The sequence below is a fragment of the Streptomyces sp. 15-116A genome, assembly GCF_025290915.1.
GTDB lineage: Bacteria > Actinomycetota > Actinomycetes > Streptomycetales > Streptomycetaceae > Streptomyces.
The window spans coordinates 1-52990 of sequence record NZ_JAOCQE010000016.1; the positions used below are offsets into that span (position 1 = coordinate 1).

Annotated in this window: 51 protein-coding genes; 40 read left to right on the top strand and 11 right to left on the bottom strand. The window is 68.2% G+C overall.

Annotated elements, in window-relative coordinates; genetic code table 11:
• Positions 1–273: 273 nt before the first annotated feature.
• The 28 genes from N4P33_RS05365 (at position 274) to N4P33_RS05500 (ending at position 24309) form a co-directional block, all read left to right on the top strand.
• Entirely contained in the window at positions 274–1746 is a 1473-nt protein-coding gene (locus N4P33_RS05365) for an SCO6880 family protein (RefSeq protein WP_260825088.1), read from the top strand.
• 55 nt (positions 1747–1801) lie between these two features.
• Complete coding sequence (locus tag N4P33_RS05370; RefSeq protein WP_399028653.1) at positions 1802–2254, top strand: DUF6238 family protein; 453 nt, start codon at positions 1802–1804, stop codon at positions 2252–2254.
• 28 nt (positions 2255–2282) lie between these two features.
• Positions 2283–3797, top strand: coding sequence for an ATP-binding protein (locus N4P33_RS05375; protein WP_260825090.1), 1515 nt, complete (start codon positions 2283–2285; stop codon positions 3795–3797).
• Positions 3798–4070: 273 nt separating this feature from the next.
• Entirely contained in the window at positions 4071–4391 is a 321-nt protein-coding gene (locus N4P33_RS05380) for a hypothetical protein (protein WP_260825092.1), read from the top strand.
• Between the two features lie 123 nt (positions 4392–4514).
• Positions 4515–4745, top strand: coding sequence for a hypothetical protein (locus tag N4P33_RS05385; RefSeq protein WP_260825093.1), 231 nt, complete (start codon positions 4515–4517; stop codon positions 4743–4745).
• Between the two features lie 64 nt (positions 4746–4809).
• Complete coding sequence (locus tag N4P33_RS05390) at positions 4810–5661, top strand: hypothetical protein (RefSeq protein ID WP_260825094.1); 852 nt, start codon at positions 4810–4812, stop codon at positions 5659–5661.
• Between the two features lie 31 nt (positions 5662–5692).
• A complete protein-coding gene (locus N4P33_RS05395; protein ID WP_260825095.1) occupies positions 5693–6451 on the top strand; it encodes a hypothetical protein in 759 nt (252 codons plus the stop codon).
• Positions 6452–6742: 291 nt separating this feature from the next.
• Positions 6743–7537 carry a hypothetical protein gene (locus N4P33_RS05400; protein WP_260825096.1) on the top strand — a complete coding sequence of 265 codons (795 nt, stop codon included), beginning with the start codon at positions 6743–6745 and terminating at the stop codon, positions 7535–7537.
• A gap of 138 nt (positions 7538–7675) precedes the next feature.
• Positions 7676–8179, top strand: a complete 504-nt coding sequence (locus N4P33_RS05405; protein WP_260825138.1) for a hypothetical protein — start codon at positions 7676–7678, stop codon at positions 8177–8179.
• Positions 8180–8237: 58 nt separating this feature from the next.
• Positions 8238–8981, top strand: a complete 744-nt coding sequence (locus N4P33_RS05410; RefSeq protein ID WP_260825097.1) for a glycosyltransferase — start codon at positions 8238–8240, stop codon at positions 8979–8981.
• On the top strand, positions 8974–10080 hold the full coding sequence (locus N4P33_RS05415; RefSeq protein WP_260825098.1) for a hypothetical protein: 1107 nt from the start codon (positions 8974–8976) through the stop codon (positions 10078–10080). Before N4P33_RS05410 ends, N4P33_RS05415 begins: the two co-directional genes overlap by 8 nt.
• Before the next feature lie 37 nt (positions 10081–10117).
• Positions 10118–10576, top strand: a complete 459-nt coding sequence (locus N4P33_RS05420; protein WP_260825099.1) for a hypothetical protein — start codon at positions 10118–10120, stop codon at positions 10574–10576.
• Positions 10573–11763 carry a hypothetical protein gene (locus tag N4P33_RS05425; RefSeq protein ID WP_260825100.1) on the top strand — a complete coding sequence of 397 codons (1191 nt, stop codon included), beginning with the start codon at positions 10573–10575 and terminating at the stop codon, positions 11761–11763. The genes N4P33_RS05420 and N4P33_RS05425 overlap by 4 nt, the downstream gene beginning before the upstream one ends.
• Positions 11764–12446: 683 nt before the next feature.
• Positions 12447–12704 carry a hypothetical protein gene (locus N4P33_RS05430; RefSeq protein WP_260825101.1) on the top strand — a complete coding sequence of 86 codons (258 nt, stop codon included), beginning with the start codon at positions 12447–12449 and terminating at the stop codon, positions 12702–12704.
• 12 nt (positions 12705–12716) lie between these two features.
• Positions 12717–13214 (top strand): hypothetical protein, encoded by a 498-nt coding sequence (locus tag N4P33_RS05435; RefSeq protein WP_208611265.1) that lies wholly within the window; start codon positions 12717–12719, stop codon positions 13212–13214.
• A gap of 99 nt (positions 13215–13313) precedes the next feature.
• Positions 13314–13739 (top strand): hypothetical protein, encoded by a 426-nt coding sequence (locus tag N4P33_RS05440; RefSeq protein WP_260825104.1) that lies wholly within the window; start codon positions 13314–13316, stop codon positions 13737–13739.
• Between the two features lie 118 nt (positions 13740–13857).
• Positions 13858–14709 (top strand): relaxase/mobilization nuclease, encoded by an 852-nt coding sequence (locus tag N4P33_RS05445; protein WP_260825105.1) that lies wholly within the window; start codon positions 13858–13860, stop codon positions 14707–14709.
• A gap of 13 nt (positions 14710–14722) precedes the next feature.
• Positions 14723–15427, top strand: coding sequence for a hypothetical protein (locus tag N4P33_RS05450; RefSeq protein WP_260825107.1), 705 nt, complete (start codon positions 14723–14725; stop codon positions 15425–15427).
• A gap of 25 nt (positions 15428–15452) precedes the next feature.
• Positions 15453–16205 (top strand): hypothetical protein, encoded by a 753-nt coding sequence (locus tag N4P33_RS05455; protein ID WP_260825108.1) that lies wholly within the window; start codon positions 15453–15455, stop codon positions 16203–16205.
• Positions 16206–16625: 420 nt separating this feature from the next.
• The gene (locus N4P33_RS05460) at positions 16626–17009 is read left to right on the top strand and encodes a hypothetical protein (RefSeq protein ID WP_260825109.1); all 384 of its coding nucleotides are present in this window, start codon (positions 16626–16628) and stop codon (positions 17007–17009) included.
• Positions 17006–17809 carry a DUF317 domain-containing protein gene (locus N4P33_RS05465; protein ID WP_260825110.1) on the top strand — a complete coding sequence of 268 codons (804 nt, stop codon included), beginning with the start codon at positions 17006–17008 and terminating at the stop codon, positions 17807–17809. Before N4P33_RS05460 ends, N4P33_RS05465 begins: the two co-directional genes overlap by 4 nt.
• A 29-nt stretch (positions 17810–17838) precedes the next feature.
• Positions 17839–18195 (top strand): hypothetical protein, encoded by a 357-nt coding sequence (locus N4P33_RS05470; RefSeq protein WP_260825111.1) that lies wholly within the window; start codon positions 17839–17841, stop codon positions 18193–18195.
• Entirely contained in the window at positions 18186–19007 is an 822-nt protein-coding gene (locus tag N4P33_RS05475; protein WP_260825112.1) for a DUF317 domain-containing protein, read from the top strand. The genes N4P33_RS05470 and N4P33_RS05475 overlap by 10 nt, the downstream gene beginning before the upstream one ends.
• Before the next feature lie 74 nt (positions 19008–19081).
• On the top strand, positions 19082–19606 hold the full coding sequence (locus N4P33_RS05480; protein ID WP_260825113.1) for a hypothetical protein: 525 nt from the start codon (positions 19082–19084) through the stop codon (positions 19604–19606).
• A 2-nt stretch (positions 19607–19608) separates the two neighbouring features.
• Entirely contained in the window at positions 19609–20040 is a 432-nt protein-coding gene (locus tag N4P33_RS05485) for a hypothetical protein (protein WP_260825140.1), read from the top strand.
• Positions 19980–21773 (top strand): type IV secretory system conjugative DNA transfer family protein, encoded by a 1794-nt coding sequence (locus tag N4P33_RS05490; RefSeq protein WP_260825114.1) that lies wholly within the window; start codon positions 19980–19982, stop codon positions 21771–21773. Before N4P33_RS05485 ends, N4P33_RS05490 begins: the two co-directional genes overlap by 61 nt.
• 191 nt (positions 21774–21964) lie before the next feature.
• Positions 21965–23176: a DNA cytosine methyltransferase gene (locus tag N4P33_RS05495; protein ID WP_399028684.1), complete on the top strand. Its 1212-nt coding sequence runs from the start codon at positions 21965–21967 to the stop codon at positions 23174–23176.
• A complete protein-coding gene (locus tag N4P33_RS05500; protein ID WP_260825115.1) occupies positions 23176–24309 on the top strand; it encodes a DnaB-like helicase N-terminal domain-containing protein in 1134 nt (377 codons plus the stop codon). Before N4P33_RS05495 ends, N4P33_RS05500 begins: the two co-directional genes overlap by 1 nt.
• 335 nt (positions 24310–24644) lie before the next feature.
• Here the strand turns inward: N4P33_RS05500 and N4P33_RS05505 are convergent, their stop codons facing one another.
• From N4P33_RS05505 to N4P33_RS05525, 5 genes are all read right to left on the bottom strand, one after another.
• Positions 24645–27101: a DUF262 domain-containing HNH endonuclease family protein gene (locus tag N4P33_RS05505; protein ID WP_260825116.1), complete on the bottom strand. Its 2457-nt coding sequence runs from the start codon at positions 27099–27101 to the stop codon at positions 24645–24647.
• A gap of 617 nt (positions 27102–27718) precedes the next feature.
• On the bottom strand, positions 27719–28552 hold the full coding sequence (locus N4P33_RS05510; protein WP_067135521.1) for a phosphoadenosine phosphosulfate reductase family protein: 834 nt from the start codon (positions 28550–28552) through the stop codon (positions 27719–27721).
• Entirely contained in the window at positions 28549–32127 is a 3579-nt protein-coding gene (locus N4P33_RS05515) for an ATP-binding protein (RefSeq protein ID WP_260825117.1), read from the bottom strand. Before N4P33_RS05515 ends, N4P33_RS05510 begins: the two co-directional genes overlap by 4 nt.
• A complete protein-coding gene (locus N4P33_RS05520) occupies positions 32124–33239 on the bottom strand; it encodes a DUF4007 family protein (RefSeq protein ID WP_260825118.1) in 1116 nt (371 codons plus the stop codon). Before N4P33_RS05520 ends, N4P33_RS05515 begins: the two co-directional genes overlap by 4 nt.
• Before the next feature lie 59 nt (positions 33240–33298).
• A complete protein-coding gene (locus tag N4P33_RS05525; protein WP_260825119.1) occupies positions 33299–34450 on the bottom strand; it encodes a cysteine desulfurase family protein in 1152 nt (383 codons plus the stop codon).
• Positions 34451–34953: 503 nt separating this feature from the next.
• Here N4P33_RS05525 and N4P33_RS05530 point away from each other — a divergent pair.
• The 5 genes from N4P33_RS05530 to N4P33_RS05550 all read left to right on the top strand — a co-directional run bounded on the left by N4P33_RS05530 (position 34954) and on the right by N4P33_RS05550 (position 41043).
• Positions 34954–36558 carry a DEAD/DEAH box helicase gene (locus N4P33_RS05530; RefSeq protein WP_260825121.1) on the top strand — a complete coding sequence of 535 codons (1605 nt, stop codon included), beginning with the start codon at positions 34954–34956 and terminating at the stop codon, positions 36556–36558.
• Positions 36555–38435, top strand: coding sequence for an ATP-binding protein (locus N4P33_RS05535; RefSeq protein ID WP_260825122.1), 1881 nt, complete (start codon positions 36555–36557; stop codon positions 38433–38435). The genes N4P33_RS05530 and N4P33_RS05535 overlap by 4 nt, the downstream gene beginning before the upstream one ends.
• Positions 38432–39328, top strand: a complete 897-nt coding sequence (locus N4P33_RS05540; protein WP_260825123.1) for a phospholipase D family protein — start codon at positions 38432–38434, stop codon at positions 39326–39328. The genes N4P33_RS05535 and N4P33_RS05540 overlap by 4 nt, the downstream gene beginning before the upstream one ends.
• A 70-nt stretch (positions 39329–39398) precedes the next feature.
• On the top strand, positions 39399–40046 hold the full coding sequence (locus N4P33_RS05545) for a hypothetical protein (protein WP_260825124.1): 648 nt from the start codon (positions 39399–39401) through the stop codon (positions 40044–40046).
• Positions 40047–40242: 196 nt separating this feature from the next.
• Positions 40243–41043, top strand: a complete 801-nt coding sequence (locus N4P33_RS05550) for a phosphoadenosine phosphosulfate reductase (RefSeq protein WP_260825125.1) — start codon at positions 40243–40245, stop codon at positions 41041–41043.
• A 96-nt stretch (positions 41044–41139) separates the two neighbouring features.
• Here the strand turns inward: N4P33_RS05550 and N4P33_RS05555 are convergent, their stop codons facing one another.
• A complete protein-coding gene (locus tag N4P33_RS05555) occupies positions 41140–41988 on the bottom strand; it encodes a hypothetical protein (RefSeq protein ID WP_260825126.1) in 849 nt (282 codons plus the stop codon).
• Positions 41989–42058: 70 nt separating this feature from the next.
• Positions 42059–43501, bottom strand: coding sequence for a DNA phosphorothioation-associated putative methyltransferase (locus tag N4P33_RS05560; protein ID WP_260825127.1), 1443 nt, complete (start codon positions 43499–43501; stop codon positions 42059–42061).
• Positions 43502–43588: 87 nt separating this feature from the next.
• Between N4P33_RS05560 and N4P33_RS05565 the strand changes: the two genes are divergently transcribed.
• Positions 43589–43906, top strand: a complete 318-nt coding sequence (locus N4P33_RS05565) for a nucleoside triphosphate pyrophosphohydrolase (RefSeq protein WP_260825128.1) — start codon at positions 43589–43591, stop codon at positions 43904–43906.
• Between the two features lie 115 nt (positions 43907–44021).
• Here the strand turns inward: N4P33_RS05565 and N4P33_RS05570 are convergent, their stop codons facing one another.
• Both N4P33_RS05570 and N4P33_RS05575 read right to left on the bottom strand, forming a co-directional pair.
• Positions 44022–44435, bottom strand: a complete 414-nt coding sequence (locus tag N4P33_RS05570; protein WP_260825130.1) for an NUDIX hydrolase — start codon at positions 44433–44435, stop codon at positions 44022–44024.
• A complete protein-coding gene (locus tag N4P33_RS05575) occupies positions 44432–45091 on the bottom strand; it encodes an NUDIX hydrolase (protein ID WP_093721423.1) in 660 nt (219 codons plus the stop codon). Before N4P33_RS05575 ends, N4P33_RS05570 begins: the two co-directional genes overlap by 4 nt.
• A 405-nt stretch (positions 45092–45496) precedes the next feature.
• On the opposite strand from N4P33_RS05575, the gene N4P33_RS05580 reads away from it, so the two are divergent.
• The 6 genes from N4P33_RS05580 (at position 45497) to N4P33_RS05605 (ending at position 50113) form a co-directional block, all read left to right on the top strand.
• Positions 45497–46006, top strand: a complete 510-nt coding sequence (locus N4P33_RS05580; protein WP_093721422.1) for a nucleoside-diphosphate kinase — start codon at positions 45497–45499, stop codon at positions 46004–46006.
• Between the two features lie 80 nt (positions 46007–46086).
• Positions 46087–46386 carry a hypothetical protein gene (locus N4P33_RS05585; protein ID WP_093721421.1) on the top strand — a complete coding sequence of 100 codons (300 nt, stop codon included), beginning with the start codon at positions 46087–46089 and terminating at the stop codon, positions 46384–46386.
• Positions 46387–46542: 156 nt separating this feature from the next.
• Positions 46543–47127, top strand: a complete 585-nt coding sequence (locus N4P33_RS05590) for a hypothetical protein (protein ID WP_260825131.1) — start codon at positions 46543–46545, stop codon at positions 47125–47127.
• Between the two features lie 39 nt (positions 47128–47166).
• Positions 47167–47931, top strand: coding sequence for a hypothetical protein (locus N4P33_RS05595; RefSeq protein WP_260825132.1), 765 nt, complete (start codon positions 47167–47169; stop codon positions 47929–47931).
• A 2-nt stretch (positions 47932–47933) separates the two neighbouring features.
• Positions 47934–49325: a hypothetical protein gene (locus tag N4P33_RS05600; protein ID WP_260825133.1), complete on the top strand. Its 1392-nt coding sequence runs from the start codon at positions 47934–47936 to the stop codon at positions 49323–49325.
• Positions 49326–49375: 50 nt separating this feature from the next.
• The gene (locus N4P33_RS05605) at positions 49376–50113 is read left to right on the top strand and encodes a methyltransferase domain-containing protein (protein ID WP_260825134.1); all 738 of its coding nucleotides are present in this window, start codon (positions 49376–49378) and stop codon (positions 50111–50113) included.
• 298 nt (positions 50114–50411) lie between these two features.
• On the opposite strand, the gene N4P33_RS05610 is transcribed toward N4P33_RS05605, so the two are convergent.
• A complete protein-coding gene (locus N4P33_RS05610; RefSeq protein WP_260825135.1) occupies positions 50412–51308 on the bottom strand; it encodes a DUF5655 domain-containing protein in 897 nt (298 codons plus the stop codon).
• Positions 51309–51646: 338 nt separating this feature from the next.
• A complete protein-coding gene (ychF, locus tag N4P33_RS05615; protein WP_260825136.1) occupies positions 51647–52735 on the bottom strand; it encodes a redox-regulated ATPase YchF in 1089 nt (362 codons plus the stop codon).
• Positions 52736–52990: the final 255 nt, after the last annotated feature.

Sequence of the window (52990 nt, forward strand, 5' to 3'; positions counted from 1 at the left end):
AGCGGCCAGGTGGGCGGCAGCCCGGGGCCGGGCGGATCCGGCGTGAGCGCCGCGGCCGGCCAGCAAGGCGGCTGGCAGTCAGTGCCGCCGACCACGACCCCGCCGCCGCAAGGCGCACCGCCGTCCCCTGGGGCACAGAACGCCACGCCCAGCGGGACGGCCTCACCGCCGCCGCCTGCGACCGGCCTCTGATCCCCTGTCCGTCTACCGGGGGCGGGACGTGTACTGCACCCCCGCCCCCGGGTTTCCGCCCGCGCCTTCAGGACCCGCCCCTTGACTGATCTCTCCGTCGCTCCGGTCACGGTGAAGTTTCCGCACCGGTCCCGCCGCGGCATCCTCCTCGGCCTCTCTCTGCCGCAACTCGTCCTTGTTTCCTGCACGCTGGCGCTGCTGCTGATGACAGTGGTCTCCACCGGGCTGGTCGGCGCCGTCGCCCTGGCCCCGCTGTGGGCGGCTTCCGGTGCGCTCGTGGTGATCCGTCGGCACGGACGCTCCCTGATCGACTGGGCGCCGATCGTCGCCCGCTACGCACAGCGCCGACGCACCGGCCAGACGCTCTGGCTCGCCCGGCCCGTCACCCGGCCCCGGCAGGACGGCATCCTCCACCTGCCCGGCACGGCCGCCTCCCTCAAGGTGGTCACCCCCGGCGACTCCGCCAACGGCGCCGCGGCCGTGCACGACCCACACCGGCAGACCCTGACCGCCATCGCCCGGGTCAGCAGCCGCGCCTTCGCCCTCCTCGACCCCGCCACCCAGAACCAAAACGTGGGCAGCTGGGGACGCGCGCTCGCGGGCATCGCCCGCACCGGGCACATCGCCACCGTGCAGGTGCTGGAACGCACCGTCCCCGACAGCGGCGACACCCTCACCCGCCACTGGGCCCAGAACGGGCAGCCCCAGACACCGGTCGCCGGACAGATCTACTCCGAACTGGTCGCCTCGGCCGGCCCCGCCGCCGCACCCCACGAGACCTACCTCGCCATCTCCCTCGACCTCAAAGCCGCCCGGCGGCTGATCTCGCAGGCCGGCGGCGGGCTGCCCGGGGCGTTCACCGTCATGGAGCAGACCACCGCCTCCATCGCCCAGGCGGCCCGCAACGCCGGACTGATGGTCACCGGGTGGCTGACCGCGCGGGAGATCGCCGCCGTCATCCGCACCGCCTACGACCCGGGGGCCCTCGCCGCACTCCAGCAGTGGTCCGACACCGGCCGCGCCGAGGCCGATCCCGCAGCCGCAGGTCCCGTCGTCCAGGTCGAGGAGTACGACCGCCTCGCTACCGACAGCGCACGGCACGCCACGTATTGGGTGGAGAACTGGCCCCGCACCGAGACGAACGCCGGTTTCATGCACGGCCTCATGTTCACGGCCGGCGTGCGACGCAGCCTCTCCCTCATCTACGTACCGCAGGGGCTCGAGTCCGCACTGCGGGACGTCCAGCGCAAGAAGGCCGCGATCATCGCCGACGCCAACGAGCGCGCCCGCCGCGGACAGGTCGATTCCGAAGAGGACTCCGTCGAGTACGCCGACGTCAAAACCCGCGAACGCCAGCTCATCGCCGGACACGCGGACGTCGCCCTGACCGGCCTCGTCACCGTCACCGCCGAGACCGACGCCCTCCTGGACGCCGCCTGCGCACAGATCGAGACCCACGCCGTCACCTCGGGCGTCGACCTGCGACGGCTGAACTACCAGCAGCCCGACGCGTTCGCCGTTGCCGCACTCCCCCTGGCCCGCACCACCCTGTAGCTGTCAGTTCGCCCCCACACCCCGCTCCCGCCTCTTTGGCGGCAAGGACCTCCCATTGATCCCTCCCTGTCCCAGCGCGCCCGACGCGCACCCCTACCTTCGGGCCGCCACCGCAGGCGTCCGCCACCACGCTCGGGCCCTCAACCGTGCCGCGCCCCCGGATCGCGGGCACCTCGACACCCTGCACGCCCACCTCACCGAACTACACCGGTTCATCGACCAGTTGGCCGAGGCAGCAGCGCCCCCGCATCCTGCAGCAGGCCGCCACCTCGCCACCGCTCACACCCGCCTGTGGCAGGCCACTACCGAGCTCCACTCCGCCTTCCACCTGCTGCCCGGCAACACAGCGCAAGCAGATACCGAGACGAGCGCGTGCCATCCGGAAAGGCTGCCCGAAGGGCCGCCCGTGCTGACCATCTGCCAACGCCACCTCGCCACCGGGCACAGCATCCGGCGTAAGACCACCCCCACCGACCTCCGCCCGCACACCACGGCCTGCGTGCGATGAGCACCACCCGCAGAATCGAGGGCCTCCGATGAGCCACCGGCCCGCTCGCCGCGCCCGCCGCGCCTCCGCCAGCCCGCTTTTCACCCCCCACGGCACCGACCGGGCCAGCCGCAAGGCAGCCCGCCGCAAGCTCGCCGAAGCCACCGCCAAGGCCCGCGCCGAAGCCACCGCCCACCAGGCCGAGAGCACACCAGCCGAGCACGAGATGCCCGCTCCGCTCTACCCCCCGAGCGGACGGCCCGGGCCCGCCTCCGCGCGCAACAACCGGCTGAAGCTGCCCGCCCACCGCATGACCACCGCCGTGGCCGCCGGCGCCTACCCCTTCCTCGCCGAAGGCGGGCTCGGCGCCGAGGGGATCTACATCGGCCGCGACGTCCACGCGGAAGCGTCGTTCGTCTTCGACCCGTTCGCGCTGTACGGCAAGGTCGAGGGATTCACCAACCCCAACCTCCTGCTCGCCGGAGTGATCGGCCAGGGCAAGAGCGCGCTCGCCAAGTCCTTCGCGCTGCGCTCGGTGGCCTTCGGCTACCGCGTCTACGTCCCGTGCGATCCGAAAGGCGAGTGGACGCCGGTGGCGAACGCGCTCGGCGGCCGGTCCGTCGCGCTCGGCCCAGGACTGCCCGGACGCCTGAACCCGCTGGATGCGGCCCCGCGGCCGGACAGTGTGACGGAGGCCGACTGGGTCGGCGAGATCCGCAAACGGCGCCTGCTCCTGCTCGGCTCCCTCGCCCGGACCGTCCTGGGCCGGGACCTGATGCCCATGGAGCACACCGCCCTCGACGTCGCCCTCGACGCCGTCGTCACCCGCGCCGCCGCCACCGGCCGCACCCCGCTCCTCGGCGACGTCGCCGCCACCCTCAACACCCCCAGTGCGCTCGACGAAGCCGCCGGCATGATGTCGGGCCAGCTCGGCGACGCCGCCCGCGACCTGGCCCACGCGATGCGCCGCCTCGTCCACGGTGACCTGGCCGGCATGTTCGACGCCCCATCCACCGTCGCCTTCGACCCGCACGCGCCGATGCTCACCATCGACCTGTCCCGGCTCGGCGGATCCGGCGACGACACCGCCCTCGTCCTGGCCATGACCTGCGCAAGTGCCTGGATGGAGTCCGCCCTCTCCGATCCGAACGGGGGCCGGCGCTGGATCGTGTACGACGAGGCGTGGCGACTGATGCGGCACGTCGGCCTGCTGCAGCGGATGCAGGCCCAGTGGAAGCTCAGCCGCGGCCTCGGCATCGCCAACCTCATGGTGATCCACCGGCTGTCCGACCTGCTCACCGCCGGCGACGCCGGATCACAAGGCCGCGCCCTCGCCGAGGGCCTCCTCGCCGACTGCAGCACCCGGATCATCTACCGCCAGGAGACCGACCAGCTCCACGCCGCCGCCGCCCTGCTGGGCCTGACCTCCGTGGAAATGGACGCCATCGCGCACCTGAACCGGGGCCGTGGTCTGTGGAAAGTCGCTGGCAGATCCTTCATCGTCCAGCACCTGCTGCATCCCCACGAGCTGGCGCTCTTCGACACCGACGCCCGAATGCATTGAAAATGCGTCAAGTTCACGAATCCCGACAACACCCCATCGAAGGACTTTCGTATCTCCCCGCATGACCCGGACTTCGACCTGTACGACAACGTCGGCCGCGACGCCGACCAGATCCATTCCGCCCAGTACAACCTCGCCACCCGCGGCGACCTGAAGCGGTGGGCGCGACGTGACGCGCAGCCCTTCCTCGACGCGCATCCGCTGCCGGACCAGCCCTGGCCCGCACCTGATCTCACCCCCTACCTGGACGCCCTCGCCGCGGCTCAGACTCCGGTGGAGATCGAAGCAGTCACCGACCACGTCCTGGACGCCGCCGAACCTGCACTGCGTGCCGTGAGCGACTACCTCGTCGCCGCCGCCCGGTGGCGGCGGGAGAACCGCGGTGCGGCCAAGGGATCTCCCTCAAACCTGCTGATGACGGCGGCCAGCCGGGCGCTGTCGGTCCTGGCCCTCGCTGACGAGGCCGGCCTGAGCCGGCTGCGCGCCGCCTACGACCCGGCTCCCACCCCCGCGACACCGACCGGCGGCCAGGCTGGGGCCAGCGCAGGTGTCCCGCCCGCTCCTCCGTCCCCCGGCTCCGCACCCCGTCGATAGCTCTCTTTCGGCGATTCCAGTCCCGCCGCTTCTCGCAAACGCGATCCCGAGGGACCACCCCTGTTGATCGACACGGCATCGCCACCGCCTGCACACGGAGTCCTCTTGAAAAGTCCCCCTCACGTGAACGCCACCGAATGGGCCGAATACCAACAGCGCCGAGCTCAAGTCGACGACCTCATGGCAGAGGTCGCCGACGAGGAAGCCCAGATGGAACGCGACCTGATCGCCGCCCACGACGAGTACGAACTCGGCTTCAGTCAGGAGTCGCAGCCGGGCGTCACCCCGGCTGGACGGACGCCTCCACCGCACCGATCGCCCGCCTCCTCGCGCGGGAGGAACCGTGGCCGTTGACGAAGCGAGCACCCCAGACTCCCGCCGCGTTGCCTTGCTCGCACCGCTTCCCGACCACCGCAACGTGGATACCCCGTGGTGGCAGGAGCTGTGGCGTCGCCACGTGCACATCACCACGCCGCTGCGGGCGCGCGGCCTTCAGTGCGACATCGAGTTCGGCCTCAGCGCCTACATCGTGCGCGTCTCGCTCCCCGACGACAGTTACCTGATCATCGGTCCGCCGCAGGAGCCGTCCTCCGAGCGCCCGCCGGGATACCCGGAGGGCTGGATCGCGACGCGTGAGCACCCCGACGATCCGTCGCTGTTCGAGGTCCTCTACGACTCGTCCCCCTCCGAGGACCGCGGTGCTCCGCAGCGGCCCGAAGCCCGCAACGGCGGCAGCGCCCAGCCCCTGATCGAGGCGATCGACCAGCGCCTGGCCCAGCTCGGGCTGCTGCCGCACCCTGTCTTGCCCGGCGAAAGCCCACACGTGCACTCATCCCAGCCGACGCCCCCGCCCCGGGCCCAGGGCGTCCCCGGCACACCGGACCGTGCTCCCGTCTACGTCTACGGCGACGCGCTACGCGCTCTGACCGACGGGCTGAACGGAGCCGAGTCGCATGCGGATGCCGCTGCCCTGCTGCATCAGATCCTGGAGCCCACCGACGGCCTGCTGGCGCAACTCGGCGAGTTCTTCGAAGCAGCCGGGGAGAAGGCCAAGGAAGCGGAGGAGGACGACGGCTTCGACCTGTCATACGACCTCGCCGACGCCGCCGCCGAGATCCGCAACCTCGGAGAGGTCCTGCACGTGGCCGAGGACAGGATGCGTGCCCTCACCCCGCTCGCGTCGGCACCGCGACTGCCCTCCAGCCCTGCCCGTGCACCGTCCCTTCCCCCGGGAGTGCTCCCGCCGGCACGGCCGCGGCCCACGCGCTGACCCCCGGACCATCGCTTCCCTCCAGGAACACATGACCTCACCCCGCACCGACCTGGCCGCCTTCGCCGCCGGCCTTGCCGCGCGCCTGCCCGGCACCTGGACCAGCCAGTACCAGCGCCACGCGCAGTACGCCGACCAGTTCCCCCGCACCCAGCAGCTCTGGGACACCGGCCACGTCGACTATGTCGTCAGCCAGTACGTCCTCACCCACGACGCCGTGCTCCACGGGCCGGCCGACCAGCGGCTGTACGTGGCCGACCGCCCGCGCTACCCGCACCAGTTCGTCGTCGCGCCGCTCGCCCCCGCCAGCACGCACATAAAGCCCCACCACTTCGCGGAAGTCGAAGAACCCAACGGCATCGCCGTACCCAAGGACCCCGCGCGGGCGGCAGCACGCATCGCCCGGCGACTGCTGCCCCGCTACGAACAGGCCCTGCACGCCGTCCTCGACAACGCGGCGCACCAGCCCGAGCCCCCACACCGGCCCGCCCCACCGCAGGTCGACCAGGTCCTCACCCTGACCCTGTACAGCGACGGAGCCCTCGGCGCACCGTACGCGAGCGTGCCGGTGGATGCCCGCATGACGCTGTACACCCACGGCTTCCAGTACCACCCGCACCAAGCAGCGTTCCTCCTGCCCGCCCCCTACGCCCTTCGCATCCACGGCGTGGTCCAGCAGCTCACGGCCCAGGGCATCGGCGTGAACCTGCGCCACTCGGCGCCCACCACCAGCGCCCCTCTTCCGCCGGCGTCAGCGAAGGCCGCATCCCCGATCCGCCGTACGCGCTGACCCGCCCGCCGCCCTCAAATCCTTGGAGTCTCCATCCGCATCGCCCGCCGCACCCTGCCGCTGTTCGCCGGCGTCGCCTGTCTCGCCCTGGCCCTCACCGGCTGTGCCGACGACGGCACCACTGTCGCCAAGCCGTCACCCAGCGCCAGCAGCGCGCCGACGCCGGCGCCTGCCCTCAGCGCCGCCCAGGCCCGCGACGTCATCACCCACTACTCGAAGATCAACAACGAGGCCAACTCCGACCGCGACCGGCGCCTGCTCGACACGGTCGAGGACGGCCCGCTGTACGCCATGTCCGTCTCGGACTACACCGAGACCGAGGGACTCCCCGCGGCCGACCGCACGCCATACAAGCCGTGGTCCTACAACACCGCCAGCGCCAAGCTGTACATCCCGCGCCTGGGAGCCGGACAGGACCGCTGGTTCGCCGCCGCGCTCTCGGACGACAAGGGCAAGGCCCCTACGCGGCTGGCGGTGTTCGCGGAACGCCCCCAGCACAAGCGCTGGGAGATGGCCTCCGTCGTCGATCTCGACAGCCCGGACCTGCCGGACATCGCACTCGACCACGACGGGTACGCCACGGCCGTTGCCGCCGACGGCAACAAGCACCTTGCCGCCGACGCGAACCTGCTGCGCACCGCGGTGCTCGACAATTTCGCCACCGGCGGCACGCGCACCGGGACGAAGGTCTTCACGCCGACCACGGCGAGTAAGCGGCAGATCGAGGTCCACGACAAGACCGGCACCCGCTACGGGGACCAGGGCACCACCGTCTTCGCCGGCACCGACAACCGCTACCAGGACGCCTACGCCCTCAAGACCGCCGACGGCGGCGCGCTGATCCTCTTCTCCCACATGCACACCCAGACCGACGCCGTCGCGCACTCGGGCCTGCAGATCAACCCCGGCAAGGAGGACCGGGCCTGGCTCCACGACGTGCCCCGCACCTCCATCACGTACACGTTCGTGTGCAACGACGCCGCCACGGTCCCCGCGAAGGCCGCCCCGTCCCGCCTGATCGGCTACACCTGCGCCCGCACCGACGCCTCCGGCCCCCCGGTCCCGTCCTGGTCGCAGGGCGCGTAGAGGCACCCACCCGCCATCTGATGGCCGCCGAACCCTTCCCCCTTGCTCGCCGCGGAGAACTCCCTGTCCACTCGCTCCTTCATCGCCCGCCCCACCGCCGGCACGGGGTACACCGGCATTCACGTCCAGCTCGACGGCGTGCCCAGCCACCACCTCCCCCTGCTCCTGGCCGCCTACCAGTACAGGTTCGGACGCGACATTGAGGCCATGTGCCGGCACCTCATCGACGACGTCGCCGTCGGCTGGGAGGAACTCGGCACCGATCTCCTCGACGATGCCCCGCCCGCACTCGTGGCCGCGCTGACCGGCGGCGAGCGCTGGCCCAGCCGATCCCTCGATCACCTGGTCACCCCGGACGGCTCTCCGCCGGTACGCATGTCGGTCACCGACGAGACCGCCGATGCGCAGGACATGGAGTGGGGGTACGTCCTGCACAAGGAGGGCGTCGAGGTAATCAGCCTCCTGCACGAGGACACCGGTCCGATCGTGAGCTGGTCCATCGATCCACGTACCGCCTTCAACGATCACCCGACCGCCTGGTCCTGCCTCGGCCCCGCACCATCGCGCGGCAGGCAGCTCAACAGCGCTCCTGGCGCAGCCCCGACGAAGGCGGGCACCCCACGCGTCTCCGCCCGCCGCTAGTTCCCCTAGTTCCCCTTCGTCCTTCCCGGAGCCTTCCCTGCCCCTGCACACCACTCCCTTGATCACCGTCGTCATCGCCAGCCGCCTGCGCGAAGACCGGCTGGCTTACCTGACCGCCATGCACGCGAGTTTGACCCGGCAGACGGTGCCGTGGGAGGCCGTGATTGCGCTCGATGGTGCTTCGCCCGACCGCCTGCCGGCCCCGCTCGCGCAGGACTCCCGCGTTCGCACGCTGGCGCTTCCCCGGCCGGTCGGCGCCGCCTGCGCCAGGAACCTGGCCCTCGGTCACGTACGCACCCCGTACACCAACTGGGCGGATGACGATGACGAGTTCACCGACGACGCGATGGCCCTACGGCTGAACACCCTGGAATCGACGGGGGTCGGCTGGTGCGCGGGCTGGAGCGAGGACCAGCACCCCGACGGCTCGACCACCCTATGGCGCTGCCCCACGCCGCCCGGCCGGCACGAGGCCGGCGACGTGTGGACGTACTGGAAGTCCCCGGCGGACACCATCCCCATCGGACCGACCACGATCCTCGCCCGCACCGACCTCGTGCGCGCCGCGCCGATGGGCGGCCTCGTCCAGGGCGAGGACTACTGCGCAGCCCTCGGCGTCACCGCGCTCGCCCCCGGGATCCTGCTGCCGGTCCCCGTGTACCGGTACCGCAAGTGGAACGGGCAGATGACAGCCCAGGTCGGATACGACCAGCTGGAGGCGGCGGCCCGCGAGCACGCTTGGGCGTACGGCCGCAGCCTGCGCTCCGTCCTGCGCGGTGGCGAGGACCTGGTCCATGGCTGAGGCGCAGATCATCCTGTCGCACAGCCGGGAGTCCGGGATCGTCGCCATCGCCTCGGGCGAGCAGTACCGCTGGGCGCACACCGCCCTCGCGGAGAGCGGCTTCCAGCGGGATGACGACGGCGTCTGGCACCTGCCCGCGGGCGGCACCAAGACCACCGTGGTCGACCTCATCGGGTGTGCGAAGCGGCACCGCACCAGCGTGCACACGAGCAGCCGCCGGTTCATCGGCGACGCCGCCAGCGACCTCGCGCGCCTCCTGCCCGGCCAGTGGCACGCCTCGGTCGAGATCTACTCGCACCCCGCCTGGCAGGAAGACCTGGTCCCCTGGATCTGGGACAGCGGCGAACTCGGCCGCGCCGTCCAGAGCGAGCGGATCCCCTACGCCGCGCTCCTCACCGACGCGGTGCAGGGCACCACGCTGCTGTTCATCGAACGTCCCGGCCGTCAACTCGACTACCTGGTCGGAGCCTTCTCGCCCGAGGGACTGGAGGGGGGCTACGGCGATCCCCACGCCCCGCGCAGCACCGTCCTGCCGCCGTTTGCCGGACGGGCTGCCCGGGTGCTCACCGGCCGGTACCTCCCCGCCTACGAGCAGGCCGTCCACGCCCGCCAGACGGCGGCCATCGCCGCTGTACTCGGGGACATCCGCTGCGAGCATGACACCTGGCAGGCCATGAACGCCTCCGGCCGCTACAGCGACGCCACCCCGCTGAGCGCCGCCGCTCTCGGCGCCGCGACGGAGTTGTTCCTCGACCATGCTTGGCGCCGTTTCCTGACCGTCGTCGACCACGCCCCGGCGCTGCTCGACCGGTGCCGACCCGCGAGCAGCCCGTGGCCCGATGACGCCGCGGCCCTCTCCCGTCTGGCCGAAGCCGTGATCGATGCCGAGGCCCTGGTCGACGAGATCGTCCACGGCGGCTTCGTGCCGGAGCAGGAGCGTCGAGCACGCGCGTGGCCGGCCATCGAGACCTGGCTCACCGACGGCGAAACGTTCTTGCGTCAGGCCCGCATCAGCGCACCCCACCGCCGCCCGGCCCTGCCCGTCGCCGCGCCGGCCCGCCCCCTCACCGCGGCCAGGCCCGCGCACCGAGGCCCCTGACCATTCCGCCCCACGCCCCGAGGAGAACCCCGCCCCCTTGCAACCCGGCACCCACTTCGCCTTCGGCGACCACGAGGAACACGGCTTCGTCGCTTCCTTCACCGCCTCTATGCCCGCGCACCTCGCCCACTGGTACCTGGAGCGCGAGCAGTTCGAGCCCGTCCCTGGAGAACCCGGCCTGTACCGGCTCAGCGAGCCCGAGCGCGACGGAGTCCGCCGCACCCGCCAAGCCGTCCACGACCTGCGCCACCACGGCTACACCGTGCAGGCCGACATCCGCCTCGACCCGTCCCTCTCGGCCGGCCCGGCACACCCCGCCCGGCCCCACGGACTTCAGGAGCGCCGCAGCCGTCTCGCCCAGGCCGCCGCCGGCCGGACGACGCAGCGCTCCGCACCGCCCACCACCTCCCCGCCGGCGGCCCGGCCGATCCCGCCGAAGCCCACCTACGCTCCGACCGTCCACCTGACGGCCGCGACCGGCGGGCGGTCCCGATGACACCCGCGAGCAGTCCGACCCCCGACGGCCCCTTGCCGACCGCTCCCGAACTGGCCAACGCAGCACGCGACTTCCGTTTGCGGATGGCGGTCATCGACCGCGAGACCGAGGCCGCGCTCGACATGACACGCGACCGCTACGGCCGTACCGTCCACGCGGGCGCCGCGGCAGCCACGCGAGCCCACCGCGACAAGGCCGCCGTGGAGGCGTACGCCGCCCACCTCGCCCCGCACGCCGAGGCGCTCCTCGATGCCGCCCGCCTGGTGCTCGACGAGCTGCCACCCGCCCGGCACCTGGCCGGATGGCGGGCCGTCCTGGACGGCCTGGCCGTCTCGGCCGCCGAGATCCGCCGGGCGCTCGACCGGCCAGCCGCCCCCGGTTCCCCGGCCGAACGCGCTCAGCACGCCGCCCTGTGGCCCCACCTCGCTGCCTGGGCGGACTACGGCTCCATCGCCAGCAACCTCGCCGACCAGCAGGGCGGCCAGCACCACAAGGCTCCGCTGACCGACGAGGAACAACAGCAGTGGACCAAGAAGGCCCAGGCCGCGCAAAGGCGCGGCGAGCTGGAACTGACCGAGTCGTGGTACGCCGCCGACGGGCAGCCGATCACCCTCGCCTATTTGGTCGAGGACGACGACTCGACGGTGGTCGCGCTGCGCGGCGACCCGGACGCACCGGGCTGGCAGGTTGTCGGGCACTACGCCAACGAGTACGAGGCGGGCAAGGTGCTGCCCGCCCCGGTTCCGCCCGGCGTGCTGCGCGCGGACGTCTCCCGGTTCAACCGCCCGGCACCGGCCCCGGAAGTGTCCCTGCAGGACCTCATCCGCGACGTCGTCGAAGGCCAGAGCGCCGGTGACGCCTCCAATGCGCTTTTCAGCGCTGTCCAGCGCGGCTATGACGCCGGCCCGATGGTCCGCCTCCAGGAACTCCTGGAGACCAGCGGCCAGTTCGCCAACGCTCTGGAGACCGTGCAGGGCCGCCAGATCGCCGCCCGCCTGGCAGCGCTGAGCCGGCAGATCGAGTTCCTCACCCGTGAAGTCGAAGAGGCGGCCGAGGACCTCGGCGCGACCGTCGCCGTCCTGCCCCCGCACCGCACCCCCGAGCTGCGCGCCCGTCCGCGCCCCGCCGTGGAGACCACACCGCCCACGCCGCCACCCCGCGCCAGCACCACCGCCCGACACCGCTAAGCCCATGTCCTGCATGGTCTTGACGAACACAAGCCCATGGAGCAGTACGCGATCAACCTCGCCCTCGCAAACTACGAGCATGATCGTGAGCTGTCTTGAGCGCCCACGGCCTGGGGGCGGCCATGCCGGCCGCCCCAGAGCAGCGGCTACTGCTGGCGCTTACTGACGTGTGACACGGCGGTCATGCCGGCGCCGTAGGTGAAGGCAAGGACGGCACCGCCAGAAGCGACGGCGGTGAGGGCAGGCTGCCCCAGAACAGCGGAGCCGATCCCCGCAACCAGCCCAGCGATGACGGATACCAGAGCAACGACGACAACGTGATACACGCGGTGGTCACAGGTAGAAGTGGTGGCAGACAAGTAGGGCCCTCCCATACTCCGTCGGAGCGCCGTCACCTGAATCAGGGCAGGGTGCATCCTGCGCTGGATTCATGTCACAGCGTCGCCGCCCAGCGGGCGTCGCGATAGGGAAGCGCCGGCCAGGCGCGCCTATCGCTCCTCGGATGGAGCGCCGTAGCGGTTGGCCATCATCACCGATGCACCATGCCTTTCAAGGATCTCGTCGACCACGTCCATAGTAGCCAACCCCACTGACATACAGACAAGTTGGTGACCGCTTCGGGGGAGCCCAAGCGCCGATCTGCAGCGACTCCCACTTACCTGGTCTTCACGCGTGAAGCCTCGTTGCAGGCACTGGTGGCCGTGCTCCTGGCCAAGCGTCCCGCCCGCCGCACCGCCCTCGCCGGACACCTCGCCAAGCAGCCGCTCGCCGACCCGGCGCTCCTTGGCACCGGCGCGGCCTTCGCTCTCACCGTCCTTCTCGCCGCGCGCCGACGTCTGGGCCCCGCGGGCAGCCGGGGCGCGGCTGGCACCGCCGCCTGCTCCGTGGCCGGCACAAGACGCCCTGATCAGGGCGCAACCCCCACCTTGCAACCCCTTTGAGGAGATCGAATTATGGCCGTGCGTACGCACTGGACCGTGGAGCACGCCTGCTCCCACCGCGTGGATCATGACCTGTCCAATCGCCCTGCCGACAAGCGGGCCGGCTTCGCGCGCTGGCTCGCGTCGAAGGACTGCACCGACTGCTGGAAGGCGGCGCGCGACGCTGACACCGGGTCCAAGGAGGAGTGGCTCGCGGCCAAGCGGGCCGAGGAGCAGGAGGCAGCCCTCGCGTGGGCGAAGCAGTTCGACATGCCGCAGTTGGAAGGCCCGGCCAAGGCCCTGGACTGGGGCGAACGCTCCCGCCACCAGCTGATGACATCCGCGCACACCGCGCTGGTCATCGAGGGCACGTGGGACGAGGCGGACTGGGCGGAGCTGGAGGAGAAGGCCCGCGCCATCACCCGTGCCGGATGGTGGATCGACCAGCGCGACGCCGAAGGCACTGACCTGCTCGAACTCCTCGACGCAGCCAGTGAGGCGGACCGCGGGACGGAGAACCCGTTCCACTGAAGGCTGGGCAACATAGCCGGATAACGCCGGTTAGCCAAACCGGCGTTCCTCCGGACTATTGATGCTCCCACCCCGCCAGCATCTGCGTGGAAGGAACTCATGTCCCAGCCCCCGCCCACCTCGGCGTTCGCACCGACGCCCGACCCGCTCACCCCCGACCGGGACATCACCCACGCCCACTTCCAGGCCGGTGACACCGTCGTCGTCCTGAAGGGGATGGCCAACGGAGAACTCTGGGGCGATGCGATGCGCGTGGTGGCCCCGTCCTGGCACACCCCGACCGACGAGGACGGCTGGCGGCTGCGCGATGCGACCGGCGGCGCCCAGTCCTACGTCACCGCCCACCCCCGCTACCTCGTGCACCTCTCACGCCGCTGCCCGGACTGCCTGATCTACCTACGGGCCATGGAGGATGCACTCCTTACGCGGTTCGCCGACCGCGACGAGCTGATCGACTGCGGCTGGTACACCACCACCGCACTGGGCCAGCTCGTGCACATCGCGGACGTCCGGGGCGGCCGATGACTTCCCCCATACACCGCCACGGCCGCACCGCCCTGGCCCGCGAGCGCTCCCTGCTCTGCGCAGTCCGCGACCTTCATCAGCATTGGCCGCTCACCCGAATGTCGGGCGGGGTCCTGTCATGATCCCTCGCCTGCACGCGCGGACCCACTCGCCGCGCGACCCGCTCGCCGAGGCACTCGGGCGGCCCCTTTCTGCGAACGAGGGCCGGACGGAGTACACCATCGTCGCCCACTGGCCGGGCCTGGACTACTACACCCCGGATGACGAGCAGAGAACCTGGACGTCGGTTCAGTGGGCCGAGCACCTCGAGGATCCCTACCTGGAGCATCCGTTCGCTGCCAGTGCGGACGACGACCGACGGGCGATCCTCCATCTCGACATCCGCCTCCACCCGGACGACCGGGAGCTGACCGGTCCCGAGTGGGCCGAAACCGCTCACCGGTTCGCGCGAGCCGCCGGTATCGAGATACCCGGCGCCGCGGAGCACGGCTGGCGGTGGATCGCCGTCCAGGCACAGCCCGGACGCCTGGACCTGATCGCCAACCTGATCCACCTCGACGGCACGTGGCGCACCCCGCCCGCAGACATCCTGCGGCGCCTTGCCGACGAGGCGCGCCGCATCGAACAGGACCTGAACCTGATCCCGGCCCGCACCGGTCCCACAGCTCGGCCCGCTGTCCGTACTGCGCCCACGGCATCCGCGCAGCTCGCGAGCGTCCTTGCGCAGCTCGCCGACGAGCAGGCCGGCCCGCTGGCCACGGTCCGCGGACTGATCGAGCACACCGCTCACCGCATCGCCCGCCAGCCCGGAGCCGCCGGCACCGAAGCGGCACACGGTCTGGAGCTGATCGCCCGCCGGCTCCACGCGATCCAGCAGGACCTGGACACCGCCGCGGCCCACCTGGTCCGCCGGTCCCGGATCGCCGCTGCACCGCCCGTAGCCCGGCACACCGCCCAGAGATCTCCGTAGGAGCAACGCTTCCTTGCCCCGCAACACCGACCGCTTCCTGGACATCCGCCGTGACCCGCACTCCGACGAACTCCTCGCACGCGGCGGCGACTCCGAGGCACACAGCATTCTCCAGCGCGCGGGGTTCATCGCGGTCGTCCGCCTCCACGAGATCTACCACCGCGTCCCCGCCGGCCTCACCGAGGACGACGAGTCCCGTCTCGCCACCGATGCCGTAGCGCGCCTGCGGGCTGCCGGGTACCACGTCGACTGCGACGAACCGTTCAACACCGACGCCCGCCCGGCCCGCTACCCCGCGCTCGGTACCTCGGTCTCCCACCTCGCCGAACGCCTGCGCGAAGCCACCGACACCGCTGGGGCAGCCGACATCCTCACTGAACTCACCGCGCCTCACGACGGCATCCTCGCCGGGTTGGAGGAAACCCTCGGCGCCCTGGCGGAGTTCTTCGACGGACTCGGCGACACGACCGACCCCTATACCGCTGGGCGGCTGCGCTACCTCGCCGACGAATACGTCCGCGTCATCCACTCTGACCTCGCGCACACCCGCGAACGGCTGGCCGACCGGCACGCCCCTCACCCCGGCCGCCGCCCCTGCGCCGAGCAGGTTCCCGACCACGAGCCCGAACGCTCCGCGGTGTGCGCCTGCCCACCCCCGCCGCGTGCACTGCCGGCCCCGGCACCGCCGCCCGTCGGTGCCACCCGCCTGCGCCGCTGAGCCCCTGCAACTGCCCAAGGACACCATGCACGACCACGACACCTCCGAGCACCTCGCCTCGTACGCCGACGTCCTCGCCGGTGAACTCCCCGACACCTGGACCAGCACGCACCTGACAGCCGACGCCAAAGACGACCTCGCCGAACTCTCCAATCGGATCTGGGACCTGGACCTGGTCGCCGCCTCCCTCGCCGAGCACCCGCTGACGCAGGCAGCCGTCCTCAGCCGCCCCGACGGCGCCCAGCTCGTCCTCCTGGACCGGCACGACGGACGCGACGGCTTCCTTCTCGCCGCCGTCGCCCCGCGCGCCCTGCCCGACGATGCGTACCGCGCTGTCCCCGAGCCCAACGGCGTCGCCCTGGCAGACGACCCGTTCCTGAGTGCCGAGCAGGTCGCCGGCGATCTGCTCGCCCGCTACGACAGTGCGCTCGCACAGGTCCGGCACAACGCCCTGGGTGGCATCCAGCCCTCCCAGCCGGACCGGATCGTCCTGACCTGGCAGCCGGACGGCAGCGTCGCCACCGCCCCCGCCGACGACCGGGCCAGCGCCATCCTCGTGGCCCACGGCTTTATCCGGGACCCGCAGAGCGGCATCTACTGCCTGGGTGGTGACGACACCCAGGTCCAGGCCCGCGCCCTGCGCGAGATCGGCCCGCGCCTCGACGCGCTCGGCATCGGCATCGCCCTCCAGCACCCCGCCGGACGGACCGCGCCCACCTCCGCCCTGGCATCCATGCCTCCGGTACCGGCCGGCACTCGAACCGCCAGGACCCGGTGAACCAGGCGGAGGCCGACCTCGGTATCCCGTCCTGCTCCTGACCGGTCCGTGCACGGCCTCCGCATCCGAGCGGCCGGTCCCGCCGCGCAGCGACCGGCACCGGTCGGCTCCCTATCGCGCCCCGCACTGGCCCGCCGTATCCCGTAAGCGCTGGGCGGCGCCGGAATCCCGCCGGGGCCGCCCAGCGCACCGCCCGACTCCCGGAGAAACCCGTAGCACCCCGCACACCCCCACCGATCAGCAACCGGCTCCAGCCCCGACTCGCCACGGCCCTCTTTCGGCGCTATCTGCGTGCGTGCATTCCGACCGGCCCCGACCACACCTCCCCTCTGGCCGGCGCCCGCCCGGAGGCCGTCCTCGCCGAGGCACAGCGCGTCGGGCAGCGCCACCACCACTGACCGTCCACCGACCCGGAGGAGCATGTCCCACCCCGCCCCCTATCCGGTGAGACTGGCCGACGAGATCACCCGCCAGCTCGGCCAGCTCGCCGACCACCTCTCGCAGCTTCCCCCGCCCCAGGCCGCGCAGGTCATCGCCCGCGTTCTCGACCCGGACGTCGGAGTCCTCGGCGGCGTCACTCACCTCGTCGCCACCGGAAGCGTGTTCGCCAAGGACCAGGCAGAGCGCGGCGCGCTCCCCGCGGAGGTGTGGCTCGCTCTGGGCCGTGCCTCGAACGAACTGCACGACATCACCCTCGACCTGGACGAACACAAGGACGCCCTGCAGCGCGTCGGCGCCCAGCCCGCCACCAGCGCGGCGAAGCGCCCAGTGCCCGCAGCGCTCGTGGTCCGGCGGCGCCGGTGAAGAAGAAGCAGTGGCAGGGCTGGGGGCCCGGCGAGCAGGCCGAGCAGCACTACCTCGTCCAGCCCCGTGCCCTGGCAGGCGGCGGCGACGTCCGACACGTCTCGGAGTTCCTGCGTGCCTCGGGCTGGCGGGACAAGTCCAAGACCGGCGGCCCCTTGTTCATGGAGAGCCCGGACCGGACCGTCCGCGTCGCCTACGACCCTTACGTCCTTCCCGGCGGCTGGACCATCCACGGCCGGGCAGACGGTGCCAGCGGCGAGTGGTCGGCGCACTTGGGCCGGCAGGCCCCGGTGGAGATCGTCGCCGGCCTGACCGACGCCCTCACCCGTCCCCGCTCCGCACACGCCCCCAACGTCTGGGCTCCGCTGCAGGAGCAGAACTGGCACACGCGTTTCGAGGGCGAACACTACGTGGCGACCAGCCCCGATGGCACCGCCTGGATGCAGTACCGCCAGAACCCCGACGGGGCGGCGATGTGGTGGAGCGGAGCGCAGGACAAGCAGGGCAACGGCTGGACGGCCAACTTCACGCCGAACACCCCGATGCACCTCGTGCAAGCCTTCTCCACCGAACTCGCCAGCCCCGACCCCGTGATGCGCCCGCGCGGACGCGTCCCGCACAGCGCGCAGATCCGCACCTGGTCGGTATCCGTCAAGCCCTCCCAGCTCAGCGCCTGGCAGCAGGCCCGCATCACGGCCGCCCGAGCCGCCACCTGGGCCCGCAACAGCGCCCGAAGCACCAGACCGCGCACCACCGCCCGCGCCCACGCCGCCGCTGGCGGCGCACGAACCCGCCGCTGACCACGACACCCACCACCCCGAGGAGCCCGATGCCCGCACTCACCCGGGACGCCATCCGCGCCGCGACCGACACCCTGTGCCGCCTCACCGAATACCTGCGCGAGAACCCCGACCCCCAGGAGGCGCTCGCTCTCGTCGAGCCCCTCCTCGACGAATACACCGGCCTGCCCATCCAGCTCGGCGACACCCTGCGCGCCCTCGCCCGCGCCGTACAGAGCCACCCGAACACACCGCGCAGCGAGAAGATCAGCGATCTGGTCACCGAGCTGCGTGCCGCAGCGTGGGTGCAGACCGACCAGTACATGCTCCACTACGTCCTGGACGAGCTGCGCAAGGAGATCGTCAGCGCCGCCTCGAGTGAGCCGGGGTGCGGCCGTTGCCGCTGAGCGAACGGCAGCTCGCCGGGTTCGCCCACAAGCACGCCTGGCGGATCCCCTTCGACACCAGCCCCCGCCACCTCGCCGGCCCCGGGGATGCCCGCCACGTCACCCACGGCCTGGCCGCCGCCGGATGGAGCGCCGTCTCCGACCCTTTGAGTGCCGAGATCGTCCTGGCGAGTCCCGACCGTCGCCACAGCCTCCAGTTCGACCCGCAGTCCGCCACCTCCGCATGGTGGCGGCTGCGGGCCGAGCCCACCGACACCGAGCCAGGCTGGTACGCCGAGTTCGGTGAACTCGTGCCCGCCGAGGTCCTCGCCGGCTTCACCGACGCCCTCATCGCCCCGCCGCCACAGCAGCAGGATCCGTGGCAGCCGGTGACCTCGGCTAACTGGCACCGCGACTCGGACGGTACAGCGCGCTCGCCGGACTCCATGTGCCACATCGAACTGCGCCCGTTGAGCGAATTCAGTGGCCGCTCGTCCTGGCACGTTGAGACCTGCGAGCCCGGCGACGGGCAGTTTTCCGGCCCGCGCATCTGGCACGCCTACTTCGACGAGGACGTCCCCGCCCACCTCGTCGGATCGTTCCTCACCGCGCTGGCCGACCGCAGCCCGCTCCAGCGCGGCATGTACGACCGCACCGGCCACTACAGCGCCGTGCAGGCACCCAGCCCGCTGCGCCCGCAGCAGGTGGTCGACGCCCACACCGCCCGTATCGAGTCGCTCCGCGCCCAGGCACGCTCCGCCCGCAGGCAGCAGACGAAACCCGCACCGACCCCGGCGCAGGCCCACACCGCCCAGACGGCCGCCCGCCCCTGAACCGACAGGACCCCTTTCCCATTTCCGCCGATCACCACGCACACCGCGACCTCCTCCGTCACCTCGACCATTACGTGAGCGACAGCAAGAAGATCCTCGACGCCTGGGACGCCTACTCCGACGAGCACACCGACCTCGACGGCTGGCCCTACGACGACCACGCCTACGGAAGGCGCGCGAGCCAGCGCGACGCCGACACCGCCGAGGCATTCGAGCCGCTCCGGTACGGCGCCCGTCACCTGCTGGCCACGGCCGAGACTCAACTGGCCCAGCTGCCGGAGACCAACGTGCAGAGCCGCTGGGTCTACCAGCTGGGCGTCCTGCGCGACGCCCTCGACCGACTCGACGAACTGCACGAGCAATGGCTGGTCACCCGCGACGCCCTCCCCGCCACCGCCAAACCCGGAACCCCGGACTTCGACGACGCACTCGCCGCACATCACGCCGAATCGTGGAGCTACCTCGACGACTGGGCCACCCACGGCAAGGCGCTCCGCGAGATCAACACGGCCGCCCGCAAAGCCCCTTCACCCCTGGCCCCCACACCGACACCGGCCCCGGCCACCGCGCCCGACCGGCGAGCTGCCGCACGGAAGTGAGCATGCCCCCGACCCCCGAGACCGTCGAGGTCGACTTCATCACGCCGCGCCACCTGGCCGGCGGCGGTGACCCCGCCTGGATCCCCGTCCCCCTGCACCGCGCCTGCGGCTGGAGCCACGGCAACGACCCCCTGATGCCCCGCGTCCTGCTGTCCAGCTTGTGCAGTCTTCCGCCCCGCGATCCGGACGTCGTCACCCGCCGCACGACGGACGTCCTCGCCGTGCACGTCGCCACCGCCCTGGAAGAACGCGTCCACGCCCTCACGGCGCCGCACCGTCCCGCCGAGCACTCCAGGCCCGCCGCGCCAGCCGCCGGCCGGGAACAGCCGCAGCCGCTGAATGCCCCGCCCCCGCCCGGAAGGCACGTAACTCTTTGCCCCCCACCTCCTCCAACAGTTCCACCGACGGGTACGACATCGTCCTGCGCCTCCTGATCGGCGTCGCAGCCCTCGTCGTCCCCCTGTCCCACCTCGCCTGGCTGTCCGGCAACATCACCGCCTACCTCACCGGAGGCGGCTGGGCGCCGTACCAGCCGACCACCGCCCTGCTCCACCCCGAGCGCCTCTGGCCCCACGCGGGAGAAACGCCCCTGCTGATCGGGGCACGCATCGTTCCCGTTCTCCTCCTCCTGGCCCTCGGGACAGCGGCGGGCATTTTGTGGGCCCGGCACAAGAACCGCAGCGGCAGCCGGAAGAAGAAGATCACCGGCATGGCCAAGGCCCGTGACATCGAACCGATGATGGCCAAGGCGATCACCGACAAGGCCCGCTCCCTGCGCCCGAGCCTGAAGGACGCCAAGCACATCGAGGCCCGCGACACCGGCATCCTCCTCGGCAACCTGCAGGGCACCAAGCACGAGGTCCGCATGGGCTACGAGGACGTGGCCGTCGCCATCATGGCGCCCCGCTCGGGCAAGACCACCTCGCTCGCGATCCCCTCCATCCTCGCCGCGCCCGGCCCGGTCCTGCTGACCTCGAACAAGGCCGCCGGCGATGCGTTCACCACCACCTACGACGCCCGCGCGCGCGTCGGGCAGGTGTGGTCGATGGACCCGCAGCAGATCGCGCACGCCGCACGCGGGATGTGGTGGAACCCCTTGGCGGACGCCAAAACCCTCGACGGCGCCGGGCGGCTGGCCGGCCACTTCCTCGCCGCCTCCGTAGACGCCAGCCAGCAGGGCGACTTCTGGTCCAAGGCCGGATCCAACATCCTCGCCCAGCTCTTCCTTGCCGCGGCCCTGGACGAGCGGCCGATCACCGACGTCATGCAGTGGCTGGCCTTTCCCGCCGACCGCACCCCGCTCGACATCCTCCGGGACCACGGATTCACCGCCGTCGCCGCCCAACTCAAGGGCACCGTGGAAGGACCGCCGGAAACCAGGGACGGCATCTACGAGACCGCCCGCCAGTACGCCGCCGCGCTGCTCAACAGCGAGATCGCCGCCTGGGTCACCCCGCAGAAGAACGTCCCCGAGTTCAGGCCGTCCGAGTTCGTCACCTCCACCGACACCCTCTTCCTGCTCAGCAAGGACGGCGGAGGCGGAGCCTCGGCGCTGATCGCCGCGTGCGCCGACTCGGTGATGCGGGCCGCGACCGCCCAGGCCGAACGCGCCGGCGGACGCCTCGACCCGCCCATGCTCGCGATCCTCGACGAGGCCGCCAACGTGTGCAAGATCTCCGATCTGCCGGACCTGTACTCGCACCTCGGGTCGCGCGGGATCATCCCGATCACGATCCTGCAGTCCTACCGCCAGGGCCAGAAGGTCTGGGGGGACGCCGGCATGGACGCCATGTGGTCCGCCTCGACCGTCAAGGTCATCGGCTCCGGTATCGACGACCCGGACTTCGCGGACAAGCTGTCCCGCCTGATCGGCGACCACGACGTCGAAACCACCTCGACCTCACACTCCGAGTCCGGCAAGTCGACCTCGGTGTCGATGCGACAGCAGCGGATCCTGCCCGCCGACGCGATCCGCGCCCTGCCCAAGGGCACGGCGCTCTGCTTCGCCACTGGTATGCGGCCCGCCATGCTCGACCTACGCCCCTGGTACCAGGAGCCCGGCGCGGCAGAACTGTCCACGGCCTCCGACCGCGCGTCAAAGGCAATCACCGCCCGGGCCATCGCGAAGCACGCACCGACGCAGTCCGACTTCGGATCGGCAGCATGAGCAGGACACGCCTAGACGAAGCCAACGACGTGCAGACGGGCGTCGAGGACAGATGTTCGCCCGGGGACGGCCTCGTCACTTGCCGCGGGGATGCGGATGCGTCGAAACGGAACAAGGTCGGGGCTGGCCACGTGATACTCGACCTCTTCGCGGGGCCGGGCGGCTGGAGCCGAGCGCTGGGTGTCCTCGGAATGCGCGACGTCGGCCTTGAGTGGGACGAGTGGGCCTGCAAAACGCGCGCGGCCGCAGGTCAGTTGACGATTCGGGCCGATGTGGCGACGTATCCGACGGGGCCCTTTATCGGCCGAACGAGTGGGCTGATTGCTTCCCCTCCGTGCCAGGCGTGGAGTATGGCTGGCAAGCGCCTCGGCCTGGTGGACCAGCCACTGGTGCACACGGCGGTCGAGGACTTGGCCACCGGGCGGGACACCCGCGAACGCCTCCTCGCCGCGTGCCGTGACGAACGGTCGCTGCTGGCGGCTGAGCCGATGCGCTACCTCCAGGCTCTGAACACGGTCGGCGAGCCTGAGTGGGTCGCTATGGAGGAGGTGCCGGACGTCCTGCCGCTGTGGAAGCAGTACGCGGCCGTCCTACGCGGATGGGGCTTCTCGGTCTGGTGCGGGATCCTCAACGCTGCCGACTTCGGAGTTCCGCAGACGAGAAGGCGGGCGATCCTTCTCGCCTCCCGGGTCCGTACGGCACAGCCTCCCACGCCGACGCACTCCCAGGTCGAGGAGCCGGAATCCCTGTTCGGTCCTGGCCGCGCCCGCTGGGTCAGCATGGCCGAGGCCCTGGGATGGGGCGCGACCGACCGGCCCGTCCCGACCGTCTGCGCTGGCGGCGGGCCGGGCGGCGGTCCCGAACCATTCCCTTCCGGCTCGCGAAAGACGCTGTCCGACGCCCGAGAGCGCGGCACCTGGGTGCCCCAGGCGGACGGAGTGGTCCTGCAGTCCCGCCGCGAAGGAGCCGGTTGGGCTGCCAGGCACGGCACCCGCGAAAACCGCTCCGCCACCGCCCCTGCGCCGACCTTCACCGCCGAAGCACACCGATGGTCCTGGTCCCTACGCAGCAACAACCAGGCCAACGCCACCGTCCGCCCGCTGTCCGAGCCGGCAGGCACGCTGTTCTTCGGGCACCGGGCGAACGAGTGCACCTGGGTCGCCCAACCGGTGTCGGCTCCGGCCAGTGACACGGTTGCGCCAGCGGTGCCGGAGCCGATCCGGATCACCGCGCGCGAGGCTGGCCTCCTGCAGACCTTCCCCGCCGACTACCCCTGGCAGGGCAACAAGAGCCAGCAGTTCTCTCAGATCGGCAACGCCGTCCCGCCTCGGCTGGCCGCCCACCTCCTCGCCCCGCACCTGAACGTCCACCTCAGCCTCGATGATTTCACCTTGGCCGCCTGATGCCCCGCTACCCCACCTCCGAGGAACTCGACGACCACGAGGACGTGTCCGACACCCGTCCGCCCCAGCCGGCGTACTTCGCCGAGCAGGCCCTCCTCGGCGCCCTCCTTCTCGAGCCTCAGCGTCTCGCCGACGTCACCGGGATCGACGGCAGCTCCTTCTCCGAGTACGCCCATGGCGTCCTGTTCGCCGCAATCCGCAACCGGCCAGCCCCCGACCCGGTCCAGCACACGCTGGACACCAGTTGGCTGAACGCGGTACTCACTGCCGCGCGCGAACACGCACGTGGACTGACAGCCTCCTACTTGCACACGCTGATCCAGGTTTGTCCCTGGCCCCGCCACGCGTCCACATATGCGCGGATGATCGAGACCGATCACGCCCGTCGCACCTTGCGCGCCCACGCCATGCGCCTCGTGCAGACCGCGAGGGACGACACGCTCCCGCACCCGGTGCCCGCCACCCTCGCCGCAGCCGACGCCCTGGCCGACGCCGTGGACGAAATCGCCGCGCGGTTCCCACCGCCCTCCGGCCCCCTACAACGCATCCCCGCATCCGTGCCCATCGGCGCCCCACACAACACCGGGGAGGCGGACGACGAGGAGTGGCTGCTGCTCGCGACCGCGACGGCACATCCTGCTGATGTCGAGCAGATGCGGTGGCTGGCCGCCGACGACTTTTCGCAGCCCTTGCAGGCCGGCCTGTGGCAGAGCCTGACCGCTCTGGCCTACCGACGAGCCCCCGTCGACCCGATCACGGTCCTGTGGGAGGCCCAGCAGCGCGGTCTCCTCAAACCAGATGTCGAGCCGACCAAACTGCTCAACCTCCTGGCATCACCGGCCGGTTCCCCGCAGCACTGGGGTGAGCTGATCGTCCAGCGATCCCTCCTCACGACCGCGCAACAAGTGGGCAGTCATCTGCAGGCATTGACCGACGACCCGACAACCACCCCGTATCAGTTCATCATCGGCGGTCGCCGCGCGCTCGCGCGTCTATCCTCCGTGCGCACCCGTTGGCACCAGGCCACCTCACAAGCGCCAACAATCAACCGCCCACGCGACAGGACGACATCACCACCCCGAGCCAGCCCACCGCGGACAACTGCTCCGCCGGCCACTCGCATCTCCCGCTGAGCCCCAACCCGAACTGAGCAACGCCTGAAGGGTCAGCCACCGGCAGAAGCACCTGGCATTAACTCCACCGCGAGCACCAGCGGATCGCCGAGCACCCCTGGCCTTTCCACTGAGGACCGGTTGGTGGGCGACGAGCCCGCTGACGAAGCCCGAAGGGCCAACTCCTCGCAAGCAGTAGCCGCAACTAGATCTCAGACAACCCAGGAGGAACTCATTGCCTTGCCGGGGACCCTGCAAGGACGGGCCCCGGCATCTCCAAGACGGAACTAGCTCCTCAACCCGCGCATGACCATCGGCGACGCCCTCGCCGAGCGCCGCCCAACTGGACTGCCGAGTTACGCCGTTCCAGCCGCTCCCCCGGCATCCTCACTCTCGTCGACCTCATCGTGCTCGGAGTCCACATCCTCGACCTGGACCACCGGATCAGTGCTGGAGTCAGACAGCTCCAGGCCGAGCCAGCCCCTGAGCCGTGTGTAGGCCAGCCGTAGGAGGACATCTGCACGCTGATCCATGAACGTCGGATTCCACTCGTCCTCCCGCTGCCCCAGTGCTCGCAAGTGTGGGAGGTAACGCTGCATGGCCACTAGATCTTCAGTCGTCTGCGCGAAAGTCAAGCCAGAACTGTTGAGGATCGACTTGGCCTCGTCGGCCGTCTTGGCACCGAGTGCCGCATACAGGACTTTCTTTTCGGTCCAAGGCCGCGAGCTAAGGGACGTGTTAGCGGCGCCCGGTGCCAGGACCAGATTACCCAGCTTGTGGACGGTCTCTTTCTCGCTGTAGAACTCCTGATCCCACCCACTCGTGGCCTGCTGCGGCGCGATGTGTTCGATCGTGAGGTGTGTCTCGTCCTCCCAACCATCTGCAGTGAAGCACGAGGCGAGCCCCGCCTTGCCTTGGACGATCAGCCCCGGATTCTCTGGATCTTCAATTGTGTCGTGATATGCAGCCAGGAGAAGAAAACGCGTCAGCGGGCGGCTAATTGAGTAGAGCGGCAACGCTGAAGCATCTGCCAGGAAGGAAGCCAAGTTTGGGATGGCGCCGTGCTTCGGGTGCGTCAAACGCGCCGCAAGCTCCTTCTTCAGCAGCTCAGCGTCAACGGTCGGATCAGGCTTGGATGCATCGGGAAATTCCCACTGCCGAGCGAGCGGTCCCATCCCCGTGAGCGAGTCTCCGGCCATGACCGCCCGATACTGGCTATCGATGTTGCCCGTGCCGCGACGCGTTGCTCGCCAGAAGACCGTGAAGGCAGTGATTGCCTTGATCGCCTTCTCGAACTCGGCGATGCGCTTGGTCTTCACTTCCCCTTCGTCCGCGTGGACAGCCTCGGAGTAGAAGCGCACGAGCGGCGCGATAGCAATGGTGTGATTGAGCGCGTTAAGGAAGCCCAGACACAACTTCACGGTGTCCGTCATGACGGTCGCTTCTAGCCCGGGTAGCGTGCGAGAAGTGTTGGGCAGAGGCTCCCAAGTGTTCCCGATAAAGGCCGCCGTGTCGCTTAGGTGGCGCAGGTACGCGCTCCGGTCATCGGCGGAGTCCTTGTGGCGTTCAAAAGTATCGCGCATATAGACCCGCTGATCCGGGAGACGCTTGGAGAGCTTCTTACCGGTCTCTGCCAACGCGAAAGTGACGAGCAGGTCTCGTGTTGCGTTCTGAAGCTTATCTCCGACGTCGAAACGGTCGAGGTAGCCCTGAACCGCCTTCATGTACGCATATGCGTCCGATCCCTGATAGTCCTCGATCTTCGTTGCCATGACCACCCGAGGGAGGAAGGTCTCGAAGGCGGTTAGAGGCTCGCCCGTGGTGTTCAACGACTCGAAGATCGTGAAGGCGTAGTCCTCGTCCTTGCCTTGCACGACAGTCAGAGCGATGCGGTTCAAGCTATAGGCAGCAAACATGACGAGTCGCATCAGCTCAGCCTCGGGCTCGTCCTGCAACTGCCCCATCCAATTGCAGAATTCAGGGTCGAGTTCGTGGTTGAAGAGCGCGCGCTGGAACTCGATGTTGGTAGCAAGGGTCGCTAGCGGCGGTAGATCCTCCAGCTCCTCGATAGGCTTTCGCTGCACTAGCTTGGTCAACGCCGTACGGATCTCGTTGAACCTCTTGATGAGGTCGCCTTCGCCTTCGCCCGCATTCGGTCGCGGCTTCGGCCTGAAGTCCGTGGGCTTAGAAGTCGGCTTCTCATCGTCGGCTAGCACCGAGTAGCTGTAGATAAGGTTGGCGATCGGCGACTCGTACAGCTTGAGCTTATCGGTCTTTGCCCACTGATCCACGAAGGCTCGAATGAGACGCGGGTAGATCGGCGTACTTCCGAAGTTCTTTCGCTCGTAGAACGACGCCCCAAGCATCTGCAGGATGTTGATCGTTTCCGAGTAGAGCTGAATCCGAGCACTGTCGGTCGGATCCGGCTCGTTGCCCTTGAAGACCTTCCATGCACGCTGACGAATGAGGTTGTGCAGGCCGACAAGCAGGATAAGAAGGCTCGACAAACGCTGCTGCCCATCGATCACGGTAAGGACCTTGGACGGGACCTCGGGCTTGACGATTGGCTTCACCGTGACGTGGTTGACGTCATGAATGGTGATGACGGTCCCCAAGAAGGTAAAGCTGTCCGGCGCCTCACCTAGATTCTTGAGGCCATGCAGGGTGTCGTCGAGCAATTTCTCGACTTTGTCTTTGCCCCAGCCGTACGGACGCTGGTAGGGCGGGAGGTAGAGGCCCAGGCCATTGTCAGACAGCAGCTCGCGGACACTCTTGCTCTGCGCCTCGAATATTTCCTTGGCCTGCGTAGGCATGCGTAGTCCCTTTTTCGTTCAGCAGGTTCGGGTCAGATCAGATGCGGCATGGCCTTGGAAGGGACCTGCGACCTGCATTTCGGATCATTTGGCTGATGTCGCAAAGCGCAATGACAGCACCGAGGAAACAGATCGAGACCTCGAGCGCGGCAAGCCATTCAATTCCGTGTGCGACGCCAACGAGAGGGCGCCTGATCTCGGGCAGCTCCAGCTGTATGCACGCTGACACGAAGGATGGAATCCCTGACTGGGCTCACTGAGGAACTGAGAAGATGACATCCGTGCCGCAACAAAAACCCACGAATTTCCATATACCCGGTTTCACTCCGTCACTCTTCCGTGCCTGTGGGTGAGCCATCACTCATGGTGGCATATGAGTGGTCGGCAGAGGTAGCAGGCGCGGCACACGCGCCCGGCATGCCTCATATGTGACGTTACGTCATCTCACTGCACGGAAGCTCAACTTGTGAGGGGTGAGTGTGGGCTGCGTTCCTCCGGAGGTCTGGGACAGAGCCCGGGCGAAATCACAACCCCAAGAGGGACCAGCTCGATTGGAAGTCGGGAAAGCAACAGCGGCCCCAGCTCGTGCTGCTGGGGCCGCTGTGTGTGGTTGCGCGTCAGAGGTGGCAGACGGAGCAGCCGGCCTCGTCGTCGTCGGAGTCGAGCGCGTCGGAGAGTACCTCCAGGAGGGGCCTGTTGGGCTTGATGCGCTTGGCCGCGCGCTCCAGAGCCGCCCGATGCTTGGCCTCGATCTCTTCCTTGCGCTCTATGAGCTCCGGCAGCGACTCGCCCTGTGACCAGGTGTAGTTGCGGCCCTTCATGGCGGTGTGCCGGTAGCGGACCTTCTCTTCGTACTCGACGGCGCGGTCGAAGAGGTCGGGGTGACGCTCCTTGAGGCCGACCCACTCGTGCTTGCGCTGGAAGAAGCAGAAGTAGCAGCCGGAGCGCGTGCGCCACTCGTAGTAGCCGGGCAGGCCGATGCCGGCCTCTTCGAGGATCCGCATCACGCCGTCCTTGTCGATGCCATCCTCTCGGAAGGGGAAGACGGCCTCGATGTTCGGCTTGGTGCTGACGTAGCCCAGGCGGTTCTCGTCGGCGCGGATGGCGACATAGGAAATGACCTTGTCGTCACCGACCCAGTCCTCCAGAGGCTTGATCTTGAGATTCTTGGTGCACCAGCGCATCTGCGGGCTGGGCAGGGTGCCCTGGTAGACCTCCATCCAGTGGTCGAAGTCGCGGTCGGCGTTAAGTCGCACGATCGACTTGCCCAGGGCGGCCTCAAGCCGGTTCAGGTACTCGTAGGTTTCCGGCAGCTCGGCGCCGGTGTCGCAGAAGAAGTACTCCATCTCCGGAACTCGGTCGCGCATGTAGACGGCGAGCGCGGACGAGTCCTTGCCACCGGAGATGCCGAGCACGTGCCGGACCTTCTTGGTGTCGGCTTCGTCGGTCATCCCTGTGCCTTCCTTTCACTCGCCGCTGTCGCGGCTTCGGTCACGCGCTGGGCGAGGGCAGCGAGCAGGATCCGTGCCCCGTCCGGCCCGAGAGCCTTCTCCGCCCGCTTCAGGACGTCCGCAGCGAGCGTGTCGGCCTCGCCGCGTGCCTGCTCGGGTACGTAGATCAGCGTGCGCTGCTCCACGCCGGCGCTGTCGGTCAAGGTCAACAACTGGGCGTCGAGTTTCTCTTCCCGGCTCCGGACTTCGCGTCCGGCGTGGTGCAGATGTCCGACGCGGTCAAGAGCTGCGGCCATCGCCCGGGCCTTCTGAGGGAAGACCTTGGCTTCGTGATCATCCCAGTCTCCGAGGGCGGAGTTGGTCAGACGCACGACGATGGGTTCCAGCCAGTCGTCGTCTTCGAGGCTGTCACTGAGGACGAAGTCGACGAAGCCCCGCAGTTCTGGTGTCAGCACGGCGTCTGCGAAGCCACGCAACCGGGCCGCCAGCTGAGTACGCAGCTTGGGCAGTTCGGCCGGCAGGCGGAACTCCTTGGCAAGGACGCGGACGACCTCTGCGCGGAGCCTATTTTCGATGGCGACGAGTTCGTCGGCTGCCGCGGTGAGGCGTTCGACGTAGGTGTTCGCCGCCTCCGCGTTGGCCCGCGTGCGTGCCGGAACCTCGGGCAGCCCAAGGGCCTTGGGCAGCGCATGGAAGACCAGCTCGTCGGGGTCCACCGCCTTGGCGATGGCGGCGCGCACGGCGCGGGCATCGGCGGAGATGTTCTTGGTGGTACGGGCGTACTTGTTGAGGTCGGCCACCCGCGTGATCAGCGCACTGGCGACGGCGAGGAGGTCGGGGTTGCGTAGAGCCTTGGAGCGTGGTGCTTCCACGCCGAGAGAAACCATCAGCTTCTTGATGATGCTGCCCCGCTGGCCGTCTCCGGCTGGCGTGTACTTCACCGAGAAGCGTCCTGGGCCCTTCACGAGGCGCTCGACGGCGTCAATGGTCAGCCGGGGGAGGTAGGTGCCTTCCTCGAACAGCGCGACGTCGTGCCGGCGGATGATCAGGGCCGGAACCAGGAAGACCGGGACCACGCCGGCCTTGAGCCCGAAGGGGGGGCTCATCAGGACACGGATGACCTCTTCCATGCTGACCCGCTCGGTGGCCCCGGTCATTACCTCGTTGAGGGCATTCCAGGCGGACTGGGCGTGCTCGTGGCCCTCACCGGGTGGGGAGAAGCCGTACGGGAGCAGGCTTTCGTGCTGGCTCTCGGCCTGCGCCTCCCCGTTCTCGCGATGCAGGCCGAGGTAGGCCAGAACACCGTGGTAGATGGCTCGTTCGGCTTTGTACCCGGTGAGGCCGAGGTTTTCCTTGCCCGAGGCAGAGAGCATGGCCGTTAGCAGTATGCCGCGGGCCTGGGCGGCCTGGCTCGTCAGGACGTGCCGACCGAGCATCTCGTTGCGGATATGCGGGGTGTGCGGGTACACCGATTCGCAGGCGAGGGAGACCAGGCCGCTCAGACTCCGGGCCGTCAGGCCGGATGCGGCGGGTTCTTCGCCAGGGGCGATCCCGGTGTGCCACAGGCTCCAGGACGCTTGGGAGGAGGGCGGGTAGAAGGCGTCCTGCAGCAGCTCCAGCAGTTCGGCCTCGGCTTGCACGAGGCGCTCCATGACTTCTCGTCGGGCGACGTGGTCGATGTCCTGCTGGTTGCTGAGTTCCTTCAACGCGACGAGGTAGGTGGCCGTGGTCAGCACCACGTCGGAGTCGGCGGTAGTGCCGACGAGAACCGGCAGGGGCGAGTGCACGGTGGGCCGGTCGGCATCGGTACCGAGGTGGAAGACGACGAGGCCGTCGGCGGGCTCCCTCAGCTCGTCCGGGGCAGCGACGGTCTTGGTCTCCGGGCCACTGACCGCGGTGTAGAACACGCGCATCATGCCGGTGATCTGGCTGTGGCGGCTGGCCACGAAAGCCTGGGGAATGAGGTTACCGAGCCGGTCGATGACCGCAGCGTCGTCGAAGTGGCTAATGATGTCCTTCAGCCGACCGTCGATGTCGACGTCGGTTCCTTGCCAGACGCGGTATTCGCCGCTGAACTCGCGGTAAACCACGAAGCCCCGACGTACGAGGTCGGCAAGCCGCTCTTCGAGTGCCGAGAAGGCGGCGGGGTCAGCGACCTCGGTGGGGTCGTGGAGGGCGAAGTGGATCATCGGCGCGGTGGCGCTGAGGGCCCCATCGGAGTCGATCAGGTTGAGGACGCCAATGGTCTTCAGTACGTCCTGGTCGGCATCCGGGAGGCCGTTGGCGTCCCGGATTCGTGAATCGACCTCGATCCACCGGCTTGCGTTGGCGGAAGCAAGCAGGGTCGTGCGCCCGGAGTTGAGGAAGTAGTCGTACAGCTGCGGCAGCCGCACCGTGCTGGCGTGCTCTGCGTTCTGGTCGCTGTGCTGGGCCAGCGAGTGGCGGACCGTGTTGGGCTCCCCGCTGTTGAGGAAGCCCGACAGGCTGCGGTCGTGCTGGCCGATCTGGGCGGCAAGGATCGGCGCAGCCAGGGCCGTGATGGGGTGCAGCGGGTAGAGGTCGGCAAAGTGGTCGGAGCCGAGTTCGGCGAGAACGCCGAGACCGTGCTGGGTCCAGAGATCTGCGGATGCCTCGGCGGAGGCGTTGATCAGAGCCTGCCCCGCAGAGTCGACGGCCGAGCGGTCGAGGCGGCGGCGCAGCAGGTGCAGGGAGTCGCCGTGGTGGGGAACGAAGGTGATGTCTTCGAAGCGTCCCTGAATCTTGGCCCATTCGCGGGTCTTGAGTTCGCTGGACCGTGAGGCGTAGTCCATGAACGACAGGTGCTGCAAGGTCATCAGGTAGACGGGCAGCCCGTTGGGGCCGGCCGCCCTCTCCGCGAGTTCCTGCAGTAGGAACAGGTCGTGCTGGGCGTCGGCGAACTCGTTGTGGCTGGCAAGGTGTTCCAGCGTCTTACCGAACTCGTCGATGACGATGAGAAGAGGCTGCTGTCCGTCCGCCGTCAGAGCCGTGACGGCGCCGAGAATCTCCTTGGACCCGGCCCGGTCCGGGTCGGCGCACGCCTCTAGGGCGGTGGAGATGGCCTTCGGGACGCGCTTGCCCCAGCGTCGCGCCGCCGCTGTGTGCAGGGCGCGGGAGAGGGTGGCGACGACGGATTCGCGGCGCGCGGTGGCCACGCCGCCGAGGAATCCCTCGGGGGCGATGGCATCGCGGGCTGCGGCAAGGCGCTGAGCGAGGGCGGGGCTGGCTTCTTCGAGGATGCGCTCGGCCTCGCTGCGGCGCTTGGCATCCCGCCCCAGCAGTGCGTCGATGATGTTGGACAGGGTGGACTTGCCGGAGCCATAGGGGCCGGTGAACGACCAGGCTCGGGCGCGGCGCTGATCGGCCAGTGCACTCGCGATGCGTTCCAGGACGTCCACGGCCCGGGCGCCGACGTAGGGATCGTGCAGCGCGTCCTCGACGTCGCGCTCGAGGTTGGTCGAGCGCATCTGGGAGCCGACGAGTTCGATGCCGGCGGGGAACTGCGGAGCGGAGCTCGACGGGCTACTCGGGGTCCGCGTGGAGGTTGCGGTGGTCACGCGGTCTCCTTAGCAAAGAGTGTGTCGGTGGTGTCGTCCGTGTCTGTGGCGTCCGTGGGCTTCGTGGCGAGTTCCTTCTGCTCGGCCTCGGCGAGCTTGGGGAACGTGGCGGCCCACTCCTCGCGGGTGGGGAAGCCGGGACGGCGGGTGACGAAGTCGTATTGCTCGTCGAGCACTTCCCACGCCAGATCGAAGGGGTCTGCCGAGAAAGCGAGGCTGCGCTGTCCCACGGCCTCGGTCAGGTCGAGCTGCGGGTGATCCGCAGCGACCTTCTGCAGCGCCGTGACGATCTCGTTCTCCCGGACGCGGAAGGCACGCCCCGGGGAGCCCGGCTCGTTGGCGAGCCGGGCAACAGAGATCGAGTTGGCCTGACGGGAGAACTTGGCGGCGTAGTCGAGGCAGGCATAGGCCAGGACCCGGGCAGGCAACGAGGTGCGGTGCCCGCTGGTGAACTGCCACTCGGCATTTCCGCGCGTCCCGACAAAGGTCAGCAGGTCAAGGTCGCGGAACGGGCATGCGAGCAGGTCCTCGTAACTGCCCGGCGAACCCGCCTTCTCCGGGGCGCTGCGCGCGTACATCTTGGTGAGGCACTCGATGTCCTTGACGATCGACGCCTCCTCCGGGCTCTTGTCGTAGGAGAAATTCACATGCCGGGTAACCACCTGCGTCATGTCCGCGACCGTGAACCGGGAGAACGGCGCGAGATGGAAGGCCGTGTACCAGGCCGGCGCGTGGCTCTTCGCCCCGGGGCGGGACGAGACCAACCACCAGTGCAGCAGCCACAGGCTGCCGTTCTCCTCCAGATACGGGTCCGCTCCTCCGTCCTCGTCGAGGAGCCAGCGGGCCTCCCAGGTGGGGTAGGAGAACTTGGCCTGTGTGCCCTTCGTCGGATTGCACTCACGAGTCAGCTTGAACGCGCGCGACCAGTAGCGCATGGCGTTGACCATGTTCTTGCCCACGCCGAACCGCACCGGGGCATCAGCCGCGAGGAACGCACCCTGATCGCGTTTGACCTGCATGTATGCCTTGTGCAGCCAGCCGAAGCGGGGCGCGAACGTTTCGTGTCGCGCGAAGGAATAAAGGGCGGCTTCCCCAAGCCGGCTGTCTGACATCCGGGGCCTCTCTGTGTCCAATGCGATCGTTCTAACGAGGTTGGTAATCGGGGTAACGGTCAGCGGGGACCGTCGGCTTCGGCCAGCGCGGCCCGAACCTGCGTCACAGCGCGTGTGATGGCCCGCGCGGCGTGATCGATCTCGGCATCTGTGGTGGCGTAGCCCAGCGAGAAGCGGATCGTGCTGTCGGCATCCGCGCGGGACAGCCCCATCGCCAGGAGCACGTGGCTCGGCGTCGGAGCGCCGGACGCGCACGCGCTGCCCTCCGAGGCAGCGACGTCGGGCATGGCCGCCAGGACAGCGTCCGCAGGCACCCCAGGAAAAGTAATACTCGTCACACCCGGCAGACGCTGATCGCGCCGGCCGTTGATACGGCAATCGGGCAGGGCGCGGGTGACCAGGTATTCGAGGCGGTCACGCAGGGCTGTGACCCGCTCGGCCTCCTCACCGAGGCCGCGCGCCGCGGCCTCGGCCGCTGCTCCCATGCCGATGATCCCTGCCACGTTCAGGGTGCCCGCGCGCCAGCCCCGCTCCTGTCCGCCGCCCACAAGGAGCGGCCGGTGCGGGAGCGGGGACCCACGGCGCACATACAGGGCACCGACTCCCTGCGGTCCGCCGAACTTGTGGGCCGACAGTGACAAAAGGTCGACGTCGAGCTCAGCGACGTCCACGGGGAGGCGACCAACGAACTGTGTGGCGTCCGTGTGGACGAGCGCGCCGGCTTCACGGGCTGCCTTGGCCGCGACGCGGAGATCGGTGAGGACGCCGGTCTCATTGTTCGCCGCCATCAGGGAAACCACTCCCCCAGAATGCGCAGCGAAGACCTGATCGAGGGCGCCGAGATCCACCAGGCCGTCGCCGTCGACCGGCAGAAGTACAAGATCGTCGGGGCTCCCGGCGGTGACCGCGCGGGCCGTCTCAAGGACAGCCGGATGCTCAACGGGGCTTGTGACCAAGGGGTTTCCGGCACGGAACGCGGCCCGGAGGGCGAGATTGTTCGCCTCTGTCGCCCCGGAGGTAAAGATGATCTCGCCGGGCGAGCAGCCGAGAAGATCGGCTAGCTGCCGACGGGCGACGTCGACCCGATGAGCCGCCTGCCGCCCCGGTTGGTGCATGCTTGAGGCGTTGCCGACCGATTGCATGGCCTCGACGACGGCCGCGAGAGCCTCAGGCCGGATCGGAGCGGTGGCGTTGTAGTCAAAATAGGACATACCAGTCCCGTTTGGCCCGCTCATCATCTGCCACCCCACCTCGCTCGTGTCGCACACCAATGTACTGCTGGGGGAAGCCTCACCCCGCATCCGGGGTTCCACCAGTAGCCCGCCGTGATCCTAGTCGCGAGCCGAGATCCACTCTTTGAATCACTCGAACGCGTGGTGTCGCAAGCCATTTACCGAATGAATGTTCTATATCGCGCGCTCACGCGCAAGCCGCATGCCGAAAGATCCGTTTCGCGACTGGGAAGACGGGCAGCTGTGCGGCCAAATGTCCTCCCTGGCTGGGCTTTTAGCCTGATGGTGCTCCTGTTGTCAGTGGCCCCGATTAGGGTGGTCCGAACGCCGCAACGTCGCAGTGTCTGCACGTTGAAGCGCTGCTTGGTGTGCGTCGAGCTGGGGGAGGAACTTCACGATGCTGGTCGGTTCTGTGGGGGCGGCTCACGGCTTGCCGTCAGCCGCATCGGTCAGGTGAGGCTGTGACGACTTGGTCACCGGGAATGCCCTTCGAGGCAGTCCTGGCAAACGCCCCCATGGACTACATACGTCGGCACCTCGGCGATGAGCTGTGCGGCCTCCTGGACCTCATCGAGGGAGGCCGGGCGGGTGATGAGCGGTTGCGAGCCGTCGCCGCGATCGCGATCGACGCCGAGCTCCTGGTGGCAGACGAGGACGAGCGCGCCGTACTGCTCGGCCTTGTTCCCGGTCCCAAGCAGGCGGAACTGGCCCAACGGCTCGGGGCGCTGGGCGACGAGCAACCGCTGGAGTACCTGCACACGCTGAAGTGGACGCCTGACGAACGCCGGGAGCTTCTGGAGTTCTTCGGCTTCACGGTAGAGCGCGCACAGCCTCAAGTCCCCGCCTACAAGCGGGAGACAGCACCCGACTACGCCCTATTCCCCCATCAGCTCCGCGCGGCACGCCGGACCAAGGAGCTGCTGTACGACGGCCCCCGCCGGGCCGTGCTGCACCTGCCGACGGGCGTTGGCAAGACACGGACCGGCATGAGCATGATCTGTGACCACCTGCGACAGTACGGGCCGACCCTGGTGGTGTGGCTGGCCCACGGGCAGGAACTGCTGGAGCAGGCCGCGGCCGAGTTCGAGCGCGCCTGGAGCAAGGTCGGCGACCGCCCCCTGCCGGTTCTCCGTGCGTGGGGCGCCGTTTCCCCGGGCCTTGCGGACGTGACCGATGGGCTGGTCGTCCTTGGGCTGGAGAAGGCCGTCTCAACCGCCAAGTCGGACCCGCAGTTCCTGCGCACCCTGGCCGCCCGCACCACTCTGACCGTGTTCGACGAGGCACATCAGATCATCGCCCCCACGTTTCAGGGCGTAGTGGATGACCTGACGGTACGCCATGACTCCAGTCTGCTGGGCCTCACCGCGACCCCGGGCCGCACGTGGGCGGACATCGCCAAGGACGAGGAACTGGCAGACTTCTTCTCCCGCCAGAAGGTCATGCTGGAGATCGAGGGCTACACGAACCCCGTGACAGCCCTCATCGACCAGGGCTACCTGGCCAAACCGATCATGCGCACGGTGGCCGCGGAAGCCGGCATGCACCTGTCCGCCCGGGATCAGCAGAACCTGGCGCGAGCGTTCGAGATCCCGGACAGCCTCATCGCTGAGCTCGCGAAAGACGAGCAGTGGAACCTCAAGGTTGTCCAGACAATCATGGAGCTGCTTGAGAAGCAGCACCGCCGCATCCTCGTGTTCGCGGCATCGGTGCAGCACTGCCGACTCATCGCCTCCGTGCTGTCCGCGGCTGGCCTCGACGCGGTATTCGTGACCGGCGAGTCCTCGCCGCGGCACCGAAGCGACGCTATCCGTCGTTTCAAGAGCGCGGCGCGGCGCCCGATGATCCTGTGCAACTTCGGAGTCCTGACCACGGGCTTCGACGCACCGGCGGCCAGCGCCGCCGTCATCGCCCGGCCGACCAAGTCCCTCGTGCTCTACAGCCAGATGGTCGGCCGGGTCATCCGCGGCCCCAAGGCCGGCGGCACTGAAACATGCGAGATCGTCACCGTCGTCGACCCGGAGCTCCCCGGGTTCGGCGACGTCGCCGAAGCATTCACCAACTGGGAAGATGTATGGGAGACAGCGTGACCGGCGAAGGAAACAACTACCGGATCGTCAGCCCTTCGCTGACCGTCAAGGCCATGCGCGACAGCGGCTACAAGAACACCGCCTACGCGCTCGCCGAGCTGATCGACAACAGCATCGACGCGGAAGCCACGCTGGTTCAGGTCTTCGCTTGCGAGAGCCCCATCGAAGGTGCCGCCCAGACCAGGTACCGAGTGGACAAGATCGCAGTCCTCGACGACGGCAAGGGCATGGACAGCGAACTGCTGCGCCGCGCTCTGAAATACGGAGACGGGCTCGGAGACGACCGCACCCGAATCGGCCGCTTCGGCATGGGCCTGCCCAACTCCAGCATGTCCCAGTGCACCAAGGTCGAGGTCTGGTCATGGAAGAACGGCGCTGCAAACGCTCTGTACACCTACCTTGACCTGGAAGAGATCACCAAGGGGCAGGATGAAGTTCCCACCCCTGTTCCCCGCCGTGTGCCGGAGTATTGGGACGACCTCAGCGAGGTACCCCTGGGCACCAGCGGCACCCTCGTCGTCTGGACGAACCTGGACCGCGTCAAGTGGCACAGTGCCGGCGCCACCCTGCGCAACACCGCCGAACTGATCGGCCGTGTGTACCGGCACTACCTGAACGACGGCTCCGTGGACATCAAGATGGCGCCCGTTCGCGACGGGAAGGTCCTCGAAGGAAACAACGGCGCCTACTACGCCGAGCCCAATGACCCTCTGTACCTCATGGCGAAGACCGGAACGCCCGCGCCGTTCAGCAGTAGCCCCATGTTCGAGCCCTTCCCCATGGGCAACGAGGCGGAGCCGGGGGTCTACCGCTATCCCATCACGGTCGATGGCACACAGCACACCGTAACGGTGCGCGCATCCATCGCCCGGCCTGAAGCCCGCCGTTCCGATGTCCCCGGCCATCCGTGGCCCGACGATGCCAACCCGAACCGGGACCCTGGTGCTCAGAAGTGGGGGCAGCACGCCCGTCGGAACATCGGCGTCTCGCTGGTCCGAAAGGGTCGCGAGCTCGACCTCGATACCTCGTGGGCGATCGGTTACGACCCCGTGGAGCGGTGGTGGGGCGTCGAGGTGGACTTCCCGCCCGAGCTCGACGAGGTGTTCGGGGTCACGAACAATAAGCAGACCGCCGTCGTGTTCTCGTCACTCGCCGACTTCGATTGGTCGGCTGAGCAGGACCCCGACGAGACGCCCAAGCAGTTCAAGGACCGTTTGCGGGAACTCGGCGACCCCCGGCTGCCGCTGATCGACCTCGCCCAGTACCTCAAGGGCCTCCTGGGCAAGATGCGCAAGAAGCTGAGGCAGCAGACGCTGGGCGGCCGGAAGGGCAAGAAGCGGTACGACCAGGACGTCACCTCCAAGGCCACGGACGCCGTCAAGCGCCGGCAGGAGGACGGGTACACCGGTACGACCGACCTCCTCGCCGAGGAGGCGACGGAAGCCGACAAGCGCCAGGAGCAGCTGACCGCGCTGACCGAGCGACACCACGTCGACGAGGACACCGCCCAGACCCTGGTCGACGAGGCCCTGGAGAACGACTGGCGCGTCCGCTGGATCTCCAGCCCCCAGGACTCATCCGCCTTCTTCAACATCGACCTGCTCGCCGGCATGCTCCAGGTGTCGTTCAACACGGAACACCCCCTGCACAGCAAGCTGATGGCCGTTCTTGAGGACGTGCCTGAGGACGCGAACGACGCAGAGCTCCGCCAGCGGCTCGCCCGCGCCACCGAGACCTTCAAGCTGCTCATCTTCTCCTGGGCACGGATGGAGGACGAGATCCCCAATAAGAAGGCGCGCCGGGTCATCGCGGATGCCCGAAGCGACTGGGGCCGGTACGCCCGTGACTTCATCGAGGACGGGAGCGAAGAGGAGTGACGCAGCCGGACCATGTCTGGCAGCAGATCGCAGACATGATGGAGGGTGCCGGCGAGGAGGTGGTCATCATCGCCCCTTTCATCAAGAAGGCGATCTTCGAGGAGACCATCTCCGCTGTGCCCTCCTCCGTCCAGAAGATCACGTGTGTCACGCGCTGGACCCCGGCGGAGGTAGCCGCCGGGGTCTCAGACCCGGAGATCATCGAAGCTGCCCAGAGCGACGAACGCATTTCCATTGCCTTGTGTCCGTCCCTCCACGCCAAGCTCTACCGTGCCGACGGCCGCTGTCTCGTCGGCTCTGCCAACCTGACTGGCAAAGCCACTGGACGCGTGCCGAACGCCAACGTGGAACTCCTGCTGGAGGTGCCGATCGACCACCCCGAAGTACAGCGCGTCCTCGGCGAGATCAACACCCGCTCGATCATAGCCACATCCCACACGGCAGCCCTCATACGGCAGCAGGCAGAACTCCTGAGAAGCGAGCGCGTCACTCCGCCATCTGAGGACGAAGCAGCCCCGTATTGGTTCCCGGAGACAAGAAGACCGGCGAACGTCTACGCCCTTTACAGCGGGCGACAGAGATTCACCTCGCTGGTCGAGGCCGGCATCGTACGAGACCTGGCCAGGCTCGATGTTCCCGCTGGCCTCCCGGAGGACGCCTTCAACAGGGAGGTCGAGGGCCGCCTGCATGCGATTCCGGAACTCGGTCAGCTGACCACAGAGCAGCGTCTCAGCAACATCGAGCTCCAGCGGGCCATCGCCGAACGGACAGGTGACACAGAAGAACAGGCGCGCAGGACGGCCGAGACGCTCGCGGCCTGGCTCCAGCACTTCGGCCGGTACTACACCGAAGTGGGGTCGTGGGAGCTGCGACCCGGCATAGAGCACGCCTAAGATCACAGCCACGGCGTGGCCAGCACACCGCCGACGAACACGAGCACAGGGTGATGGGGAAGGCCGTCTCATGGCAGAGGTACGCGTCCCGTTCCTCCTCGGGCACGCCGAGATCGCCTTCCTCTTCCACGTTGAGCGGCAGACATCCCAGAGATGGCGTACAGCCGGCACGCTCGCCGAGCCCGATCTGATCGCATCCGGCAATCCATACTGGCTGCTGAGCACGGCCATGCGACTCGACGGCGAAGGCGACCGCATCGCCGACCGGGAACGGCTAGCGACCTACAAGGCCGGTGTCCCCCATGGTTACGACCCAGAGGGCAAGGAGAACCTCCCGGTCGTCGTCGGTATCCAGGAAGCAGCACGCGTGCTCGGCCAGAACGCTCAGACCATCTCTCGGTGGCGGAACCGGCACAAGATCGCCCAGGCCGACCTGCTCGTCTCCGGCTCGCCGCTCTGGCTCCTTGAAACGATCCTGGACGACGCGCGGCAGCGGCAGCGAACCGTCGTGGCCTCCGAAGTCGCCGCGCTCCGTGCAGGACAGCGCACTCCTCAGAAGCCCCGTGGCCGAAGGCCGAGCGCCCCGGAGGCAAGTCCGCCGCGACAGCCACCGCCTGCCGCACAGACGTTCACCAGCGATAACCACAGCGCCGCAGCTGAGTTTCTGGCGTCCGTTCTGGCCCAGGGATACTCCGTCACCATCAAGCCCCGGCGATAACTCATCACCACGGCCCATGGCAGCCCACGCCCCCGTTTAACTCGATGTTCGCCGACAGCAGTGAGAGAAACACTTGCCTCTATCAGAGATCATCCATAGTGTCTCTCATATGTCGATCTTGCAGCGCACCCACGGAGCCCATGACGCTAACCCCACCGACTCCGCCCCACAGACCGCTTCCTGCCAGCCCGACCCCATGAAGGTCGTCTCCTACGGAGGCGGCGTGCAATCGACGGCACTACTGGTGCTGGCGGCCCGTAGGGAGATCGACTTCGAGACCTTCCTCTTCGCCAACGTGGGCGATGACAGCGAACACCCGGCAACACTCGCCTACGTTCGTGAGGTCGCCATGCCGTACGCCGCCCGGGCGGGCCTCGATGTCCAAGAGCTCAGGCGGCGCCGACGTGATGGAACGAGCGAGACGCTCATGCAGCGCTTGCACCGGCCGGCCACGAGGTCGATCCCTATCCCAGTTCGCATGGCGAACGGGGCTCCGGGCCGACGCAACTGCACGGCAGACTTCAAGATCAAGGTGATTGGACGGTGGCTCCGAGAGCACGGAGCCACCGCGGAGCATCCGGCTGCGGTGGGTATCGGAATATCGCTCGACGAGATCCACCGCGCCAACCGGCGTCGGCGAGAGCCTCACGAGATCATCGAGTACCCGCTTCTCGATCTCGGACTCCGCAGGACCGACTGTGAGCGCCTCATCACGGAGGCGGGCCTCCCAGTGCCGCCGAAAAGCTCCTGCTTCTTCTGCCCCTTCCGCACTGTCGACGCTTGGCGGCACCAGCGCAGGCACGAACCCGACCTGTTCGCCCTCTCGGTGGAGCTCGAAGAGACCATCAACGAACGCCGGGCTGCACTCGGACGTGATGCCGTTTACCTCACGAGGTACGGCCGCCCGCTTGCGCAGGCGATCCCTGAAGAGGGCTTGCCGAGCTGTGACGCCGACGACGGGGACGGTTCATGCGACTCCGGCTGGTGCATGACCTGAGTCAAAGGGTACGGCCGGGGACGGAAGCTGATCCTTCCGTCCCCGGCCTTCGCTTCGCACCAACGAAAGAACCGCCGGTCGGGTCGGATCCCTAGGTCAGAGCTCCGGCGGCTCGCCAGGCTCAAGGTGGAGAACCGCAAGGTATTCGCTGTAGGGCATCTCTTCATCCACCCACTTACTGCCGTCAGCGCCATCTGGGATCAACCTGCCGTCGAAGAGGTACTTGTCCTCATCGAGAAGCACAACACCCCCCTCTTCCAGGGCTGCAGCCAGCAGAACCTGTATGCCCAGCATGACGGCCGTGGTCGCTTCCCTGGCAGCACAGATTTCCTCGTGACCAGCAGCGTGGATCTTCGCATCCACATCGTCGATCGGCTCCGGAACTCCTACGAGCCCGTGCACCGTCTGACGGTGCAGAGCAATCGCCGCGGCGACACCGGATGCGACGGACCCAGCGATATCGGCGGGGTGATTGTGCACGTGGGCTGTGAGGTGCTCAGCGACCGCGCGTGAGTGCAATGGCCAGACGTCGGTGCGGTGAGAGAGCTGGCGCTCCGCCCTCTCGATGGCGGCAACGGGCTGCGAGCAGTCCGCGTACAGCACTCTGACGAATCCTTCGAGCGCCGCCCGAACGTAGCCGAGCCGCACGAGGTGCAGCTGCCACTCCTCCATCATCTCCGACCAGACGAGGTCGAAGTCGCCGCCGGCGGCGCACATGCCCCCATCGTCGTACGACATATCAAGAGTCACCGTACGCAGCCCCTGGGCAAGGCGGAGCCACCTGTAAGCGTTCTCCCAACTGGCTTGCTCCGCGGCCCCACCGCCCGAGGCATGCTCCACCCAGTCGGTGAGTTCACGGACGTGGTCCTCCGGCGCAGCAAGCCCGAGTGTGGGCACGGTGCGGTACGAGGGCAGGCAGGGGCCCTCCGTGTGAGTGGTGGTCATATGCGGAGCGTCTCATGTCCCACTGACAACGGGGACCGAGCCGTGCGCCATTCTGGCCAATGCGGCGGCTTCAGGTGCAGTCGGGACGCCGCACCAACCGATGTCCCTTCACAGCCCTGCCACATCTGGTCAGTTCGCGTTCCCAGCCCTCCTCCGTACCGATCAGGTGGGGACTCTCGTACAGGCCGGCACGGACCTCGGCTTCTGTCAGACGCCGGTACTTCGGCGCGTCCGGGTCGTCGTCGGCCAGAAACTCGTGCTTGCGATGCAGAAGTGGGCGGTTGACCGAGTCGGCGTAGGAAGTGAAGGAGGACTTAAGGGTCCTCAAGTCGACGGCGTAGGAAGCGGCCAGTCGAGGGTGCGGGTCCGTGTCGAACTCCGGGTAGTCGAGCCAGCTGACGCCTCGGCCTTGGTGGCGGAGTTTCACGACCGACCACTCGCCAGGCCGGCCGGCGGCGATGCTGGCGCACTGCTCGTACAGGCGCAGCACCGTCGGGATGCGATGGAGAGCGCGCCGGTGGACGTACAGAGCAGTGGCAGTGAACTTTCCCGCGATCGACCCATTCATGGCCCGGCGAACATAGGCGTCATCGCGCAGCTTGAACAGCAGGCGGTCTGCCCGCTTGCATGCCTCCGTGTACGACGGAAAGAAGGCGCGGATGTCGAGCTGGACGGGAAGTGGCAGACTGCTTGCCGGGCCTCGGCCATGGAACAGCTCGACGGCGAGGAAAAGCAGCGTGTCGAGAGCAGCCCGTTCTGCACCCCGTTCCACCTTCACGGGGTCCGCCTCCTGCTCGGCAAGGCGCTTCAGCTCGGCGGGACGGAGGTGACCGAGGAGGCTAATGATCGGCTGCGGCATTTCCTCCAGCTGCGGCATCCGGCCGCGCTGTTCCAAGTGGGCGACGACCGCACTGATCGCCGACGCGGTGTCCTCGGATGCCAACCACTCGCCATCAGGCGCGATCTGTCGGGCCAGGTAGCTGAGGCGTGCCGAGTCGTCCTTGAAGGCGTACACGATGCCGGGCGCCGCTGACAAGCAGCGCACGCCCGTGGCTTCCTCGACATAGTCTCGGAGCTCTCCGGCGGCGTAAAGGTGTTGAAATGTCCGGCGCTGGGTGAGGATGCCGTCACCGTACTCGATCCCCTTGATCTGGTTGCGCTCCCAGCGCAACCGCGCAGACACGACCAGCACGGAGCTAGCCAGCTCCCAGGCTCGCAGGAGCGTCCGCCGCCGTTCTGCGGGGTCCTCGATGACGTTAAGCACATACGTGAGAAGTACGATGTCAGCCGGCCGACGCTGCCCCTCCGGGAAATGCACTGGGTCCCAGCCCGTGACGTCAAGGCCAAGGTGCTGAAGTGCGCGCACATCGCCACCGCGCCCGCACCCGTAGTCCAGGACTGCCATCCCAGGCCGCAACTGGAGATCGCCGAGGGCACGCCGAGCGGGAAGCGAGAGTCTGGCACGGCCGATGGCCGTGTGATGTCGCTGACTTCCCCAGAGCTGTTGTGTCATCGGTGTCCCTCGATACAACGGACCTGCCGGCTACGACTTCACCGCACCCTACGCTGGCACGTCCTCCTAGATCCAGAGAGGCAGCAAATGGGCAGTTACGGAAAGTTGGTAAGGGACCGGATTCCTGAAATCATCGCAGCCGAGGGGCGCGAGCCGATCACATACGTTGCCTCACCCGGCGAATACCACAGACGGCTCCGGGAAAAGCTGACTGAAGAAGTCGCCGAGTTTCTATCCGCGGACGACGCTGTCGCCCTAGGCGAACTTGCCGACGTCTTGGAAGTCGTGCATGCCCTCGCTATGAGCCTCGGCATCGACTCAGTAGCGCTAGAAGAACTGCGCCAGGCAAAGGAACGGGAGAGAGGCGGTTTCACACGTCGGATCGTCTGGACGGGAAACCGGTGATATGCAGATCGGGCTCACCAAAGGGCGGCCGGACTGGCAGATGGAGAGATAAGCATCCAGGCTCGTAGCCTTGATGCCAACGCACTTACTCGAGCTCAAGAGATCGCCCATTTACTCAGGTCGCCATGACTGCATCGAGATACTCTTGCACCGGCCCGAACAACCCATATGGCACGTACTTCGGGATATCGTCATGGGCGACCCACGCAAACTCGGCCAACTCCTCGGCGTCCGCAACATGGGCAGTACCGGCCACCACCTCACAGGCCGTGTACGACATCAACCGACCCGTCTTCGGGTGGATCCGCTCGCCGAGCAGCTTCACAGCGGCCACCTCTACCCCGGTCTCCTCGTGGGTCTCTCGTACGGCGGCGTCTTCGCGGGTCTCGCCCGGCTCAATTTCGCCGGCCGGGAACTGCCACGAGAGCTGTCCCTCGCTGACCCGGCGCCGCACCATTAGCACGCGCCCCTCGCTGACGACGATGGCCGCGGCAATGCCCGGCTGCTCCTCCGCTTTCTGCTGTGTCACGTCTGCTCCTCCAGGACAGCCAGGATGGGTGGGAAGATCGTATCTACGGGGATGAAGCGGGGGACCGAGTTTCTTGGGACCCACATGACGTCGATGTTCTCGACTGCGTCGGTGTTGCTGGCTTCGCCCGCCAGGTATTCGCAGAGGAAGTACTCACACAGCACGCCGGTCACGGGATGAAGCCGGTTACCAAGGCGCTGCCGGACCGCACAGTGGACGCCCGTTTCGTCCAAGGTTTCCCGCACGGTGGTGGTCTCCGCCTTGGCTCCTGGCTTGATGACACCGGCCGGGAACTGCCAGGTGATCCCGGCGGCGTCGTCGTCGCGCCGGCACACGAGCAGTACATCTCGGTTACGAATGACCACAGCGATGGCCACGCGCAGCGCCTGGGCACCTGACGGTGTCGAATCTGTCGGGCCCCGCTCCTTCGCCAGCAGTAGCGTGAAGCGCTGCCGCGCAGCCGCGGGAGCTTGTTCGTAGGCCGTGTCGAGGAGCTGCTGCATCTCCCTGCGAGGGACGACGGACGCGTCGGAGTGCCAAGCGGCCACGGTTCTCACGGCGATGCCCAGGTGAGCGGCGAACTGTTCGTTGCCGAGACGTAGGGCGGACTGCAACAGGCAGGCGTAGCGGCCGGTCCAGCGCTCGACCACGTCCATGATGCTGCCCCCTCATCGTCGCTCTGGTGCAGGAACCTGCGCGCGGAAGGTGCACTCCTACCGCACTGGCACTGCATGGTCACGCAGCTGGAGCGTCGGAAGAATCGGAGTCGCCAGGAGCCGGGCAAGCACCCACCACAGGCTCAACCCTTGGGCAGGCCACAGAAGGGACGAGTGCACCAGACGATCACGTGGGGATTCTAGGTGCGTATCACCGGCGGACGACAAGGGAGGCAAAGTTGGCTGGATCGGTCACCTCGGTTGGCTGGTCAGCGATGCCATGCCGACGTCCACCCATCCGGGGTATTGCATGCTCGCCCGAGCACCCCAGGCGGCGCCGGTAACCTCAATTGGTGACGGATGATTGACCGTCATATGCCGTTGCTGGCAAGGCGAAAGGGAGCCATGTCCGAGGTTGAGGTACACACCGTCGAGCGCACGCTCGTCCTGCTCAAGCCCGATGCGCTGGCGCGTGGCCTGGCAGGAAGGATCATCGCGCGGTTCGAGGACGCCGCGCTGAAGATCGTCGGCACCAAGATGAAGTGGATGGACGAGGAGTTCACCCGTCGGCACTACTTCGACCTTGAGGAACGGCTGGGCTCGGAGGTCTACAACGTCACGTCGACGTTCATGCAGCAGGGCCCGGTCATCGCCCTGGTGCTGGAGGGCTTCGACGCCATCGCCACCGTCCGCAAGATCGTCGGCAGCACGTACCCGAACCAGGCTCCGGCCGGCACGGTGCGGGGCGACTTCTCGCACTACAGCGCCGCGGCCAGCATCGCCTCCGGCAAGGCCGTCGCGAACCTCGTACACGCTTCCGGCAACGCGGAGGAGGCCAAGCAGGAGGTGGAGCTCTGGTTCGACAAGGGCGAGCTGCATGACTACAAGACGCTGGCCGAGATCTACACCTACTAGCAGCGGGTCACGGCGTCACTGTGGGGACGCCGTCGCGTTGATCACCACTGGGGCACGACCGTCTGAACCGAGAGGGCACCATGACCAACCAGACCCGCCTGGCCTCCACCGACGAGCTGGAGTCGATCTTCCAGCGTGAGCTGGCGACCGACCTGTGGGCGGCCACCGAGACCGCGTATGCCCTGGCGGCGCGCCACCGCGACCTGGGCGACTGGCCCGCTTCGCGTGAGTGGGCCGAGCAGTGCCTCCGTCTGCTGGAGGGCTTCCCCAGCGAGACGGAGGAGCAAGTCGCCACCGGCCGCACGTCGGTGGGAGGCGTCCAGCTGCCGACCTACCTGCATTCAGGTGTCGTCCAGGAGCGCTTCGGCGCCCTGGGCTGAAACCCACCGATCCCCCGGGGTGATGCGGCCGGGACGGAATTGGCCGCATCACCCCGCGTTCGACCACCAACCCCATAGCGATCGCCCGACCGGACAGGCCCCGAACGGCAGGGTCCGGCTAGCTTCGCCATGCCTGAAACGAGGAGGCACAGCCCCGTGGCCGTCGAGATCGAGATGCGCGCCCGCTTCACCAAGGAGGTTCACGACCAGCTCGTCACCCGCCTGAAGGCGGACGGGGAGGACCTGGGCCCCGACGACAAGCACATCTACTTCTACGTGCTCCCCGACCAGCTTCTGAAGGTCACCGACAACACCGCTGCCGGCACCGCCAAGATCACACTCAAGGGGAGCAAGATCGGGCAGGGCGCGGCATTCGCGGAGACCGAGTTCGCCATCGCCCCAGCCGACGTTCCCGCCGCGGTAAAGGTGTTCAACGCCCTCGGATTCGAGACGACGATGCACGAGGCGTTCAACTTCCGTCACAACTTCCGCCTCGACGGCGTCGAGATCGCGGTCAAGTGGAGTGAGGCGTGGGGCTACCACGCCGAGTTTGAGGTCCTGCTGGAGGACGGCGCCTCGGACGCCGCCCGCGCCGAGGCCGAGGCCAAGATCACGGACGTCGCCACGACGCTCGGCGTGACCTTGATGACGGAGCAGGAGCTGGCCGACTTCACCGCTGCCTTCGAGGCGGCCGAGAAGGAGCGCAAGGAGCGCGAGCAGCAGGCCGCGCCGATCCGGTAGGGGACATCACCACGGAGACCACCAAGGGGGTGGGCACGAGTGAGCACGACCCCGTTGACCGCAAGTCTGATCGATCTGGCTGCCCGAGGGCAGCTCCCGCTCCACCAGCACATGGACCACGCCACCGTCGCATGGATCAGCGACAACAGGCCCGACCTCCCGCCGGCGCCACAGCCAGCCTTGCGCCCGCAGTCGAAGGAGTTGCTCGCGCACGGCGGTCTGCCCACCCGATGGTGGGCAGACCCTCGCCTGTACACCTCGCTCCACGGAGTCCGGCACGCCATGAGGACGGCGGCGCTCGCCGCCCTCCTCGCCGAGGTGAACGGCCTCGCCGAGGCCGACGCCGCCACCGCAATCCTCGCCGCCGCCATCCACGACTGCCAGCGGCGCCACGACCAGGACGACCGCGGACACGGCGCCCGCGCGGCCATCTGGCTCGCTGCGAACGCTGATACTGTCTGGGGCCACTTCGCCCTCACCGCGACACCCCGACGGATCGTGCAGGCATGCACCGCCATCCGCCTGCACGACATCCCGTACGAAGCGTTCACCGCAGACGACAAGGCCGACCACGCCCGGGCCGAGCGCATCACCGACGTGGTCAAGGCCGCCGATGCCCTGGACCGCTACCGTCTGCCGAAGCTGAAGTGGTGGCCGGACGCCCGGTACGTCCGCGAGCCCGCCTTCGACCAGCTACGCGGTCTCGCCTTCAACCTGGTCCTCGTCTCCGAGCGGGCCCACCTCGCCGGGGCCAGCGGCACCACAGCCGTCCGCTACGCGCTCGCCGAGAAGGGCCTGGTCTAGCCGTGGACTTCCTCGACGCTTACCACCTGTGGGCCGACGCCCACGCCTTCTTCGACTCCACCCTCATCCCCAGTCCCTCCGACGACACCGACCCGCTCGCCACTCAGGCCGCAGGCTGGGACAGACGGCTCGCCCAGGACACTCCGAACGGCCACCTGTTGCGGCAGAACGCCCTCTTCGAAGCCCTGAGCGGCAACGGCAAGCTGCACCTGCTGCACGTCACCCACGCTCTGGAGGAGATCAGCCGGCAGGGAGTGCTCTACCCGTCGGGCGGTTGCCTCGTCGGAAGCATCTACTGCGCGCCTCTCACCGCAACCGACCAGGGCTTCCGTATGCACAACCTGGGCGCCTACGTCCTGACCAAGGAAGCGCCGACCTTCCTGGCCAAGCTCGGCGTCACCGACCGCGTCCCCACCCCGCTGATCTTCGAGATCGACACCCCGCCTCAGGTGTACCGCGGGCTCGCCGGCGTGGACTACCTGCGTCTGGGCCTCATCCACCTGCAGATCTACAGCCACCTCGAATATCTGCTGAGCAAGAACGAACGACACCAGCTGCGCGAAACCGTCGTCAGCCGCGTCAAGAATTCGGCTGCGTTCCTCGCCACTGCTGCCGCCGTCGCCTACCAGGGCACTCGGGTAGAAGCCGATCCGTTCCTCAAGCTGCTTGACGAGACGATCCCCCGCCTGCCGATCCTCGGCTACCTGTACTTCGAAGCGGTCGCTGAATACCTGATGCTCCACTCGGTCTCGCACCAGACCCAGCGCCTGGCCGAACTCGGTGAGCTGAACAACTGGCTATACAAGGAGATGCTGTTCGCCACCTTCCCCACCATGGCCGGCAAGTTCGACCTGACGAGGTTCCGTCCCCGCCCGAAGCAGCTCTCCGCGCTCATCCACCGAGTCGACCCGACCATCGATGCCAGCCACGCGAGCGCGTACTTGGTCGAGCGGATCAGCTATCTCGCCGCAGCCCGCTTCTTCGCACCCGGCAACGCCCCCGAAGCCTGGCACCACACGCGCTGGGAGTTCGACTCCCTGGCCACCCAGCTCGGCCCTCTGCTGGGCCATCTCATCCACCGGGAGTTGCGCACATTCGGCCGCTACCCCGACTTCTACTTCTACTTCGACCAGCACAAGGCGCTGCAAGCCTGGAACTACTGGAACCACATGGACATCGTCGCCCCGTTCAACGGCACGATGCCCAAAGGTGAGGTCGGCATCAACCCGGCCTACCCCAACCTCGACTACCGCGTCTGGCGCGCCGAGCAGGACGAGGCCGGGCACCTGCACCCGGCCGAGGAGCTCTCGCTGACCATCGCCCCGCGACTGGTGGACATCAAGTACACCCTCATGCGCAACAACCAGTGGTCCCCCGCACCTAGCGCCGCCTGAGCACCAGCGGATCCACCCATCACAAGCACTCTCGCACAGGAGCCCCCGTGATGAGTCCCTTCGGTGTACCTTCCGTCGACCTTCTCAGCGAGCAGATCGAAGCCGCCCTCGTCGACCCCGCCACCACCCACGGCCTTGCCCGCGCCCTCCGGGCCGCCTCCAAGGAGATCAAACTCCACCGCTACCACCACGCCAGCCGCCACGCCTGGCCCAACGGCCGCATCGACGACAAGCCCGCCAAGGTCCAGATCGGCGGCGGGGCCCATCGCATCGACGGCTTCTTCAACATCGACCTCGTCCCGCCGGCCGACCTCCTCTGGGACATCCGCGAAGGAATACCCCTTCAGGACGACAGCGCCGAGGAGATCTTCTCCGAGCACTTCCTGGAGCACATCGACTACCCGCGCTCCGTGAAGCACTATGTCCGAGAGGCCCACCGAGTCCTTGTACAGGGCGGCCGGATCGTTACTGGTGTTCCCGACGCCGCCCTCGCCCTGAGCCAGTACCCGGGCGCCCTGGAAGGCTCCGACGAGATGATCCGGCGCTGGTACGCCAAGCGCGACGGCCTCGGCGACATCAACACCCGCCTCGACCTCGTCAATCTCGTCTTCCGAGACCAGGACGACGACCCCACGTACACCCCGCACCTGTGGGCCTACGACCACGACAAGCTTGTCCAGCTCTTCACCGAGGCCGGCTTCACCACCGTCGAACCCTGGACGTTCGACCCCACCATCGCCAACCCGAAGCGCCAGTGGGGCAGCGTCTACGTCATCGCGACGAAGTAGCGCGCCCGCCCAGCCGTCGGCGCAGACAGGAGCCTTCGGCTACCAGTAGCGCTAGTCGGCCCGACGCACGGCACGAGGACTCTCCGCCGCTGAGCCATTGCGCGGTGAGCCAAGACGTTCAGCGCACCGTGTGAGCGTGGAGCAGCGCAACATAGCGCGGGGTCGCCGGTTAGCCAAACCGGCGACCCCGCGCATCATTGGTAGTCCACCGCCACGTCCTGTCCCTACGTCGAAAGGCATCACCCGACGAGCCCGGACCGCCCACACGAGCAGGCACGACCGAGGAACCCGCCAGCGATCACGCCGCCGCGTAGCTCGCCAGGAACAGATCTTGCGCCCGCTCCACATCCCTCGGCGTACGCAACTGCACCTCCAGATCACCCGTCCCGTGGTGACCGAGACCAGAGACATCCCGGGTGAATCCCGGGACAAGGTCGACGTCCTTCGGGTCGACCTTCAGGTAGACCAGCAGCTTGCTCCGCTGCGGCGGACACAGGCAGGCGAAGTTCCGCAGCCGCTGGTACGCCCAGTACGTCTTGCGCTCCACGCGATTCACACCGTCCCCGAGCCCGAGGAGGACTTCGTCGACCGCGCCCGCCAGCTCAATCATCGCCGCACCCTGGACGTCGGCCACTGCCTGGACAACAGACCGGCGCCGTGCCCGTCGGGCCACCTGCACGCCGCCGCTCACGGAGGCCACGGTCTCAAGCCCGAGCAGGTCGCTGCCGAAGAGTCGGTAGCGGACCAAGTCGATCGAGCGCCGGTGCTCGCGCACGGCGTGCACGTCGTAGCGGGTGAAGTCGCCGGCGATGCAGATGAGGCGCGGGCCGCTCCACAGGACCTGGGACGCGGCCGTCACCCCGAGCCGGTCGCGGACCAGGTGCTCGAACTCAGCCCGGTGGTCCATCAGCCACGCCAGGTAGAACAGGCCCTGATTGATCACGCCGGCATCCGTGCCCCGCTTGTACTCGACGATGACCGGAGAGCCGTTCTCGTCCAGCCCGAGCGAGTCGATCCGGCCCCCGTGCACCGGTCCGGTGCTGTATTCGCTCGCCAGGAACCGGACGCCCAGCAGCGTCTCCATATGCGCCTCGACGAGACCCTGTACATCGGCCTCGATCTCAGCAAGACGCGGCATGACCTCGGTCATGCCGCTATTCGTCGTCTCCGTGCGGAACAGCTTCAGGCCCGACACCTTCCCCTCCTCGGCTCGGAGATCGACAACGTCGGGCAGGTGCGGATTTGTTTCCGCTAGGGCCTTCGGAGCCGTAATGAAAGCGCAAGTGCAGGCTGCTCGGTGGCCCCCGCATCCCTCCTGCGGAGTTGCTGCCCACGAACCAGCACGGGAGCCTCACCGGCTCCCAGCACGATCCCAGCACGGTAGAGGTGAGCAGGGGTGATGACAGGTGACAAGGGATCAGATTTCCCAGCACCATCCCAGCACGGGAAAAAACCAGGGGCCCGACTCCTGAGAGTCGGACCCCTTCTGACCTGCACGTTTGCCAGGTCAGCGACGTGGTGGTATGTCACCCGCTACACGTTGAAGCGGAACTCCACCACGTCCCCGTCCTGCATCACGTAGTCCTTGCCCTCCATGCGGGCCTTGCCCTTCGCGCGGGCCTCCGCGACCGAGCCCGTTTCGACCAGGTCGTCGAAGGAGATGACCTCCGCCTTGATGAAGCCCTTCTGGAAGTCGGTGTGGATGACTCCGGCGGCCTCGGGGGCGGTGGCGCCCTTCTTGATGGTCCAGGCGCGGGATTCCTTGGGGCCGGCGGTGAGGTAGGTCTGCAGGCCGAGGGTGTTGAAGCCGACGCGGGCGAGGGTGGCGAGGCCCGGCTCGTCCTGGCCGACGGACTGGAGGAGCTCAAGGGCCTCCTCCTCGTCCAGCTCGGCGAGGTCCGCCTCCAGCTTGGCGTTGAGGAAGATCGCCTCCGCCGGGGCGACCAGCGCGCGCTGCTCGTTCTTGAAGTCCTCGTCGATCAGTTCGTCCTCGTCGACGTTGAAGACATAGAGGAAGGGCTTCGTCGTGAGCAGATGCAGGTCGTGGAGCAGCTCCGCGCGCTCGCTGCCCTGGACGATGCCCTGCGAGAAGAGGGTGTCGCCCTTCTCCAGGATCTCCTTCGCCTCCTCGACGGCCTTGACCTTGGGGGCGATGTCCTTCTTGATGCGCGACTCCTTCTGGAGGCGCGGCAGGACCTTCTCGATCGTCTGGAGGTCGGCCAGGATCAGCTCGGTGTTGATCGTCTCGATGTCGTCCTTGGGCGAGACCTTGCCGTCGACGTGCACGACGTTCTCGTCCTTGAAGGCGCGGATGACCTGGCAGATCGCGTCGGACTCGCGGATGTTCGCCAGGAACTTGTTGCCCAGGCCCTCACCCTCGCTCGCGCCGCGCACGATGCCGGCGATGTCCACGAAGTCCACCGTCGCCGGGAGGATCCGCTGCGAGTTGAAGATCTCCGCCAGCTTCGCCAGCCGGGCGTCGGGGACGCCGACGACGCCCACGTTCGGCTCGATCGTGGCGAACGGGTAGTTGGCCGCCAGCACGTCGTTCTTGGTCAGGGCGTTGAACAGGGTCGACTTGCCGACATTCGGCAGACCGACGATTCCGATCGTGAGCGACACGTTGCGACTTCCCGTACGTGAGGATGAGGACTGGATCAGGACTGGCGGGTGGGCCTGGCCGACTGGGACGCGTGGGCCGATCCACCAGTCTACGGCGTGCCCGCGCCCACCCCGGCGGCGTATCGAACGCCTGGCCAAGCCGCCGCCCCGGCGTGTCTGTCGGCCTATTCGGCACATAAACCGACCTAAGTTGGTCCAGTGGAGCAACCCAGGACGCGATCCGCGCAGCACACGCCGCGAGGCGGCAGGCCGGCG

Excerpts from the sequence above, each read along its gene's own strand:
- N4P33_RS05545 (WP_260825124.1), top strand. The coding sequence starts at position 39,399 with ATGGCAGAGGTACGCGTCCCGTTCCTCCTCGGGCACGCCGAGATCGCC.
- N4P33_RS05435 (WP_208611265.1), top strand. The coding sequence starts at position 12,717 with ATGGCCGTGCGTACGCACTGGACCGTGGAGCACGCCTGCTCCCACCGC.
- N4P33_RS05550 (WP_260825125.1), top strand. The coding sequence starts at position 40,243 with ATGAAGGTCGTCTCCTACGGAGGCGGCGTGCAATCGACGGCACTACTG.
- N4P33_RS05400 (WP_260825096.1), top strand. The coding sequence starts at position 6,743 with ATGTCCGTCTCGGACTACACCGAGACCGAGGGACTCCCCGCGGCCGAC.
- N4P33_RS05500 (WP_260825115.1), top strand. The coding sequence starts at position 23,176 with ATGCCCCGCTACCCCACCTCCGAGGAACTCGACGACCACGAGGACGTG.
- N4P33_RS05485 (WP_260825140.1), top strand. The coding sequence starts at position 19,609 with ATGCCCCCGACCCCCGAGACCGTCGAGGTCGACTTCATCACGCCGCGC.
- N4P33_RS05580 (WP_093721422.1), top strand. The coding sequence starts at position 45,497 with ATGTCCGAGGTTGAGGTACACACCGTCGAGCGCACGCTCGTCCTGCTC.
- N4P33_RS05495 (WP_399028684.1), top strand. The coding sequence starts at position 21,965 with ATGCGCGACGTCGGCCTTGAGTGGGACGAGTGGGCCTGCAAAACGCGC.
- N4P33_RS05585 (WP_093721421.1), top strand. The coding sequence starts at position 46,087 with ATGACCAACCAGACCCGCCTGGCCTCCACCGACGAGCTGGAGTCGATC.
- N4P33_RS05455 (WP_260825108.1), top strand. The coding sequence starts at position 15,453 with ATGCACGACCACGACACCTCCGAGCACCTCGCCTCGTACGCCGACGTC.
- N4P33_RS05375 (WP_260825090.1), top strand. The coding sequence starts at position 2,283 with ATGAGCCACCGGCCCGCTCGCCGCGCCCGCCGCGCCTCCGCCAGCCCG.
- N4P33_RS05605 (WP_260825134.1), top strand. The coding sequence starts at position 49,376 with ATGAGTCCCTTCGGTGTACCTTCCGTCGACCTTCTCAGCGAGCAGATC.
- N4P33_RS05555 (WP_260825126.1), bottom strand. The coding sequence starts at position 41,988 with ATGACCACCACTCACACGGAGGGCCCCTGCCTGCCCTCGTACCGCACC.
- N4P33_RS05445 (WP_260825105.1), top strand. The coding sequence starts at position 13,858 with ATGATCCCTCGCCTGCACGCGCGGACCCACTCGCCGCGCGACCCGCTC.
- N4P33_RS05395 (WP_260825095.1), top strand. The coding sequence starts at position 5,693 with ATGACCTCACCCCGCACCGACCTGGCCGCCTTCGCCGCCGGCCTTGCC.
- N4P33_RS05505 (WP_260825116.1), bottom strand. The coding sequence starts at position 27,101 with ATGCCTACGCAGGCCAAGGAAATATTCGAGGCGCAGAGCAAGAGTGTC.
- N4P33_RS05525 (WP_260825119.1), bottom strand. The coding sequence starts at position 34,450 with ATGTCCTATTTTGACTACAACGCCACCGCTCCGATCCGGCCTGAGGCT.
- N4P33_RS05460 (WP_260825109.1), top strand. The coding sequence starts at position 16,626 with ATGTCCCACCCCGCCCCCTATCCGGTGAGACTGGCCGACGAGATCACC.
- N4P33_RS05530 (WP_260825121.1), top strand. The coding sequence starts at position 34,954 with ATGCCCTTCGAGGCAGTCCTGGCAAACGCCCCCATGGACTACATACGT.
- N4P33_RS05510 (WP_067135521.1), bottom strand. The coding sequence starts at position 28,552 with ATGACCGACGAAGCCGACACCAAGAAGGTCCGGCACGTGCTCGGCATC.
- N4P33_RS05560 (WP_260825127.1), bottom strand. The coding sequence starts at position 43,501 with ATGACACAACAGCTCTGGGGAAGTCAGCGACATCACACGGCCATCGGC.
- N4P33_RS05470 (WP_260825111.1), top strand. The coding sequence starts at position 17,839 with ATGCCCGCACTCACCCGGGACGCCATCCGCGCCGCGACCGACACCCTG.
- N4P33_RS05425 (WP_260825100.1), top strand. The coding sequence starts at position 10,573 with ATGACACCCGCGAGCAGTCCGACCCCCGACGGCCCCTTGCCGACCGCT.
- N4P33_RS05520 (WP_260825118.1), bottom strand. The coding sequence starts at position 33,239 with ATGTCAGACAGCCGGCTTGGGGAAGCCGCCCTTTATTCCTTCGCGCGA.
- N4P33_RS05440 (WP_260825104.1), top strand. The coding sequence starts at position 13,314 with ATGTCCCAGCCCCCGCCCACCTCGGCGTTCGCACCGACGCCCGACCCG.
- N4P33_RS05575 (WP_093721423.1), bottom strand. The coding sequence starts at position 45,091 with ATGGACGTGGTCGAGCGCTGGACCGGCCGCTACGCCTGCCTGTTGCAG.
- N4P33_RS05565 (WP_260825128.1), top strand. The coding sequence starts at position 43,589 with ATGGGCAGTTACGGAAAGTTGGTAAGGGACCGGATTCCTGAAATCATC.
- N4P33_RS05415 (WP_260825098.1), top strand. The coding sequence starts at position 8,974 with ATGGCTGAGGCGCAGATCATCCTGTCGCACAGCCGGGAGTCCGGGATC.